This is a genomic window from Edwardsiella piscicida (genome assembly GCF_001896205.1).
GTDB lineage: Bacteria > Pseudomonadota > Gammaproteobacteria > Enterobacterales > Enterobacteriaceae > Edwardsiella > Edwardsiella piscicida.
This window is the reverse complement of record NZ_MPNU01000001.1, coordinates 420,721-478,391: the sequence shown is the minus strand read 5'-3', so window position 1 is coordinate 478,391 and position 57,671 is coordinate 420,721. Positions and strand designations below refer to the sequence as shown.

Below are 57,671 nucleotides of genomic sequence, written 5' to 3'. Positions count from 1 at the left end.
TCCGGCAGCGCATAGCACTGGCGGCGGGTAAAAATCAGCTGCCCGTCGCGCTCCATGGCGCGCAGGCGACGACGCAATGCCTCCAGATCCTCCTCGCTGCTCAGCGCCAGCTCCTGGGCCAGCTCTTCTCGGCTGGCGGGCGTCTTGCGCTTGGCCAGGTGCATCAGGATAAATTCACGGCTGGGGATCGGGGAGGCGTACTTTTCAGCTTCACGTTCCAGATAGGGATCTTGTGACATTGGGGTTCCTCCGTTGTCATCAGCATTCTGCCGCCGGCGCTATACCAGCAACAGTTTATAAAGCGGTGGGTTGTGCTCGATCAGATCGGCCAGGGTGCATTGATCCAGCTCCGCCAGAAAGGCGTCCGTAGCCCGATGCAGCACCTGCTTCAGACGGCACGCCGGGGTAATATGGCAAAACGCCTGCGAACAGTTAACCAGCGTCAGCGGCTCCAGCTCCCGCACCACGTCGCCGATGCGGATCTCGCTCGCCGGCCGCCCCAGGCGGATCCCGCCATGTTTACCGCGCACCGCGGTCACGAAGCCGGCCCGACTCAGCTGGTTGATTATCTTGACCATATGATTGCGCGACACCCCATAGACCTCCGTCACCTGAGTGATGCTGGTCATCTGCCCTTCCGGCAGCGCCGCCATGTATACCAAGGCGCGCAATCCAAAATCGGTAAAACTGGTTAACTGCACGAATACCTCTATTCATCACGCCGCGTTACCGGCCGGTAACGAAGAGGGGAGCGGCGCGCAGGCCCGCTCACCTCGTCCGTCAATGCGGGAAACGCACCCCGCCCGGTCTGCCCACGATCACCGCATGCGGCGGGCGCTGCGGCGAGGCACACCCTATACTGGATAATAAACCAGCCGGATGAAAGCGACTAATTTATTTAATAAGAACGGTGGATATCGCAACGGTGGGGAGTCGCTCAAAACAACAAACCGGCCATAAGGCCGGTTTGTTGGATAACGCATCGGGTCATTACGCGTCGAACGGGTGACGCAGAACGATCGTCTCTTCGCGGTCGGGACCGGTAGAGATGATATCGACCGGTACACCGGTAACCTCTTCAATGCGTTTGATGTAGTTCAGCGCCGCCTGCGGCAGACCGTCACGCTGCTTCACGCCGAAGGTGCTCTCTTTCCAGCCCGGCAGCACTTCGTAGATCGGCTCAATGCCTTCCCAGCCCTCGGCGGCCAGCGGCGTTACGTCGACTTCGCGGCCATCCGGCAGGCGATAGCCTACGCAGATTTTCACTTCATCCAGACCATCCAGCACATCCAGCTTGGTCAGGCAGAAGCCAGACAGCGAGTTCAGCTCGACGGCGCGGCGCACGGCAACGGCGTCCAGCCAGCCGGTGCGACGGCGACGGCCGGTGGTGGCACCAAACTCGTTGCCCTTCTCGCACAGGAACTCGCCGACGCTATCGAACAGCTCCGTCGGGAACGGACCCGCGCCCACGCGGGTAGAGTACGCTTTCACGATACCCAGCACATAGTCCACACAGCGCGGACCGACGCCGGAACCGGTCGCCACGCCACCGGCGGTGGTGTTGGAGGAGGTCACGTACGGATAGGTACCGTGGTCGATATCCAGCAGAGTGCCCTGGGCACCTTCGAACATCACATATTCGCCGTTGCGATAGGCCTTGTTCAGCAGATCGGCAACGTCAACCACCATGCTGGTCAGCAGGTCAGCAACCGCCATCACTTCGTCCAGCACGCGCTGGTAATCAACGGCATCGACGTGGTAGTAGTTCACCAGCTGGAAGTTATGGTATTCCATAATCTCTTTCAGCTTAACGGCGAAGCTTTCTTTATCAAACAGGTCGCCGACGCGCAGGCCGCGGCGAGCGACTTTGTCTTCATAGGCCGGGCCGATGCCGCGACCGGTGGTGCCGATAGCCTTGGCACCGCGCGCTTTCTCTCGCGCATTGTCCAGCGCAACGTGATACGGCAGGATCAGCGGACAGGCTTCAGAGAGCAGCAGGCGCTCGCGCACCGGTACACCGCGCGCTTCCAGCTCGGTCATTTCGCGCAGCAGCGCATCCGGCGCCAGAACAACGCCGTTGGCAATAATACTGACGACATTTTCGCGCAGAATACCTGAGGGAATCAGATGCAGAACGGTTTTTTCACCGTTAATGACTAGCGTATGGCCCGCGTTGTGCCCGCCCTGATAGCGTACAACATACTTGGCCCGTTCAGTTAAGAGGTCTACGACCTTACCTTTACCTTCGTCACCCCATTGGGTGCCCAGTACGACGACGTTCTTGCCCATTTTAGCTATTCACCACGTTGTTAAAAATGGATTCTACCACCTCATTTTTCAGCTTTCAGCATTTTTCGCACACGATTGCGCAAATTTTGTCTGACATATCAGCCGCCGAGGCGACTACGCAACATGTAGTAGATAACCAGCCCTGCAACCACTAGACCTCCGCCGTAGCGGCGCAATAAACCATCAGGCAGCTGCGCCATCGTGGCGATCATCCGCCGCCAGGCCTGTGGAAATAGCATCGGCCCCAGCCCTTCAACGACCAAAACCAGCGCCAATGCCATCCAAATCGTCGAATTCATTTTTCCCCGCGAACGGTCGCACAGACCGAGTGTCTGAATAAAAGCGCGATTCTATAATCGACACGATGGAATGCAAAAATAAAACCTGCGCTATCCGCAGCATGTCGCAATAGGGTGGAATTTTAAGAACACTCCTTAGCCAATCTCGCGCGACATCCGCTATAATCCGCCAACTTTTTTTTGGAGGCGATATGAAACCTGGGCGCAACCACTTCTTTGACATTCTGCGCGTCGTATCGGTGCTCTTTGTGATCACCTCGCACTACAGCTATATGTTCGATAGCAGCACCGTTCTGACGTTCCCACGCGAATACCTGACGGCAGGCATCGGCCGCCTGGGCGTCTCGTTTTTCTTTATGATCTCCGGCGCGCTCGCCTATCTGTCGCTGCGCAAATACGCGGCCCCCGAATACTATCTGCGCCGCGTCTACTCGGTGCTGATCCCCTATAACATCGCCTACTTTGGTATGGCTCTGCTGCTGCTGGCGCTGGGGGTTTTCTTTACCTATCCCGGTAATCCGCTGGTCGAGGTTGGCCCCAACGGCACCCGCTCGGTGCTGGATATGCTGCCCTCAGTACTCGGCTTCGACCACTATCTGCACGGCGTTTATGAAATTAAGACGGTGTACTTTACCGGAGAGTGGTTTATCGGCTGCATCATCCTGCTGTATGTCATTTCACCACTGATCTACCGCGCCATTGTACGCTACCCGATGTGGACCATGCTGGCTACCGTCGCTATCACACTGATGGCCTATGACACCCGCGTCACCAACCCTTACTGGTCTGCCCAGGTGCGGATCAGCGACTTTACCTTCGGGATGCTGTTTATCCACCTGCAGGCGCAGTTCACCCGCTATGTGCGGCCGCTGGCGCTGATCGGCGCCCTGCTGATCGTCGCCGGCGTCAGCTGGGCCCATATCAGCCACCAGCCGGTGCGCGAGGTGCTGTTCCCGCTGGCGCCGGTAAGCCTGCTGTTTGCCGTCGCCTTCTTCTTTATCGTTCAAGGCGCCTATCAGCTGCTGCATCCGTGGCTCAGTCGGCCGCGGGTCAGCCAGATACTGCTCAGCCTGGCCTCCCGCGCCTATATCATCATGCTGTTGCAGCACGTGATCGTCATCTTCCTCAGCGTCAATATGGACATGTCGGTGCTCAACGCCACCCAGGCCATCGCCCTGTACCTGATCGTGCTGGTCACTATTGAACGGCTGTCGGTCCTGTTCAAACCGCTGGCGGTGAAAACTGAACGACTACTGATGAACAAGACACTGCGGCGCAGCGCCGGGCACATGCCGGCCGCCTGACAGGAAGGCTAGGCCGCCTGCATGCAAGAGGGATACCCTAGGGTATCCCTTTTTTTATTGAGGCAGCGATTCCCCCCGCCAGAGCACGGGTGCAACGCGCATGGGTTAGGGTTAGGGTTAGGGTTAGGGTTAGGGTTAGGGTTAGGGTTAAGCGCCAGCAGCGACCGCCCATCCCTCGCGTCGCCCAGGCACCGGAACACCAGCCCCGCGCACCGCATTACGCCGCCCAGATTACGCAGGCAGGGGCGATGCCGAGAAGCGCCCCATCTCGCCGTGGATTTTTAAGAGACAAAATCCTCCGGCATAGCCGCAGTTTTCAACAGACAAAAAAAGGGATGCCGCACCGGCATCCCTTCTCACCTAACGCTTAACCCGCGCTTACTTTGCGCTTTTGCCGCCGTCCGGCGACCTCATATACTTGAAGAAGTCGCTGTCCGGGCGCAGTACCATCACATCCTGACCCCCCTTAAAGCTATTCTCATAGGCTTTCAGGCTGCGGATAAAGGCAAAGAAATCCGGATCCTTACTGAAGGCATTGGCAAACAGCTTCGCCGCCTCGGCATCACCCTCACCGCGAATGATGCGTCCTTCACGCTCCGCGCCCGCCAGGGTACGGGTCACCTCATAGTCTGCGGTCGCGCGCAGCTTCTCAGCTTCTTCCTGCCCCTGTGAACGGTGACGACGGGCTACCGCCTCACGCTCGGCGCGCATACGCTGATAGATAGCGTCGGACACCTCGGTCGGCAGGTTGATCTGCTTGATACGCACGTCCACTACCTGGATCCCCAGGGCCGCCATACTGTTGGGGTTCACCGCCGGCTGCTTGCCGTTGGTCTCCCGCGCCACGCGCGCCGCCGCGCTAGCGATGGCGTCATCGGCCTCCGTCGGCGCCGCCGCATCGTCCACCGTACCGGTGTTCAGGGCATTACGCACGTCTTCCATCAGCTTACCGCGCGAGTCCGTCACGATATCCTTGATATCCAGACGGCCGATCTCGGAGCGCAGACGGTCGCTGAACTTACGCTTCAGCAGCACCTCTGCCTGCGACACATCGCCGCCGCCGGTCGCCAGGTAGTAGCGGCTGAAATCGCTGATGCGCCACTTGATGTAGGAGTCAACGATCAGGTCTTTCTTCTCTTTGGTCACGAAGCGGTCGGCCTGGTTGTCCATCGTCTGGATACGGGCATCCAGCGTCTTAACCGATTCGATAAAAGGTATCTTGAGATGCAGGCCCGGCGCATACACCAGCGGCTTGTTTTCATCATCACGCAGTACCTTACCGAAACGCAGCACGATGCCGCGCTGCCCCTCCTGAACCACAAACAGTGAAGCGTACAGCGCCACCAGCACGACGATGAGAATCACTAACAAAGACTTACGCATTAATAATCTCTCCCCAGTCGAGTGGTATCGTTACGCTGTGCGTTGACGCGACGCTGGTCCATCACGCTGCTGTCCGTGCTGCTGCCCGCGCTGGCCGGCTTGCTGCTGGCCTGCGGCGGATTGAGCCGGATTAGGCTGGTATCTTTACTGTCTCCGGCCTGGCTGGCGCCTTTATCGCCCGAGCGCATGATTTGCTCCAGCGGCAGCACCATCAGGTTGTTGCTCTTGTCATCCACCAGCACCTTGCGGGTATGCCCCAGCACGCGCTCCATGGTCTCCAGATACAGACGCTCGCGGGTGATCTCCGGCGATGCCTTGTATTCCGGCAGCAGACGGGAGAAGCGACCCACCTCACCCTGAGCCTCTAGCACGGTACGATCTTTATATGCCTTCGCATCTTCCAAGATACGCTGAGCCTGACCGTTGGCGCGCGGCTGGACTTCGTTAGCGTAGGCTTCAGCCTCACGGATGTACTGCTGTTCGTTTTCACGCGCGGCAATGGCATCGTCAAAGGCAGCCTTCACCTCTTCCGGCGGACGGGCCGCCTGGAAGTTCACGTCCAGAATGGTGATCCCCATGTGGTACGGACGGATGATCTCCTCCAGCACCTTCTGGGTATCGTTACGAATAACGGTACGCCCTTCCGTCAGGATGGTGTCCATGGTGTACTTGCCGATCACCGCGCGCAGGGCGCTGTCCGTAGCCTGACGCAGGCTGTCGTCGGCATTGGTCACGTTAAACAGGTACTCTTCCGGATTGGTCACCCGGTACTGCACGTTCATCTCAACGCGCACGACGTTTTCGTCAGAGGTCAACATGACCCCGGAGGCGGCCAGCTCACGCACCGACTCGACGTTAACCGGAATGACGTCATCGATAAAGGTCGGCTTCCAGTTCAGACCCGGCTGAACCAGGTGGCTGAACTTGCCAAAGCGGGTCACGACGCCACGCTCCGCTTCCTTGATGGTGTAGAAGCCGCTGGCGGCCCAGATAACCACCACCGCCGCGACGGCCAGCCCCACCACTTTTTTACCGCCGATAGACGAACGCGGGGTTCCTGCCGAGCCAGAGCCGCCGCTTTTGCCGCCGCCCAGTCCGCCCAGCTTCTTACTCACTTTACGGAACAGATCATCCAGATCCGGAGGCCCCTGATCGCGCCCCCCTTTATTATTGTTGCCGCCGGAGTTGCCGCCATTGTTATTGCTGCTCCCCCACGGGTCGCGGTTCTGTCCGTTATTACCGGGCTGATTCCACGCCATGCTTCGCTCCATTCTTCATTGATTGGTGTTCCCCAGGACTCAATCTATCAGGCAATTGCTAAACGATAAAGTTTATCAATTCCTGCTGCTGCTTGCAGAGACGACGCCAGTCAACGACCGGCATACGGACCTGTAGTCCGATGCTGCCATCCTCTTCAATCCATTCCTTTTCGATTGCCTGAAGCTGGTAAAAACGGCTGCGCAAACGCCCCGCCGCCGGCGGCAGACGCAGCGTATAGCTGGCAATCTCGCCGCCCAGACGTTCGCTTAACGCCTGGAATAACAAATCCATCCCGCTGGCCTGCTGGGCAGAAACCCAGACCCGCAGCGGACGGTTTTCTTCATCGCGATCGATGCGCGGGACAAAGTCCTGCAGCATGTCGATCTTGTTCATCACCAGCAGTACCGGAATCTCATCGGCTCCGATATCCGCCAGTACGGTATTGACCGCGTCAATATTCTCATCGACCCGCGTGTCCGATGCATCCACTACGTGTAATAAAAGTGAAGCCTGACGGGTTTCCAATAGCGTTGCCTTAAATGCCGCGACCAAATCGTGCGGCAAGTGGCGAATAAAGCCGACCGTATCGGCCAGCACCGTCGGCCCCACGTCATTAACCTCGACGCGGCGCAGGGTAGGATCGAGGGTCGCGAACAGCTGATCGGCGGCATAGACGGTCGCCGACGTCAGCGTATTGAACAGCGTCGACTTCCCCGCGTTGGTATAGCCCACCAGCGACACCGTCGGGATCTCGGCGCGTACGCGCGCTCGACGCCCCTGCTCTCGCTGTTTCTCTACCTTCTCCAGACGCCCGATGATCAAATGGATGCGATCGCGCAGCAGGCGACGGTCGGTCTCCAACTGGGTCTCACCCGGACCGCGCAGGCCGATCCCCCCTTTCTGGCGCTCCAGGTGCGTCCAGCCGCGCACCAGGCGAGTCGCCAGATGACGCAGCTGCGCCAGCTCAACCTGCAGCTTACCTTCATGGGTACGCGCCCGCTGGGCGAAGATATCCAGAATCAGTCCGGTGCGATCGATGACGCGGCACTGGCACAAACGTTCCAGGTTGCGCTCCTGCGCTGGCGACAGCGGGTGGTCGAACAGCACGACGGAGGCCTGGGTTTCGGCGACGGCCTGGGCAATTTCCTGCGCCTTGCCTTCGCCGACAAAATATTTGGGATGGGGCGCCTTGCGGCTACCGGTAATTACGCGCAGCGCCTGTACGCCGGCGGAGGAGACCAGCGATTCAAACTCGCTCAGGTCTTCGCTATCTTTTTCCTGAGAAAAATAGATATGAACCAATACGGCCTGTTCACCGGCTTCGTAACGGTCAAACAAAGGAGGAACCTCTCAAACGGCATAGTCCGATGAGAACGGAGAGCACAGATGACGGCACGCCATCACGGCTCCCCGACGGGACTGACCAACAATACGCCTTATTCAGCGTCATCACTGCCCTGAGTGGGCTGAGACGCGGCCTGACCACCGTGATGGTAGCTGCTGCCTGCGCTGCCCGTACCCGCATTGCCACTGTGGTGGGAAACCGGGCGGGACGGAACAACGGTAGAGATCGCGTGTTTGTAGACCATCTGGCTGACCGTGTTCTTCAACAGAATGACAAACTGATCAAAAGACTCAATCTGGCCTTGCAGCTTAATACCATTCACCAAATAGATCGAAACTGGGACACGTTCACGACGCAGCGCGTTCAAGAACGGGTCTTGTAAAGATTGCCCCTTAGCCATTCTATCTTTTCCTTATTTGCTAGTTGCTTGTTGTATATAACAATCGTTCAGTACTAAGAACCCGATGGTTCTAATCAAAAAAACTGCGTAAAAAATGCGCACGGTGTACTAATGGGTTCACAAGGCCGGGCAAACGCACAGCCATAGCCCAATTGTACACAATCAGTCAAGCGATGCACTAACAACCTGTGCCACGCAATCCAGCGCCTCAGCGGGCTTGTCGCTGTCCAGCCATTGCACTGACTCCCATCCGCGCAGCCAGGTCATCTGCCGCTTCGCCAACTGACGAGTGGCGCATACGCCACGATAAACCATCTCATCATAATCAATTTCACCGGCCAGATAGGACCACATCTGGCGGTAGCCGACGCAGCGTACCGAAGGCAGATCCGGATGCAGATCGCCGCGGGCAAACAGCCTGCGGGCCTCCTGCTCAAACCCGGCCTCCAGCATCTGCTGAAAGCGCAGCGCAATACGCTGATGCAACAGTTCACGGCTCGACGGCGCGATGGCAAACTGGCTGACGGCGTAGGGCAACGCCTCCCCACTCACGCGGGTCAGTTCAGTTAAAGTGTTACCCGAAACGAAAAAAACTTCCAGTGCGCGACTCAGTCTCTGCGGATCATTCGGATGAATACGGGCGGCGGCGACCGGATCAATCCGCGCGAGCTCACGGTGCAGCGCCTCCCAGCCCTGCTCGCGAGCCTGCTGTTCAATGCGTGCCCGCACCGCGGCATCCGCCGGCGGCAGCGGCGACAGCCCCTCCAGCAGCGCCTTATAGTAGAGCATGGTGCCGCCCACCAGCAGCGGAATGCGCCCCTGAGCGCTGATCTGCGCCATCTCACGCAGCGCATCGGCGCGAAAATCGGCGGCGGAGTAGCTCTGCGTCGGAGAGCGAATGTCGATCAGTCGGTGCGGCGCCCGCGCCAGCTCTTCGGCGCTGGGTTTGGCGGTGCCGATATCCATGCCGCGGTAGATCAGCGCCGAGTCCACGCTAATGATCTCCACCGGGAAACGCTCGCGCAGCGCCATGGCCAGCGCGGTCTTGCCCGAGGCGGTCGGCCCCATGATGAAAATAGCCGGGGGGAGTTTTTGCATCTGCTTGTCGTTACTCATTCAGTTGTTCTTCCTGGCGCAATCGCTCGACGCCGGGCTGTAAATTCAGCGGCTGCAGCAGCGCGCGGGGCGGCGACTGTACCAGTTGGGGACAGAGTCGTTCAAGATCGGCCAACAGCTGCACCGCCTGCGCCACCGTCCAAGGCACCTCGTCAGCGCTGTGCCAATGCACAGCGAGCCAGTCCGCCAGCGATGCGGCGTCGCACGCAGGAGCCGTCGCCAGATAGCGCAGCATCTGCGGGATCAGACGCGGCAGATTTTGCTGCCGCAGCGGCAGCGGCACCGCGTGCAGCTGCGCATGCTGGCGCTCAGGCTGCAGACGGATCCCCATCTGCTGCAGCAGCGGCTGCTGCGCCTGCAGCGCCTGCCGCTCCGCGGCCTCAAGGGTCAGACGCAGCGGTACCAGCAGAGGCTGTGCCTTCAGCCCCTCATCCGAGGGCTGCAGCTGGGCGCGCAGCAGGCAGCGCCGCGCATAGGACAGGCTGACCAGCGCCACGCCGCGGCGACACTCGGTCAAGGCGACCCCATCGGCGCACAGCGTCAGCACCCGCCCCAGGCTGTCGCCCGGCGCCGCGCGCTCCGCGGCGGTAGAGACCGCCACTGCGGGCGGCTCGGCCGCCGGCAGCGGCGCGCTGGGCGCGGCGACAAACGCGCTATCCGTCTCCCCCGCCGGGGTCGGGCTTGCCGCCAGCAGACGCTGGTACAGTTCGCCCTCCCGGCGGCGGAAAATATCGCCGGCGGGCATACGCGGCGCGGCCGCATGCGCCGGGCGCGGCGCTGACGCGACCGGCGAAGAGGCCGGGCGGTTAAACCGGTTTTCCCCCGCAGAGGCCCGGTTTTCGACGCCCCGCGGCCCCTCGTCCAACGCCGCTCCTGGGGTGGCTAGCGTCGGGTCATCCTGAGCGCTGGCAACCTGCGCCTGCTGCAGCACGTCGACGACGGCTTGATAGATAAAATCGTGCACCAGACGCGCCTGATGAAAGCGCACCTCGTGCTTGGCCGGGTGGACGTTGACATCCACCTGGCGGGGGTCGATCTCCAGATACAGCACGTAGGCGGGCGGCAGCTCATCGCTCAGGCGATCTTGGTAAGCCTGACGGATGGCATGGGTTATCAGCCGATCGCGCATCATCCGTCCGTTAACATAGCAATACTGCAGCTCGCCTATCTGGCGGATAGCCTGCGGCGCGGCTACCCAGCCGTGAATGGCCAGATCGTCATGGCGCCACGCCAGCGCCAGCGCATGCTGCACAAACGCCGTCCCGCAGATCGCCCCCAGACGACGCTCCCGCGCATCGCCCTCCCTGACCGCACGGTACTGGCGCACCGTCTTACCGTTATGCTGCAGCGTCAGGGTTATGTCAAAGCGGGCCAGGGCAATCCGCCGCACCACCTCGTCGATATGGGCAAACTCGGTCTTCTCGGTGCGCAGGAACTTGCGCCGGGCCGGGGTGTTATAAAACAGATCCAGCACCTCTAGCGTGGTGCCAACCGGGTGCGCCGCCGGCTTGACCGTCACCGCCATCTCTCGCCCTTCGGCATAGGCCTGCCAGGCCTCCGCCTGCCCTTCAGGGCGCGAGGTCATCGTCAAACGGGATACCGAGCTGATGCTGGCCAGCGCCTCGCCGCGAAATCCCAGGCTGACGATCGCCTCAAGATCATCCAACGTACTGATCTTACTGGTAGCATGCCGAGCCAGCGCCAGCGCCAACTCCGCCTTGCCGATGCCGCTGCCGTTATCCCGGATACGGATCAGCTTGGCACCGCCGCGCTCAATGTCGATATCGATGCGCGTCGCACCGGCATCCAGGCTGTTCTCGACCAGCTCTTTGACCACCGATGCCGGACGCTCCACCACCTCGCCGGCGGCAATTTGGTTCGCCAGCTGCGGCGGCAGGATCTTAATCGGCATAGGGATCTCCTTCGGGGTTAACGCGACGGAATGCGCAGCCGTTGCCCCAGCTGCACCTCGTCACTCTTCATCTTGTTGGCCTGACGCAGGGCATCCATGCTGACCCCATAGTGGGCCGCAATGCGCGTCAGGGTATCGCCGCGCTTCACCAGATGGATACGCGGGGCGCTGGCCGCGGCGGGCTGGGCACTACCGCCGGCGCTCGGCACCTTGAGGCGCTGCCCGACCCAGACCCCCTCTTTTTTCAGGTTATTGAGCCGCATCATCCCGCTCAGGGTCGAGCCATAGCGATTGGCGATCCCCAGCAGCGTCTCCCCGCGCTTCACCACGTGGATCTCGCTGGCGGAAGGGGCTACCGCCGCGGCCGCCGCGACGTTACCGGCCGCGCTGGCTGGCTGCGGCCGGTTTTCCACCTTTGGGCCGCTTTGCAACGGATGCGCCAGGAAGTAGCTGCGCACCCCCAGATAGATCGCCCGGGCAATCCGCTCCTGATGCTGGCCATTTCCCAGCTGGCGCTCCCCTTCGCTGTTGCTGATAAATCCGGTCTCCACCAGCAGGGAGGGAATATCCGGCGAACGTAGCACCCCAAGGCTGGCATGCTCCGGGTGGCGCTTATGCAGGCGCACCACGCTTTGCATTTGGCGCAGCACCTGCACCGCCACGTCATAGCCGACCCGCTGCGAGTGGCCGAACTGCAGATCGAGCACCGTCTGGCTCAGGTATTTATCCTGATTACTGTTCGCCAGCACGTCGCCGGCGCCGCCCAGCAGCTCGGACTGTTTCTCATGCTGCTCCAGCCACCCGGCCATCTCGCTATTGGCTCGTCGGTTCGAGAGCACCCAGACGGAGGCGCCGTTCGCGCTGCGATTGGGCGCCGCATCGGCATGGATCGAAATCAGCAGGTTCGCCTTCTGGCGACGGGCGACGTCCGAACGCCCCATCACGGAGATGAAGTAGTCGCCGCTGCGAGTCAGCACCGGCTGAAACATCGGATCGTCATCCATCAGCCCCCGCAGGCGTCGCGCGATCGCCAGCGTCACCTCTTTTTCCCGCAGTCCATCCTGGCCGATGGCGCCGGGATCCTGTCCCCCGTGTCCGGCATCGATCGCCACGACGATCTTCGAGCCGTCATAGCGCCCGGATTTTTTTACCGCGCTCACCGGTACCGATGGCAGCGGCGCCGCGGCGGGCGCAGGCGCGGGTGCCGCCGCCTGACGCGGACGAGAGTGGAATGGGTTTTTGCCCGTCGAGGCGGGAGGAGAGGCGGGAGCCACGGCCGCCCGACTTTCCGCCCGCAGCGTCAGCACGGCGCGATTACCGCTGCGCGCCACCGAAACCCGGGGACGCTGCGTCGTGTCCAGCACCAGTAGCACCTTGCCGGCGCGCTGCTCGCCGCCATCCCGGATGCGGCTGAGCATATTCTCTCCGCTGAACTGCATCGGCAGTCCGCCGGTGATCCGCTTGCTGTCGGCGATCTCGACCAGCACCCGATCCGGGTTACGCTCGATGCGATGACTCAGCTCAGGGGGGGCATTAAAGGTCAGCGTCACCACCGCCTGACGATCACCGTTGCTCACCTGAATATTGGTCAGCTGGGCGGCTCCGGCCATCGTAGCCAGACACCATCCCAGCGCCAGGGGTAACGTAATGCGCAAAAACCACTGCAACACCCTCATCCGTGCCCGTCCCTTATTGCCCGTTCAATGCGGCCAAAACGCTCTGGCCGTGTACGCTGTGCGCTTCAATCACCGCCTGGCGGCCGCCGCCGGTATAGGTCAGATGCAGGGTGATATCAGGCTCCGGTAAAAAGCCCATGCCCTGCTGCGGCCACTCCACCAGCAGCAGCGCATCTTGGGCAAAGTAGTCGCGGATCCCCATAAACTCCAGCTCTTCGGGATCGGCCAAGCGATACAGATCAAAGTGATACACCGGACGCGGCGCGAGCAGATAGGGCTCCACCAGCGTATAGGTCGGGCTTTTCACCGTTCCCTGATGCCCCATGGCCTGCAGGAAACCGCGGCTGAAGGTGGTTTTACCCGCCCCCAGATCGCCGTACAGATAAATTACAGTGGCGCGCTGGCAGGCCCGCGCCAGCGCGCCGCCCAGGGCAATGGTTGCCGCTTCATCCGGCAGTTGCAGTACGATACTTGTCATAGTTGTGTTGTGCGTTCTGGTAGTTCAAATTCAAGGATTAGCCCAACGCCTGATCTCAGGCAGTAGGTCACTGGCCAGCATACCCCGCTCGCCGTCGCGCCGCGCAGCGGCGTCGGCAGCCACGCCGTGTAACACGGCGCCGGCGCAGGCTGCATCATACAGCGTGAGCTTTTGCGCCAGCAAACCGCCAATGATACCAGAGAGTATGTCACCCATACCGCCGCTTGCCATCCCAGGATTACCGATATCAGCAATTGCGCAGCGCGCGTCATCCGCGATCAGCGTACCGGCGCCCTTGAGAAGCGCCACCCCGCCATAGCATCGCTGCAGCGCCCGTACCGCCGCGGGCCGATCGTTTTCCACATCGGCAATACCGCAGCCGAGCAGACGCGCCGCCTCGCCGGGGTGCGGCGTCATCACTCGCCATTCACAGACGCTGGGCGCACCGGACAACAGGTTCAGGGCGTCGGCATCCCACAGCATCGGCTTACGCACCGACGCCAGCGCAGCCAAGGCCCTCTGCCCCCACTCGCCCTGCCCCAGCCCCGGGCCCACCACCACCGCCTCGGCCCAGCTCAGCGCCTCCTTCAGCGTATCCGGGCTCAGCGCTTTCACCATCAGCTCCGGCGCCGCGGCCAGCAGCGGGGCGACGTGCTCCGCCCGGGTCAATACCCGGACCAGCCCGGCACCGCTGCGCAGCGCGGCCTGCCCGGCCAGACGAATCGCGCCGCCCATACCGCTGTCGCCGCCGATCAGCAGCAGTCGACCGTTGTCCCCCTTATGCGCCAGCGGCGATCGCGGTGCCAACCAACGCGGCAGACAGTGTCCATCCAAGCGCTGCAGCGGCCAGTCCTGCTGCGCCAGCCACGGCGTCAACCCCAACGGATCGCAGTGCAGCTGCCCGACGACCGCCCGCGCCAGCCCGGTCAACAGCCCCGGCTTGAGACAGATAAAGCTCTGGGTATGATCGGCCCGCACCACGGCTCCGGCCGCCGCGCCCGTATCGGCATTCAGCCCGGAGGGCAGATCGACGGAGAGCACCGGCGCAGGGTGGGCGTTTATCGCGGTAATCAGCCCGTCATAGGGGGCCCGCGGTGCGGCCGACAGACCGATGCCCAGCAGCGCATCCACGATCACCTCTGCCGCCGGCAGGGGCAGCGATGCCGCGATCTCACTGCCGCCGCACTGCAGCCACTGCGCGCGGGCCTGCTGCGCCTCCGGCGGCAGGGGAGAGTGTCCCGCCACCGCCATCAGCGTGACCTGCAGGCCGCTGGCGCGCGCCAGGCGTGCGATCACATAGCCATCGCCGCCGTTATTACCGTGACCGCACAGGATCAGCCAGCGGCGGGAGGTGGGGTAGCACTGGCGCCCACGGTTAAAAGCAGCCAGGCCAGCGCGCTGCATCAGCGTCGCCAGCGTGATCCCCTGCGCCGCGGCCGCGCGCGCCTCGGCGTTGCGAACCCAGTCCGCGGGCGCCACATAGTGTGATAAACTGTCGGCGTTCCGGTTGCAAGAATGGCCCATCATGACTCATCCCCTCGATCTGCATCAGTTAGCCCAACATATCAAGCAATGGGGTCTATCGCTAGGCTTCCAGCAGGTCGGGATCAGCGACACGGATCTCCGCGCCGAAGAGGCGCCGCTACAGGCGTGGCTGGACAGCGGCTACCATGGAGAGATGGAGTGGATGGCGCGCCACGGTATGATGCGCGCCCGGCCGGCCGAGCTGCTGCCCGGCACGCTGCGGGTGATCAGCGTACGCATGAACTACCTGCCGCCCAGCGCCGCCTTTGCCTCGACCCTGAAAGATCCGACGCTGGGCTACATCAGCCGCTATGCGCTGGGCCGCGACTACCATAAGGTGCTGCGCGCTCGGCTCAAAAAGCTGGGTGAGATGATCCAGGCGTACTGCGGTGAGCTCCATTTCCGTCCCTTCGTGGACTCGGCGCCGCTGCTGGAGCGCCCGCTGGCCGCCAAGGCGGGACTGGGCTGGACAGGAAAACATTCGCTGCTGCTCAACCCGCAGGCCGGCTCCTGGTTCTTTCTTGGCGAACTGTTAATCGATCTGCCGCTGCCCGTCGATACGCCGCAGACGGCGCAGTGCGGCCGCTGCGTCGCCTGTATCACCACCTGCCCGACCGACGCCATCGTCGCCCCCTATAAGGTCGACGCGCGCCGCTGCATCTCCTACCTGACGATCGAGCTGGAGGGCGCCATCCCCGAGGCGCTGCGACCCCTGCTCGGTAATCGCATCTACGGCTGCGATGACTGCCAGATGATTTGCCCGTGGAACCGCCTGGCTCCGCTGAGCGAGGAGGCCGACTTTCTGCCGCGGGCGGCGCTGCACGCACCGGCGCTAACCACCCTGTTCGCCTGGGATGAGTCGACCTTTCTGCGGATGACCGAAGGCTCGCCCATTCGACGCATCGGCTATCAGCGCTGGCTGCGCAACCTGAGCGTCGCCCTGGGCAACGCGCCCTATGATGCCCATATCGTCACCCTGCTACAGCAGCGCCTGGGCATCAGCGCGCTGTTGGATGAGCATATTCACTGGGCGCTGGCGCAGCAGCGGCAAAAACGCGCGGCGCAAGCGGTAGAGGTCATCAGCAGTCAGCAGCGCCGGCTTATTCGTGCGGTAGAGAAAGGGCTGCCGCGCGACGCCTAATGACAAAAAAGCGCTGGGCCGGTTGGCGCAGCGCTGTGCATAAAAATAGAATTCTTTTGTTATTCAATCCACACTGCGGACGCAAACGTTCCACATCGCTATTTTCATTTCAATTTATTATTTTATATCAATGAATTATATTGCGGTGCGTTTTTTGTACGCCGACGTGCACGGTGAGGGAAAGCGCATAAGCTGTGGATAAGTCTGTTTATGAAAGTGTGAACAGTCACGGCGGGCACCGTCTCTCGACGCTGTTGATAAATCAGATGAGGAAAACAAAAGAAGAAAATTGGAGCGGGAAACGAGACTCGAACTCGCGACCCCAACCTTGGCAAGGTTGTGCTCTACCAACTGAGCTATTCCCGCAGAGTGATGCTTCTGGCATCGACACCATAACAGTAACGGTGTTTAGAAGTTTGGAGCGGGAAACGAGACTCGAACTCGCGACCCCAACCTTGGCAAGGTTGTGCTCTACCAACTGAGCTATTCCCGCAATGGTACTACTTTTTTTCATCCAGCCGCACGGCGGCCTTCTAAATTTGGAGCGGGAAACGAGACTCGAACTCGCGACCCCAACCTTGGCAAGGTTGTGCTCTACCAACTGAGCTATTCCCGCGTCGCATAGCGGACGGTGTGCGTTTGAAAAACTTCACAATTCCGTCTCGGTACGGGGAGCGCATTATACGGAGATTTTCGTCCCCCGCAAGCCCCTTTCGCGAAAAAATCGTATAAATCGACTGACTGACGATAAAAACGCCCGGATGCGCAGATTATCGACGCCCGGGCGTGCCACGGCGCTATAGCTGGATAAAATGCGTACGGTAATACGCCAGTTCAGCCACCGATTCACGAATGTCGTCCAGCGCCTGATGGGTATTCTTCTTCTTGAACCCCTCCAGGATCTCCGGCTTCCAACGACGCGCCAGCTCTTTCAGGGTACTCACGTCCAGATAGCGATAGTGGAAATAGCGCTCCAGCTCCGGCATATAGCGGAACAGAAAGCGACGATCCTGACCGACGCTGTTGCCACAGATCGGAGAGACGCCGGCGGGTACCCACTGACGCAAAAAGTCGAGGGTCGCCTGTTCCGCCGCCGCGTCATCGTACTGACTGGCCTTCACCCGCGCCACCAGCCCGCTGGCGGTGTGGGTACGCACATTCCACTCATCCATCAGCGCCAGCTGGGCGTCATCCTGATGCAGCGCAATCACCGGCCCCTCCGCCAGCACGTTCAGATCGGCATCCGTCACCAGCGTCGCGATCTCGATGATCCGGTCGCGCTGCGGATCCAGTCCGGTCATTTCCAGATCGATCCAAATCAAACGCGTTTCACTTGCACTCATAGCTCCCCCGGCAAATAGTATTCAATGGCACGGCGTGTCCGCGCGATCGCGATGACGCTCAATTGCGGGACACAGCCCAGCGTGTATCATAGACACTTTACGCGCTGCGGGCGATCGCCGCAGCGCATCAAAAACAGAGTGAGGCGCAGTTGAGTAAGAAAAGACTATCGCACGGCCAGCAGCGACGGGTGCATGCCAATCACCAGCGTCGTCTGCAGCAGACGGACAATAGCGCAGAGATGGACGACAGCCTGTTCGGTGACGCCCAGGACGGGATTGTCGTCAGCCGTTTCGGCAAACATGCCGACGTTGAGGCCGCCGATGGCACTCAGCAGCGCTGCAACATCCGCCGTACCCTGCCATCGCTGGTGACCGGCGATCGGGTGGTCTGGCGCGCCGCGCTGCAGGCCGGCAGCAAAGGGATCGTCGAGGCCGTTCATCCGCGCAGCTCGGTACTGACGCGCCCGGACTACTACGATGGGGTAAAGCCCATCGCCGCCAATATCGATCAGATCGTCATCGTCTCGGCTATCCTGCCGGAGCTGTCGCTGAACATCATCGATCGCTATCTGGTCGCCTGTGAAACCCTCTGCGTCGAGCCGCTGATCGTGCTGAACAAGGTCGACCTGCTGGACGACGAGGGGCGCGAGTTTGTCGAACAGGCGATGGCGATCTACCGCCACATCGGCTACCGGGTCGTACTGGTCTCCAGCCACAGCGGCGAAGGCATGGCGCAGCTGCAGGCGCTGCTCACCCAGCGCATCAGCATCTTCGCCGGCCAATCCGGCGTGGGCAAATCCAGCCTGCTCAACGCGCTGCTGCCGGCGCTGGAGAGCCAGATCGAGGTCGGCGCCGTCTCCGATAACTCCGGTTTGGGCCAGCACACCACCACCGCGGCCCGCCTGTATCACTTTCCGCACGGCGGTGACGTGATCGACTCGCCCGGCGTCCGTGAATTTGGTCTGTGGCATCTGGATGCGGAGCAGATAACCCAAGGATTCATTGAGTTCCGTGACTACCTGGGCAGCTGCAAGTTCCGCGACTGTAAACACGGCAACGATCCGGGCTGTGCCCTGCGAGAGGCGGTCGCGCGCGGCGATATCGCAGAAACGCGCTTTGACAACTATCATCGTATTCTTGAGGGGATGGCGCAGGTTAAACTGCGTAAGAACTTCAGCAACGGCGACAGCTAACGCCGCTGCCCGGCCCGCGGTGGCCGACATGACGTCACAGGTGCCCCGCGCGGGCGTGAACAATGTATTATCCGGCTATGCTACGCATAGCCGGTAGATTCTTCTGTTGGATAAAGAGGCTAACGTGCTCGATAGCATTAAAATCAGACTGCAATATCTACTGCCGAAACAGGGGCTGACGCGCCTGGCCGGCTGGGCCGCCGATAAACCGGCCGGCTGGCTGACCCAGAGCGCCATCAAGGGCTTTGCCCGCTATTACGGCATCAATATGCAGGAAGCGCTTTACCCTGATCCGGCGCACTACAAGACCTTCAACGACTTCTTCGTCCGCCCGCTGCGCGACGGGGTACGCCCCCTCGCCGAGTTTGACGATGGCGTCGTGCTGCCCGCCGACGGAGCCATCAGCCAGCTGGGTCCCATTGACGCGGATCGCATCCTGCAGGCCAAGGGCCATGACTATACGCTGGAGGCGCTGCTGGCCGGACAGTATCCGCTGGCGGACACCTTCCGCGGCGGTCAGTTCGTCACCACCTACCTGTCACCGCGCGATTATCACCGGGTGCATATGCCCTGCGATGGTCAACTGCGCGAAATGATTTATGTCCCGGGCGATCTGTTCTCCGTCAACCCGCTGACCGCCGCCAACGTGCCCAATCTGTTCGCCCGCAACGAGCGGCTGATCTGTATCTTTGATACCGCCTTCGGCCCTCTGGCACAGATCCTGGTCGGCGCAACCATCGTCGGCAGCATCGAAACCGTCTGGGGCGGCTGCGTAAACAGCGAGCGTGCCGGTATTATCCGCCGCTGGACCTATCCGGCCGAAGGCGAGCACGCCGTCGCGCTGAAGAAGGGCCAGGAGATGGGCCGCTTCAAGCTGGGCTCAACGGTGATCAACCTATTCGCCCCCGGCCGCATCCAGTTTGACCGCGCCCTGAGCGCCGGCAGCATCACCCGGATGGGGCGTGAACTGGGCCATGCACCGGCCGCCGCGCAGGAATCCGCTGCCGACCCAGAGTCCGCATAATCCCCCGGCGCGGCGCCTATCGCCGCGCCCGTCCCCAGCAACGGCGAGGGCCGACCATGCGCCAGATCCTCCAACGTATTCTGCTGAGCGGCCTGTTGCTGCTACTGCTACCGGGGCTGGCGCAGGCGACGCTGAATGAACGCCAGCTGGCGTTGGATCTCAAGCAGGCCGAGGCGGCCAAAAGCGCGCCCGCACAGGCCGAAACCGTCGACGCCTTGCAAAGCGCCCTCGGATGGATAGACGAGGCCAAGGCCTCCGCCCAGCGCACCCAGCAATACCGCCGCGCCATCAGTGATTTTCCACGCCTGACCCGCGAACTGCGTCAGCAGCTCAGCGATGAAAGCCAGCCGCCCGCCCCAGCCGCCCTGCCGCCCGCCGGCGACGCGGAGCAGCGCATGCTACAGATCAGCAGCCAGCTGCTGGAGGTCGCCCGCCAGCTCCAGCAGGAGCAGGATCGCGCGCGCGACATCAGCGACTCCCTGAGCCAGGTGGCGCAAAAACAGGCCGCGACGCGTAAAGCGCTGAGCGAGGCAGAGCGCCGCCTGCAGGCGCTGACCGTCACGGAGACGGCGCTCTCCCAGGCCCAGTCCGCCCAGCTGCAGGCCGAAGTCGCCGCCCGCAAGGCGCAGGTCGATGAGCTAGAGCTGGAGCAGCTATCGGCCAACAATCGCCAGGAGCTGATCCGCCTGCAGAGCGAAGTGCTCAGCCGGCGTCATGAGCGCCTCGATCTGCAGCTGCAGGGGCTACGCAACAGCCTCAACAGCCAGCGCCAGCGCGATGCCGAGGAGGCGCTGGAGCGCACCCGTCGCCTAGTCGAGCAAAGCGACAACCTGCCGCGCTCGATCGTTGAGCAGCTCACCATCAACCAGACCCTGTCGCGCGATCTCAACCACCAGGCGCAGCGGCTGGACGATATCGCCGGGCGCCAGCGCACTATCGCCGGGCAGACCCAGCAGGTTCGCCTGGCCCTCAACACGCTGCGTGAGCAGGCGCAGTGGCTGAGCGTCTCGCCAGCGCTGGGTGAGACGCTGCGCGATCGCCTGGCGCGGCTGCCGGAGATGCCCAAGCCGCAGCAGCTGGACAGCGACATGGCGCGCCTGCGCGTTCAGCGCCTACGCTATGAGGCGCTGCTGGATAAACTCGCCCCCGCCAGCGACTATCGCCAAAACGACGGCGAGCCGCTCAGCGGCGCACAGCAGCGCCTGCTGGCCCCCCAGTTGGCGACCCAGCGCGAGCTGCTCAACTCCCTGCTGTCAGGCTGCGATAGCCAAATTCTGGAGCTGACCAAGCTCAAGGTCGCCAATACCCAGCTCATCGAGGCCCTGACGGAGGTGCGCGAGGCAACCCACCGTTACCTGTTCTGGGCGGCGGACATCGATCCGGTCGGGCTGGGCTACCTACTGACCACCCTGCGGGCGCTGGATCGTCTGCTGTCGCTGGACACCCTGTCCCAGCTCAGCCAGGCCACCATGATGATGCTGACCGACCGCACCACTCTGCTGCCGCTGTGCGCGGCCCTGCTGCTCGTCGGGTTCAGCGTCTATTCGCGCCGCTACTACAGCGCGTTTCTGGCGCGCGCCGCCGGGCGCGTCGGCAAGGTCAATCAGGATCACATCTCGCTGACCCTGCGTACCCTGCTGTGGTCGATACTGGTCGCGCTGCCGCTGCCGGTGCTGTGGGCCGCCGTAGGCTACGGGCTGAGCAACGCCTGGCCCTATCCGGTGGCCGTCGCCATCGGCGAAGGGGTCAGCGCAGCGTTGCCGGTGCTGTGGGCCTTTATGATCAGCGCCGCCTTCTCCCGCGACAGCGGGCTGTTCATTGTCCACTTCGGCTGGGGCGAACGTCAGGTGCGGCGCGCCATGCGCTATTACCGCATGTCTATCTGGCTTATCGTACCGCTGCTGATGGCCGTGGTGACCTTCAACAATCTGGCCGATCGCAGTTTTACCGCGCCCCTCGGCCGCGCCTGCTTCATCATGCTGTGCCTGGCTCTGCTGCTGCTGACCACCAGCCTGCGCCGCGCCGGCATTCCGCTCTACCTCAATCGCGCAGGCTCCGGTGAAAATCTGCTGAACCACCTGCTGTGGGGCGGACTGCTGTGCGCGCCGGCGGCGGCGATCCTGGCCGCGCTGCTCGGCTACCTCGGCGCGGCGCAGGTACTGCTGGCGCGCTTGGAGACCTCCGTCGCCATCTGGTTCTGCCTGCTGATGGTCTATTCGGTGATCCGACGCTGGATGTTAATCCAACGCCGGCGCATCGCCTTCGAACGGGCCAAGCAGCGGCGCGCCGAGCGGTTGGAGAAGCGCAGCCGCCATGATGAGGATGGCCTGCATCCCGCCGGCGTCGAAGGCAGCCAAGAGGTCGACGAGAGCGTGGTGGATCTGGACGCCATCAGCGAGCGCTCCCTGCGGCTGGTGCGATCGATCCTGACGATGATCGCGCTGGTTTCGCTGATCTGGCTATGGTCAGAGCTGCATTCAGCCTTCGCCTTCCTAGAGAACATTCGCCTGTGGGACGTCACCGCCAGCGGCGTCGGCGGCGAGACCCTGCAGCCGATCACCCTGGGCGCCGTGCTGATCGCCATTCTGGTGATCCTGGTCACCATTCAGCTGGTCAAAAATCTGCCGGCCCTGCTGGAGCTGGGGCTACTGCAGCACTTAGAGCTGAGCCCCGGCACCGGCTATGCCATCACCACCATCACCAAATACCTGCTGATGATCGTCGGCGGTCTGATCGGCTTTTCGCTGCTGGGGATCGAGTGGTCTAAGCTGCAGTGGCTGGTGGCGGCGCTGACCGTCGGCCTGGGCTTCGGCCTTGGGGAGATCTTCGGCAACTTTATCTCGGGCCTGATCATCCTGTTTGAAAAACCGATCCGCATCGGCGATACGGTAACCATTCGCGATCTGACCGGGACCATCACCCGTATCAATACCCGGGCCACCACCATCTCTGACTGGGATCGTAAAGAGATCATCGTGCCCAACAAGGCCTTTATCATGGAGCAGTTTATCAACTGGTCCTTAAGCGATCCCATCACCCGCGTGGTGCTGACGGTGCCCGCGGAGGCCAGCGCCAACAGCCAGCGGGTAACCGAGCTGCTGCTGCAGGCGGCCGGACAGTGTTCACTGGTGCTGGCGACCCCGGCGCCGGAGGTCTATCTGGTCGATATTCAGCAGGGGATCCAGATCTTCGAACTGCGCATCTACGCCTCGGAGATGGCGCACCGTATGCCGCTGCGCCACGAGCTGCACCAGCTGATCCTGGCCGCCTACCGCCAGCACGATCTGGTGCTGCCGTTCCCGCCGATCCAAATCGGCAGCGACTCGCTGCGCCAGGTCCGCGGCGGTCAACGGCGCGGCTTTAGCGCCGGCGGCGTATGACGGACATAAAAAAACCCGCGCCGAGCGCGGGTCTGGAGGGCTGCCGTGATTCGGCTCAGGCGCGATCGACGGAGAAGGCGATCACCTCGCTGAGGCGCTCGGCCGACAGCGCCAGCATGATCAGGCGATCGACGCCCAGCGCGACCCCGGAGCTGTCCGGCATCCCGTGCTCCAGCGCCGCCAGCAGGTGTTCGTCGATCGGCTGCTGCGGCAGCCCCGCCGCCGCCCGTTTGCGATTATCCTGCTCAAAGCGCAGGCGCTGCTCCGCCGCGTCGGTCAGCTCATGGAAACCGTTGGCCAGCTCTACGCCGCGGTAGTAAACCTCAAAGCGCTCCGCGACGCGGTGGTCCTCGGTACTGATCTGCGCCAGCGATGCCTGGCTGGCCGGGAAATGGTAGACGAACGCCGGACGCTCTTTACCAATATGGGGCTCGACGCCAAAGGCAAATAACAGCTGCAGCAGCGTGTCGCGATCCTCTTCATTATCGGCGACATTGCTTAAATCCAGTTTTGCCGCCGCCTCACGCAGCTGCGTTTTATCGGCAGAGAGCGGATCGACATCCAGGTGACGAATAAAGGCCTGCTGATAAGAGAGCGTTTCGGCACTTTCACATTCGAGCACCTGCTGCAACAAATCATCCACTTCATTCATCAACCGATACATATCGTAATGCGGACGATACCACTCCAGCATAGTAAATTCCGGATTGTGATAGCGTCCGGACTCTTCATTGCGGAAGCTGCGGCACAGCTGATAGATGGGGCCGCTGCCGGCGGCCAGCAGCCGCTTCATGTGATACTCCGGGCTGGTCATCAGATACAGCGTCATCCCCTGCGCTACCCCGGGACCGACAAAGTGGGTCTGAAAGGGAACCAGGTGAACATCCGTTACCGTGGCCTGGCTCATCGACGGGGTGTCGACCTCCAGCACGCCGCGATCTGAGAAAAACCGCCGGATGGTGGACAGGATGCTGGCGCGCTTCAACAAATTGGCCACAGGTGCACTGGGCTGCCAGCTTGCCGTATCGCTCATGATGATAACTCCGAAATAAAACAGGATGGGCAGTCTACCCGCTTCTCAGCGCAGATGACAGTTTTCGTCGCCGGGGTGCGCCGGGCCCACTCCCGTCTCATCGCCCACGGCGCGCCGTCAACGGCGATGGATAGCGACTAGCTTCCTAATAGATGTATCCGCAAATTATTTACATTGTTCTAAAAAGCAAATAAAACATATTAAAAATAGAATATAACGACAGAAACATTATTAAGATCACGTTTTACTATATTTTCCCGCCCTAAAAAGGATAAAACACCCAACCACGTCAATTTTCTACTACTTCAATATGGGTATAATTTTCGGATTCGAACTTATAAAACATAACCATTCCCATGCGTAATAAGGACAGCGGCTACATCTATGCTACCTTTCTTTAATACGTATTCTGGAATGGTTATTCGTTTTTAAACGTTACTTTACCATTGAACACCCGGAGGAATGCAGTGCAAACCTTTAACGCAGACCTTGCCATCGTCGGGGCTGGGGGTGCTGGCTTACGAGCAGCGATTGCCGCCGCCGAGGCCAACCCTCAACTGAAGATTGCCTTAATCTCAAAAGTGTACCCGATGCGCAGCCATACCGTGGCGGCGGAAGGCGGTTCCGCGGCCGTCACTCAGGCTCATGACTCTTTCGATTTCCACTTCCACGATACCGTTGCCGGTGGTGACTGGCTGTGTGAGCAGGACGTCGTCGATCACTTCGTACATAACTGCCCGCGCGAAATGACCCAGCTGGAGCTGTGGGGCTGTCCGTGGAGCCGTAAACCTGACGGTTCGGTCAACGTACGTCGTTTCGGTGGCATGAAGATTGAACGCACCTGGTTTGCCGCGGATAAGACCGGCTTCCACATGCTGCACACCCTGTTCCAGACCTCACTGAAGTATCCGCAGATCCAGCGTTTCGATGAGCACTTCGTGCTGGATATCCTGGTGGATGACGGTCAGGCCCGCGGCGTCGTCGCCATCAATATGATGGAAGGCACCATGGTGCAGATCCGCGCCAACGCCGTTATCCTGGCGACCGGCGGCGCAGGCCGCGTATACCGCTACAACACCAACGGCGGCATCGTCACCGGCGACGGTATGGGCATGGCCTTCAAACACGGCATTCCGCTGCGTGACATGGAGTTCGTTCAGTATCACCCGACCGGTCTGCCGGGCTCAGGTATCCTGATGACCGAAGGCTGCCGCGGCGAAGGCGGTATTCTGGTCAACAAAGACGGCTACCGTTACCTGCAGGATTACGGCCTCGGGCCGGAAACCCCGCTGGGCGAGCCGAAGAACAAGTACATGGAGCTGGGGCCACGCGACAAAGTGTCTCAGGCTTTCTGGCACGAATGGCGCGCAGGCCGCACCATCTCTACCCCGCGTGGCGATGTAGTCTATCTGGATCTGCGTCACCTCGGCGCCAAGAAGCTGCACGAGCGTCTGCCGTTCATCTGTGAACTGGCCAAGGCCTACGTCGGCGTCGATCCGGTCAATGAGCCGATCCCGGTACGTCCGACCGCGCACTACACCATGGGCGGTATCGAAACCGACCAGAACTGCGAAACCCGCATCAAGGGCCTGTTCGCCGTCGGCGAATGTTCCTCTGTCGGTCTGCACGGCGCCAACCGCCTGGGCTCCAACTCCCTGGCTGAGCTGGTGGTCTTTGGCCGCGTCGCCGGTGAAAGCGCCCTGCAGCATCTGCAGAATGTCACCCCGGCGAACGGCACGGCGCTGGACGCACAGGTGAAAGACATCGAGGGCAACCTCAAAGCGCTGGTTAACCAGGAAGGCAACGAAAACTGGGCGACCCTGCGCGATGAAATGGGCACCTCCATGGAAGAAGGCTGCGGTATCTACCGTACCACCGATCTGATGCAGAAGACGGTCGACAAACTGGCCGAGCTGAAAGAGCGCTTCAAACGCGTCAAGATCACCGATACCTCCAGCGTATTCAACACCGAACTGCTGTATGCCATCGAGCTGGAGCACGGTCTGAACGTCGCCGAATGTATGGCGCACTCCGCCATTAACCGTCGCGAATCCCGCGGTGCTCACCAGCGCCTGGATGAAGGCTGCACCGAGCGTGATGACGTAAACTTCCTGAAGCATACGCTGACCTACTTCAATGAAAGCGGCGCCCCGCGCATTGAGTACAGCGATGTGAAGATCACCAAGCTGCCGCCGGCCAAACGTGTATACGGTGCCGAAGCAGAAGCTCAGGAAGCCAAGAAGAAAGAGGAAAAAGCGAATGGCTGAGATGAAAAACCTGAAAATGGAAGTCATGCGCTACAACCCGGAACAGGATGCCGAGCCGCGCTTTGTGACTTACGAGGTGCCGTATGATGACACCACTTCCCTGCTGGATGCCCTGCTGTATGTGAAGGACAATCTGGCGCCAGACCTCTCCTTCCGCTGGTCCTGCCGCATGGCTATCTGTGGCTCCTGCGGGATGATGGTCGATAACGTACCGAAACTGGCCTGTAAGACCTTCCTGCGCGACCACCCGAACGGGATGCGCGTTGAGGCGCTGGCCAACTTCCCGGTTGAGCGCGATCTGGTGGTCGATATGACCCACTTTATCGAGAGCCTGGAAGCGATCAAACCGTACGTCATCGGCAACGATCGCAAACCGGAAGACGGTACCAACAAGCAGACCCCGGCGGAGATGGAGAAATACCATCAGTTCTCCGGCTGCATCAACTGTGGCCTGTGCTATGCCGCCTGCCCGCAGTTTGGTCTGAATCCGGAGTTCATCGGCCCGGCCGCGATCACCCTGGCTCACCGCTACAACCTGGACAACCGCGACCACGGTAAGAAAGAGCGTATGCCGGTACTGAACACCCAAAACGGTGTTTGGAGCTGTACCTTCGTCGGTTATTGCTCTGAAGTTTGCCCGAAACACGTGGATCCGGCTGCGGCCATCCAGCAGGGCAAGGTAGAAAGTGCCAAAGACTTCATGATCGCAATGCTGAAACCGCAATAAGGGAGACTCGATTGCAATGACGACTTCAACCAAACGCAAACCCTATGTGCGGGGTATGTCATCCAACTGGTGGCAAAAGCTGGGTTTCTATAAGTTCTACATGCTGCGCGAAAGTTCAGCGCTGGAAAACGTCTGGTTCAGCATTGTGCTGATCTACGGCGTATTCTCGCTGAAAGACGGTGCCGCAGGCTGGGAAAGCTTCGTTGCCTTCCTGCAAAACCCGCTGGTACTGGTCCTCAATATCATCTCCCTGCTGCTGGCCGTGCTGCATACCAAGACCTGGTTTGAGCTGGCGCCGAAGGCGGCCAACATCGTGGTAAACGATGAGAAGATGGGCCCGGCACCGATTATCAAGGCGCTGTGGGTTGTCACTATCGTCGCTACCGTGGTGGTTCTGGGCCTGGCCCTGCTGTAACCGAGGAGAATGCATGATGAACAATAAAGTCTACAAACGTTCTGACGAGCCGGTTTTTTGGGGTCTGTTTGGCGCAGGCGGTATGTGGGGAGCTATCTTCGCGCCGGCCGTGATCCTGATCGTCGGTATTCTGCTGCCGCTGGGGATGTTCCCGGATGCGCTGACCTTTGAGCGCGCCCTGAGCTTCAGCCAGAGCATCATTGGCCGTATCTTCTGGCTGCTGATGATCATTCTGCCGCTGTGGTGTGGTCTGCACCGTCTGCATCACATGATGCACGATCTGAAGATCCACGTGCCGGCAGCCAGCTGGGTATTCTATGGCCTGGCGGCCATTCTGAGCGTAGTGGCGCTGATCGGGATCTTTACCCTGTAATCCGCCCTGTGACGAAAAAGCCTCCTGCGGGAGGCTTTTTTTATGGGGCCGCATCCGCGCGGCGGGCGCTAAGCGTGGCTAAACTTAAGCCCCAGTATCCCGCAGAGGATAAGCCCCAGGCTCAACAGACGCAGAGGGCTGGCCGACTCGCCCAGCAGGACAATCCCCATGATCGCAGCGCCGACGGCGCCAATGCCGGTCCAGACCGCATAGGCGGTACCGGCTGGCAGGGTTTTCATCGCATGGGCCAGCAGCAGCACGCTAGCGGCCATCGCCAGCAGCGTAACCACGCTGGGCCACAGACGGGTAAATCCATGGGAATACTTTAAACTGATGGCCCAGACCACTTCGAGCAGGCCGGCTATCAGCAATACAATCCAAGACATGATGGTGTCCAACGACGGGCAGGGGCGTCCCTGAAAAAAGCGGCATGTGCGGGTCGTCCCGCACAGGAGGAGCCGTAGGCGGCATCCCCAGGTGTTTCTCTACCATACCCTTCCCGGCAGATGATGGGAACGCCATGCGCCGCGATGAGCAAAAAAAATCCGCGCCAGGCGCGGTTTTCTTCAGCGAGAGGGATTACTTCACGCGGGAGACATATTCGCCAGAGCGGGTATCCACCTTGATGACTTCGCCGATCTGAACGAACAGCGGAACCTTAACCACCGCGCCGGTGGTCAGGGTTGCCGGCTTACCGCCGGTACCGGCGGTATCCCCTTTCAGGCCCGGATCGGTCTCAACGATTTCCAGCTCAACGAAGTTCGGCGGGGTAACCGCGATAGGCTGGCCGTTCCACAGGGTAACCACGCACTCGGCCTGATCCAGCAGCCACTTAGCGTTGTCGCCAACGGCTTTGGCATCGGCAGCCAGTTGCTCAAAGGTCTCGTTGTTCATGAAGTGCCAGAACTCACCGTCGTTGTACAGGTAAGTCAGGTTCACATCCATCACGTCGGCGCCTTCGGCGCTATCGGTCGACTTGAAGGTCTTTTCGATCAGCTTGCCGGTCAGCAGACGGCGCAGCTTAACGCGGGCAAAGGCCTGGCCTTTACCCGGTTTGACGAATTCACTGGATTCAACGGCGTAAGGTTCACCGTCCATCATGATTTTAAGACCGGAGCGGAAATCGTTGCTAGAATACGTTGCCATAAAGGCCCTCTGAATAATTTACTTGGTAGCTTAGCCAAAAAAATGGCACATATTGTAACCCAAAAAGGGCAGCCGAGAGAAGATTGGCTGCAACAACTTGCCGACGTTGTCACCGACCCCGCCGACTTACTGGCCCAGTTGGGCCTTTCTGACCATCCACAGTGGCTGGCAGGCTGCGAGGCTCGTCGCCTGTTTCCTCTGCGGGTACCGCGCGCCTTCATCAGCCGGATCCGCCGAGGCGATCCTAACGATCCCCTGCTGCGCCAGGTGATGAGTGACGCCGCCGAGTTTATTGAAACCCCCGGTTTCTCCACCGATCCGCTGGAGGAACAGCACAGCGTCGTTCCCGGTCTGCTGCACAAGTACCAAAATCGGGCGCTGCTGTTGGTCAAAGGCGGCTGTGCGGTCAACTGCCGTTACTGCTTCCGCCGCCACTTTCCCTATCAAGAAAACCAGGGAACCCGCGCCAATTGGCAGCGAGCGGTGGCGTACCTGCGTGAACACCCGGAGCTGGATGAGATCATTTTCTCCGGCGGCGATCCGCTGATGGCCAAAGATCACGAGCTGGACTGGCTGTTCACCCAGCTGGAGCAGCTGCCGCACCTCCGGCGCCTGCGTATCCACAGCCGTCTGCCGGTGGTGATCCCGGCACGCGTGACCGATGCGCTGTGCCAACGTATGGCGGACTCCCGTCTGCAGATGGTGCTGGTCACCCATATTAACCACGCCAATGAGATTGATGAAGCGCTGAGCGAGGCCATGGGGCGACTGAAGCAGGCCGGCGTGACCCTGCTGAATCAGAGCGTACTGCTGCGCGGCGTTAACGACAGCGCCGATACGCTGGCGGCCCTGAGCAATGCGCTGTTTGACGCCGGCATTCTGCCCTACTATCTGCACGTTCTAGACAAGGTGCAGGGCGGGGCCCACTTTATGGTGCCGGATGATGAGGCGCGTCGCCTGATGCATGGGCTGCTGGCCCAGGTCTCCGGTTATCTGGTACCGCGCCTAACCCGCGAAATCGGCGGTGAACCGAGCAAAACCCAGCTGGATCTGCATCTGCGCCAGCAATAATTCCCCGCAAACGCTGTATCGGCCTGCGCCTTCGGCGGGCAGGCCGCCTCTCCATAGCCACGCAAGCGGCAACAAACGTCACACTTCAGAAACAAAATAGTGCTAATAACCATAAATTTTAACTATTTGTTAAACTGAAGCGATCCAGCCATATGCTTTAACCGACCATTTACGTTATAAATACACCGCGATAATTCATCATACCAATAATGTTAATCTGCGTTTGTTAGGGAAATTTATGCCTGCATACTTACCATTTTTTCTGGGTATCCTGCCGCTTGCTGTCATGATCATCCTGATCCTGAAACTGAAAACCCCGATCCATCTCGCCGTACTGATCACGCTGGCGCTGACGCTGGCGGTCACCGGCCTGTATTGGCATACGCCGCTGCAAACCCTGGGATCTGCGCTGATCTATGGAGCCTTAAAAGGACTGTGGCCGATCGTCATCGTGATCCTGGGCGCTATCTACAGCTATAACCTGATGCTAAAGACCGGCAGCATGGACATCCTGCGCGACGTACTGGCCGCCGTCAGCGACGATAAGCGCATTCAGGTTCTGCTGATCGCCTGGTGCTTCGGCGGCTTCCTGGAGGCGGCCGCCGGCTACGGTACGGCGGTGGCTATCCCCATCGGGATCCTGATCGCGCTGGGCTTTAACCCACTCAAGGCCGCCATCGCCTCGCTGGTTGCCAATACCGTACCGACCGCCTTTGGCGCCGTCGGCATCCCGGTCTCGATTCTGGCTGAGCAGGTCAATCTGCCGGTCACCGCGCTGAGCGGAACCATCATCTCCCAGCTGGCCCTGTTTAATATTCTGCTGCCGTTTGTCATCGTCGCCATCATCGGCGGCGGTGTCAAAGCCCTGCGCGGCGTCTTCACGCTGACCCTGCTGTGCGGCATCTCGACCCTGATTCCGCAGTACCTGGTCGCCATCAAGCTGGGCGCCGAGCTGCCCGCCTTTGCCGGTAGCCTGGTCAGTCTGATCGTTGTCACCCTGATGGCCAAGGCGCGGCGCGGCGAGACCGCCGCCGAATACCGCATTGACGGCGCCCATCTCAAGGGCAACGTCCGCTATTCCGCCCCACAGCTGCTGCGCGCCTGCGCAATCTACCTACTGATCTTTATTTTCATTCTGCTGTGCTCACCGCTGTTTCCGGCGATCCGCTCGACCGTCGCCCAGGTCGCCAGCGTTCTGCCCTTCCCGCTGGCCAACGGCCAGGTGCTGAAGCTGAAGATCGACTGGATCGCGACGCCAGGCGTTCTGATCATCATCGCCACCCTGATAGGCGGGGTGATTCAGGGCGCCGCCCTGCGCCAGATGCTGCAGGTTTTCGTCGCCACGGTGAAGCAGCTGAAAAACTCCATCATCGCCATCAGCGCTATCGTCGCCATGGCGACGGTCATGGACGTCAGCGGGCTGATCGCCACCCTGGCACAGACTCTGGTTAACGTCACCGGCGGCGGCTATCTGTTTATCGCCCCGATCATCGGCGCGCTGGGGACCTTTGTCACCGGCAGCGACACCAACTCCAACGTGCTGTTTGGCAAGCTGCAGACCATGGCGGCGGAAAAGCTGCACGTCGATCCGCTGTGGCTGGCGGCCGCCAATACCTCGGGGGCCACCGGCGGCAAGATGATTTCGCCGCAGAGCATCGCCATTGCCGTCTCGGCGACCCGCATGGATGGCCAGGGCAGCGCCATCATGTCCGGAACCCTGAAGTACTGCTGCGCCTATATCGTTATTCTGGGGCTGAAGGTCGGTCTGGTCTATTACCTATTTATGTCTTAATCAATTGAATTAAATAATATTTTATTTTCTGCAATGGAGATTTTCTGTCGTGAACGTCAACTTTTTCGTCACCTGTCTTGGAGACGCCCTTAAGTCGCGCATGGCGCGCGACAGCGTACTGCTGCTGGAGCAGCTGGGCTGTACGGTCCACTTCCCGGAAAAGCAGGGATGCTGCGGCCAGCCGGCCATCAACGGCGGCTACGTTAAGGATGCTATTCCGGGAATGAAGACCCTGATCCGCGCGCTGGAGGAGAACGACGACCCGATCATCTCGCCGGCGGGCTCCTGCACCTATGCGGTCAAGAGCTATCCCAGCTACCTGAGCGACGAGCCTGAGTGGGCGCTGCGCGCCGAGCGCGTCGCCAACCGGATGGTCGACCTCACCTCCTTTATCGTCAATACCCTCGGCGTTCAGGACGTGGGCGCCCGTCTGCCGGGACGGGCGGTCTACCACCCCTCCTGCAGCCTGCTGCGCAAAATGAAGGTCCGCGAGGAGCCCCTGACGCTGCTGAGCCACGTCCGCGGGCTAGAGCTGCTGCCGTTCCCCGCCGCCGAAACCTGCTGCGGCTTTGGCGGCACCTTCTCCATAAAAATGGCCGAGATCTCCGGCGAGATGGTGAAGGAGAAGGTCAGCCACATGATGGAGGTCCAGCCGGAGTATCTGATCGGCGCCGATATCAGCTGCCTGATCAACATTGGCGGCCGCCTGCAGCGCGAAGGGCTACCGGTCAAGGTGATGCACATCGCCGAAGTGCTGATGAGCCGTTAAGGGGGGATGTCATGTCATTGAAAACCAGCGATGTAAAATTTAAGGATCGCATTCGGCTCCAACTGGATGATGCGGTCATGCGTAAGGCGGTAGCCAACGCCCAGGAGCGCATCGGCGCCAACCGACAAAAAATGGTGGATGAGCTGGGGCACTGGGATGAGTGGCGCGAACGCGCCGAACAGATCCGCGATCACGTGCTCGATAACCTGGACGCCTACCTGTACCAGCTGGCGGAAAAGGTGACGGAGAACGGCGGAAAGGTCTACTTTGCCAAGACCAAAGAGGACGCCACCCGCTACATTCTGCAGGTTGCTCAGGCCAAAAACGCCAAAAAGGTGGTGAAAGCCAAGTCGATGGTCACCGAAGAGATCGGCATGAACCACGCGCTGCAGCAGGCGGGAATCCAGGTGGTGGAGACCGATCTGGGCGAATACATTCTGCAGCTGGATCAAGATCCGCCCTCCCACGTGGTGGTGCCCGCGATCCACAAGGATCGCACCCAGATCCGTCGGGTACTGCATGAGACTCTGGGATACGACGGGCCAGAGACGCCGGAGGCGATGACCCTGTTTATCCGTCAGAAGATCCGCCAGGACTTCCTCAGCGCCGACATCGGCGTCACCGGCTGTAACTTTGCCGTCGCCGAAACCGGCTCGGTCTGTCTGGTGACCAACGAAGGCAACGCCAGGATGTGCACGACCCTGCCGCCGACCCATATCGCCGTAATGGGGATGGAGCGCATTGCCCCCACCTTCGAAGAGGTGGATGTGCTGATCACCATGCTGGCGCGCAGCGCGGTCGGCGCCAGACTGACCGGCTACAACACTTGGCTGACCGGCCCGCGCGAGGCGGACAACCTTGACGGTCCACAGGAGTTCCACCTGGTGATCGTCGATAATGGCCGCTCCAGCATTCTCGGCTCGCCGTTCCGCGCCGTTCTACGCTGTATCCGCTGTGGCGCCTGCATGAACACCTGTCCGGCCTATCGTCACATTGGCGGTCACGGCTACGGCTCCATCTATCCGGGACCGATTGGGGCGGTGATCTCACCGCTGCTGGGCGGTTATGCGAACTTTAAGGATCTTCCCTACGCCTGCTCGCTGTGTACCGCCTGCGACAGCGTCTGCCCGGTCAATATCCCGCTCTCCAAACTGATCCTGCGTCATCGTCAGGCCATGGTCGAAGCCGGCCTGCCGCCGAAGGCGGAGCAGCGCGCGACCCGGCTGTTTACCTATGCCAACAGCCACCCTGGGCTGTGGAAGGTCGGCATGATCGCCGGCGCCAGGGCCGCCAGCTGGTTCATTAAAGGCGGCAAGGCGCCCATCAACGCTGGGGCGCTGGCGGAGTGGACCGCCGCGCGCGATCTGCCGCAGGCCGATGGCGAGAGCTTCCGCAGTTGGTTTAAACAGCACAAGGCGCAGGGGAATAAATAATGAATAATCGCGATGAATTTCTGGCCACGATCGCCCGCCAGCTGGGGCGCGAAGTCCGTCATACTCCACAGCCTCGGCCCCAGCCCATCAATGACTATGCCCAAACCCGTCTGACAGAGCTCAGCCCACAGCAGCGCTGCGACGCCTTTATCGACGTCGCTAGCAACGTGATGCTGGCGCACTGTGAGCGCTGCAGCGAGGCCGAGGCCGCCCAAGCGGCGCTGCACCTGTGCCAGCGCTATGGCCAGACGCCAACCCTCGTCAGCGGGGATCAACGCCTGGCGCAGCTGGGGATCACCGAAACGCTGGTGAGAGAGTGTCCGGCGACGGTATGGGATCCGGCGCTCGGCGCAGAGAATCTGCGTATGGCGGAGCAGGCCAAGGTTGGCGTAGTCTACGCCGAATATGGGCTAACCGAGTCCGGCGGCGTGGTGCTGTTCTCTTCGGCGCTGCGCGGGCGGGCGCTAAGCCTGCTGCCGGAGTCCTCCGTCTTTGTGCTGCGTAAGAGCACCATTCTACCGCGGGTGGCGCAGCTGGCCAGCCTGCTACACCAGCGCGCGCAGCGGGGGGAGCGGATGCCATCCTGCATCAACCTGATCGGAGGACCCAGTTCGACCGCAGATATCGAGCTGATTAAGGTCGTCGGGGTGCACGGACCGGTAAACGCCGCCTATCTGATCGTTGAAGACTGCTAAACGGCGACGTCGGCGCCCTCACTAAAAAAGCCGCGGCCCTCAGGCCGCGGCTTTTTTGAACCGACGCTCCCTGTCACCATCACTCAGTTCGGGCATTTATAAACCTGTCCGCTCATCTTGCTATCCAGCGGAGCAAAGCTGGACCAGAAGCTTTCGCTCGGGCTGACGGCGCCGTAGACCACGTTGCCCCCCATTGCGGCAGCCTTGTTGCGCAGATCGTTAGCGGCGGCGCGCATGGAGCTGGTTTCACCGCCCTGACCCGATAGCCAGTTGCTCTGGGTCCCCACCGCTTCGCCCAGCAGTTGGCATTCGGTGCCCGGCTTCGTATCGGTAAACTTCACCTGCTGCCCGGCGGAAGACAGCTGAGTCATGGTACTGCACCCTGCCAGCAGCATGACGGCTGCCAGACCCAGTAACCCTTTAATCCGCATCTTATTCCCCATTTGATGTGTAAATGTTATCCGAATAATACCAGAATCCGTTGGTAACACTGAATAAATGTGGCGTACTGGCGCACAGACGGCTCGGGAGCCCTCCGGCCGATCCCGGTATATCACCGCATACTAGTGTATCTGAAACCCGCGAGGCCACAATGCGATGACAAAATTTCGCGCGACATCATACGCCGGACATAAAAACGTAAGCCACGCCCATTGCGTCACAATGCCGTCAGGTGCTCGGCGTGCGCCCCTTTTCAACCATACAGCGTCATGACGCCAATGGAAACTCGCCTCAAATGCCAGCGCTCACCCCCGCGACACCACAGAGGATGGCCCTGAAAATCCACCGTTGCCGATATACGTACGGGCTTCAACATGGCCCCTATCTCGGCCATATCGGCTTTAATACTGCATGACCTCCTCAGCCGCCGCGCTATACACCTCGGCGCCCCTAGGAGCATCACTGACGACCTCACGCAGACAAACTCCCTCGGCAATATACTCGCCCGTCAGGAGACATGAACGCCAGCGTTCATTCGCTGCCTTGCCATTCCATTACTATTTATCTTAATGGTTAACGCGGTAAGACGAAAAGCGTGTCTCGGCAGCCTAAATCAGGCCAAATTAAGCTATCGGGAAAGCTTAATGCAACAAGACACGCTATCAGCCTTCATATTATAGCGATACTTGACCATGAATATGATGGAAGGCGTAAAGAAAAATTAAATCACAACATATATTCAGATGGTTTTCTGTTAAAGAATGATTTAAATACCCTGGCAAAATAAGAGATGCTTTCATAACCACACATATTTGCCACTTGCGATATATTATACTCGCCAATGCGCAAAAGCTTTATCGCCTGGTTCATTCTTGCATTAAGATAAATATCACTAAACGTTGTTTTTTCCGACAATAGCTTTCTTTTTAGCGTAGCTCTACTCATGAAGAGCCTATCCGCTATATCCTGCTGCGACCATTTATAGCTAATGTTCGTTATGATAATGTCATACACCTTATCTCTTAGTAAGTAAGAGGACGCCCCTCTAAAGAGAGATAGCGCATCTGCCTCTCTAACAAAGTAAGAGAGTAGAAAAAAAAGATAGGCTGCTTTTTTTTCCTTCGATAAGGATTGAGTTTGTGTCTTTTTTTTAAAAAGCTGAAAGGCTATCAGGGCTTCTCTATCCACCTTGGTAGATAAGAAATTAACCATCACACGCTTTCTTAAGGCCAACTCATTCTCGACATCAAAAAAAAATATCGGTATGCATTTTTTATCGTCTCGGTATCCAACTCTAAAATATCATACAGTGGTTTTTTTTCATCCGCCTTCAATGCGATGATGACCGTTTGGTTTTTAGCCAAAAAAAGTAACGATGTGCCAGATACCGTTTTCTCCTTAGCGTTTTCACTATAAATTGTCATTTCGCCCTCAGTTAGCCGTATCAAGATAGATTTAAATATCTTTAGACTAAAGAGAGATGATAAAACATTCACTCTATTTTTATATCTATCCATGGGCACACAAAGATAAGCATCACTGCTTTTCACTCCTTGAGAAATAGTTATTTCTTGTTCATCACACGTCATCATGGTTACTCAATAAAATCCACTACTATCAAATAGTTACATATCGGTCATGTTTTTGTTATTGCCGATAACGAGTCCAATTACACCTGTGTGACAATGAGTCATAAATAATGCGCCATAAATATAATAGATTAAAATATATAATTACAATTCTATCTCATTAGTTAATGATTCTTTTTGGCACACTATATATTAGCAAAATGACATTAACCTTGTATTTTTGGCTAAACAATCAAAATCATTAGCTCAACACACCACGAATCGATAAAAAAACCTGATATATCTATGGTTAAATTTCAAAAAACACAAAAATGAGCCAAATGGTTCAGAGATCAATCCAATCACGCTCACCGTTTTCAGACCATTACGCTACCCTAGAAAAACAATTTTTATCTTGACATTGTTACTTTAGCCATGTCTTCGCATAGCCGCATGGTTGTTTATTACGAATGGAACAGGTGTAAACGAGTATGTTTAAATATACATATGACATATTGAACTTAATAAGCAAGAAAAGGCTAAGTTCCATACTGCCATTAATCAATGGACGTCCCAGAAAGTCCAACAGCACATCGTCGAATAAACCCATCGCACGTAAAATGGCGACGCCACCACAGCCCATCAAGATTAAGGTGATGGCGTGGTGTAATATTATCACTCAGATACTATTCCCTATCGCGATTTCATTTTCGCCAAGTATGAGTCTTGCGGCCGCGCAGCGCAGTTCGATGCAAATACACGCACAATCAACTGAACCCTATATTTTAAAAAAGGGTGAAACGGTAGGCAGCGTCGCGAAAAAACTGGGCGTAACGGTTAGCCAACTAAAAAAAATAAACCAGTTTCGTAAGTTCGCCCACGGTATCGACAAGATCGGTGCCGGCGATGAAATTGATATTCCCCACTCAGGCTCCTCGCTGACCAAGCCGGGCTCACCTGCTGCCGCAACGCCGCTCTCTCCGCACGCCGATACATCGGAAAGAGAGAGCCGAGTTGCAGGCCAACTGATGGGCGTAGGGCGCGTACTGGCATCGCCCCAGTCATCCAATGCTGCATCGGAAATGGCGCGATCTTGGGCCACGGCTGCCGCCAATGATGAAATCGTCAAATGGTTAAGTAAATACGGCACCGCGCAACTTCAACTTAATATCGATAAAAACTTTTCGCTTGATGGAAGCGCACTTGACTGGCTATTGCCGTTTTACGACACACCGACAACGACAACCTTTACCCAGTTAGGCTTTCGCAATAGAGATCATCGCAATACGCTAAATATCGGTATTGGTACTCGTACCTTATCCAACAATTGGTTATTCGGGGTAAATGCCTTTTACGATCATGACCTGAGCGGAAAAAACTCACGCCTTGGCCTAGGGAGCGAGGCATGGACCGACTATTTACAACTCTCACTTAATGGTTACCTACGCCTGAGCGACTGGCATCAGTCACGTGATCTGGCTGATTATAATGAACGCCCGGCAAATGGCTTCGATGTCAGAGCCAATGCCTGGATGCCTACATTGCCACAGTTAGGTGGGAAGTTAATGTATGAGCAATACTTCGGGGATGCGGTAGGGCTATTTGGTAAGGATAACTTACAGCGTAACCCTTACGCCTTTACCGTAGGTGTAAACTATACCCCCTTCCCCCTATTAACGTTGGGTGTTGACCAGCGTTTGGGTAAAAATAGCGAGCATGATACCCAATTCAATGTACAGCTAAACTATCGTATTGGCGATGACTGGCGAGCTCAAGTCGATCCCTCCGCCGTTCCCCATTCTCGTCTGATTTCCGAGAGCCGCTATAATCTGGTTGAGCGTAACAACAATATCGTCTTAGAGTACCAAAAACAGAATCTTATGCATTTATCCCTGCCCAGCGACACCCTCAGTGGGCAGCCGGGCTCGGAGCATATGATCAGTGCCATATTGCAAACTAAATATGGCTTGCAGGATATTGTTTGGCAGGACGCTGAGTTTATTTCAGCGGGCGGAAAGCTACAGCGCCAGGACAAAACCCACTTCAACCTAACCCTACCCTCTTATCGCTATAGCGCTACGGCAAGGCGCAGCGGCAGCCACGCGACAGCGCAAGCTGAAATCGCGGCCAATACTTATCACCTGAGCGCCACGGCATTTGATACGAAAGGAAATCAATCCAACACCATCAATCTGACGGTTACCGTTGAGCCACCGACCGTTTTTCAGGGTAAGTTCGAAGTTCAGCATGATAACGCCGTAGCGAATGGCAGCGACGCCATCAGCGTGGATTACATCCTCACCGATGAGAGCGGGGGCCGCGTCGCGAATAAAACGATCCTGATGACGACCAATAATGGCGCTAAACCAAGCAATGCTGAGATAAATACGGATCAGCATGGCGTAGCGCGCCTGAATGTCACGAATACGGCGGCGGGCGCGACGCTTATCACGGCAACCGTGAATGGCGTAAGCCAAACGCAGTCGGTGAATTTTATCGCGGACAGCGCACATCCCGATGCTAATAAGTCGATACTCCTGGCCAGCCCCAAGAGCATCATCGCCAACGGTAAAGACGCCACGGCGCTGACGCTGCAGCTGAAGGATGCCTATGGCAACCCGATTAGTGGGCAGAGCGTGACCTTTATCAGCAGCGAAAGCAGCGGCATCACGGTCAGCAGCACCACCGACAGCGGTAACGGCAACTACAGCGCCACCCTGAGCGGAACCCGCGCGGGTCCCCTCCAGATAACGGTCGCGATCGATGGCAAACCGCTGCTAGGGCGCTCCGCGCCAGTAACCCTGACAGCCGACAGCAGCCAGCCCGACGCCGCCAAGTCAACCCTGACAGCCACGCCCGATCATATCGTGGCCAACGGGACAGACGCCGCAACGCTGACGCTGACGCTAAAGGATATCAATGACAATCCGATCGACGGGCAGAAGGTGGCGTTCATTAGCAGCGAGCGTGACGGCGTCGCTATCAGCCACACCACCGACCATGGCAACGGCAGCTACAGCGCCACCTTGAACGGTACCCGCGCGGGTACAACCCAGGTGACGGTGACAGTCGATGGCAAACCGCTGGCGGTGAGTGCCGCAGCGGTCACCCTGAGCGCCGACGGCAGCAGGCCTGATGCAACCCGTTCACTCTTGGAAGCCAAGCCCAGCCAGATCGTGGCTAACGGGACAGAGGCCGCCGCGCTGACGCTGACGCTGAAAGATGTCAACGGCAACCTGATTAGCGGGCAGCGCATCGCCTTTATCAGCAGCGAAAATACCGGCATCACCGTCAGCAGCGCGACGGATGAGGGCAACGGCCGCTACACGGCCACCCTGCGCGGTACCCGCGCGGGCATCACCCAGGTGTCGGTGACGATCGATGGCACACCGCTGGCGGTACACGCCGCGCGGGTGACCCTGACGGCGGACAGCAGCAACCCGAATGCCGACAAATCGATCCTCGAGGCCAACCCCAGCCGGATCGTGGCCAATGGCGTCGATGCCGCCACGCTGACGCTGACGCTGAAGGATATCAACGATAATCTGATTAGCGGGCAGAGCGTGGCCTTTATCAGCAGCGAAAAGAACGGCGTTAACATCAGCAATACCACCGACGAGGGCAACGGTCGCTATCGCGCCACCCTGAGCGGCACCCGTGCCGGTATCACTCAGGTAACGGTGGCGGTCGATGGTAATCCGCTGGCGGTGAGCGCCGCGACGGTGACCCTGACCGCCGACAGCAGTAAACCGGATGCCGCCCTGTCCACCCTGGAGGCTAAACCCAACCAGATCGTGGCTAACGGAACGGAGGCCGCCGCACTGGCGCTGATGCTGAAAGATGTCAACGGCAACCCGATTAGCGGACAACGCATCGCCTTTATCAGCAGCGAAAACACCGGCATCGTCATCAGCGGCGCGACGGATGAGGGCAACGGTCGCTATAGCGCCACCCTAAAGGGTACCCGGGCCGGCGCGACACAGGTAACGGTGACGGTCGATGGCAAGCCGCTGGCGGTGAGCGCCGCGACGGTAACCCTGACCGCCGACAGCAGTAAGCCGGATGCCACTCTATCGACCCTGGCGGTGACCCCCAACCAGATCGTGGCTAACGGAGCCGATAGCGCCGCGCTGGCGCTGATCCTGAAGGATATCAACGGCAACCCGATTAGCGGGCAGAGCGTAGCTTTTATCAGCAGCGAAAAGAACGGCGTTCGCATCAGCCAGACCACCGACGAGGACAACGGCCGCTATAGCGCCACCCTGAGCGGCACCCGTGCCGGTATGACCCAGGTAACGGTGACCGTCGATGGCAAACCGCTGGCGGTGAGTGCCGTAACGGTAACGCTGCATGCCGACAGCAGTAAACCCGACGCCAGCCTGTCCAGCTTCGCGGTTAATCCACATGAGATCGTCGCCAATGGGAGCGATGCCGCCACGCTGACGCTACTGCTGAAGGATATCAACGATAATCCACTGGCGGATCAGAACGTGGCGTTTATCAGCAGCGAAACGAACGGCGTTAGCATCACTACCACCGCCGATGAGGGGAACGGTCGCTATAGCGCGACGTTGACCGGCACCCGCGCCGTCAGCACCCAGATTACCGTGAAGGTCAATGGCGTCACGCTGGGCGTCGCGGCAGAGACCGTCCGCCTGAAGGCGGACAGCAGCAATCCGGATGCGGGGCAATCCGCACTGGTTGTCGATCCGTCGCGTATCGTTGCCAATGGTAAGGATAACGCCACCTTGACGCTCACGCTGAAGGACGTGAACGGTAACCTGCTGGCCGGACAAACGGTCGCATTCAGCGGCGATCTGGGTATCGTCGTTGGACGCACGGTGGATCATGGCGATGGTACCTATAGCGCCGTACTCACCGCCGGTATCACCGCGGGTAGTGCACGCATCCTCACCACGGTCAACGGCAATGAATTGCGGCTGAATGCGCCCAGCCTGACCCTGACCGCCGATAGCAGCCAGCCCGATGCCACCAAGTCGACCCTGGCAGCGAAGCCCGATCAGATCGTAGCTAACGGGACAGAGGCCGCGGCGCTAACGCTGACGCTGAAGGATATCAACGGCAACCCGATCAGCGGGCAAAACGTGAAATTTGTCAGCAGCGAAAAGAGCGGAATTAGCGTCGGCAATACCAGCGACGAGGGTAACGGCCGTTATCGCGCCGCGCTGAGCGGCACCCGAGCCGGTATGACCCAGGTGACGGTGACGATCGATGGCAATCCGCTGGCGGTGAACGCCGCGACGGTGACCCTGACCGCCGACAGCAGTAAGCCCGACGCCGCTCTGTCGACCCTGACGGCCAAGCCTGAGCAGATCGTGGCCAATGGGATAGAGGCCTCCACGCTGACGCTGGCGCTGAAGGATATCCACGATAACCCGATCAACGGGCAGCGCGTGGCCTTTATCAGCAGCGAGAATACCGGTATCACCGTCAGCAGTACCACGGATGACGGTAGCGGTAATTATAGCGCCACCCTGAGCGGTACCCACGCCGTCAGTACCCAGATTACGGTAACGGTTAATGGGGTCGCCTTGGCTATCGATGCGAAGACCGTCAATCTGACGGCGGACAGCAGCAATCCCGATGCCGCCAAGTCCAGCCTTAAGGCCACCCCCGAGACTATCGTGGCCAACGGGAGCGATGCCTCGACGCTGACGCTGACGCTTAAGGACGTCAACGGCAACCTGATTAGCGGTCAGACGGTCGCCTTTATCAGCAGCGAGCACGACGGCATCACGGTAAGCGGTACGACCGATAACGGGAATGGCGACTACAGCGCGACGCTGCAGGGAACCCGCGCCATCGGCACGCAGATAACGGTAACGGTGAATGGCCAGCCGCTCGCGGTGAGCGCGGCGACGGTGACCCTGACCGCCGACAGCAGCCACCCCGATAGCGCCAGATCGACATTGGTAGCTGCGCCAACGCAGATCGTGGCCGACAGCACCCAGGCCTCGACGCTGACGCTGATGCTGAAGGATATCAACGACAACCCGATTAGTGGGCAGGATGTCGCGTTTATCAGCAGTGAAAAGGACGGTATTCATCTCACGGCCACCGCGGAAAAAGGTAACGGTAGCTATAGCGCGACCCTGACCGGTACCCGCGCGGGCACGACCGAGATAACCGTTACCGTCGGCGGCAAAGCGCTGGCCGTGCATGCGGCGACGGTGACGCTCATCGCCGACAGCAGTAAACCCGACGCCACGCTATCCACCCTGGAGGCTAATCCGTATAACCTTGAGGCAACTACGGGAACCTCGGGGAGAGCAACATTGACCCTGACCCTGAAAGATGTGCATGGTAATCCCATCACCGGACAAGAGGTCGTTCTGTCCACCGATTTAGGCTCCATCAGCGATGGGGGTAGGACGACCGGCCATGCCGACGGTACCTATACGGCGACGATCTATGCCGGCACCGCGGCGGGGATCGCCCATGTGACCACCCAGCTAAATGGCAGCGCATTCCCGCTCAATCTGGAGGTTCCCATCAATGGCGATAGCTCCGCGCCAGACCCCAGCAAATCGAGCGTCGAAGCAACGCCAAACCTGATCGTGGCCAACGGCGTAGAGACATCCGCATTAAAATTGACCTTGAGGGATGCACACCTAAATCCTATCTCGAGTCAGGATGTGAAATTTATCAGCAGTAAAACCAATGGTATTACTATCAGCTCCACGACACCCCTGAATGACGGTACCTACCATGCAACTCTCGCGGGGACCGAAGCGTTCACAACCACCATCACCGTGACGGTGAATGGCAATCCGATGAATGCATCGCTGCATACTACGGTAACGCTGAATGGCAATAAGGATCACCTGGATAGTGCACAGTCAACCCTGGCACTCGATAACGCTACCGCGGAGGCGAATTCACCCATCGCATTAACCCTAACATTGAAAGATACACATGGTAATCCGGTAAGCGGACAGCGCGTGAAATTTATCAGTAGCGCACCGGAGTACTCCACGTTCGGGGCGGTGAGAGATGATGGAAACGGCGTCTATACGGCGACGGTATCTAATATCATTCCGGGAAGTATCGATATTTCAGTCGAAGTGAATGGCACAGCGCTTGCTACGCTCACTGAAAAGGCGACATTTACCGCAATGAACGTAGTGATTTCAGATACAAAAACCCAAAATAATCAGCTGTCAGTTAATCCCGGAACGGAGGGTTCTAGACCGACCGCAACCAATCTTTATCTGCTGAGGAACAGTGACAACAAGGTATTAGCGGCACGCTATGGCGTCAACAGCAGTGAGTGGGGGGCATTCGATATAGGTAACGGACTCTCTGATAGCGATGAGTACAGTGTCTTAGCCTCAAATGGCGCGGGAGCCTATCGATGGGCAATCTACAAATATCAACTTAAGAGGAACTATGCCGAGGCGTTGGTGGGGTGGAATACATTATTGGATAATACAGCCCGACATTATGACGTAGGGACACGCCTGTGGAATAACACGACATCTGTCGATTATCCAGTGCCGACCATGGCTAGCCTCGACTGCTCCATGGTGAAAACCTGCCTATAAAACAGGCTATACATTAAAGCAGTACACATAAACCTCAGGGGTTGCGATGGTTCGCCCCCTGGGGTTTCTTTATTAGAGAAATACGCCGCGACTCATCGTCTGATAGACCAGGCTGATTACCCCCCCACCTTTTGCTTCATAGCCAGTGTCCCACCGAGCCTTCGGCCTGCCCTTACCCGGCAAGACAACGGTACCAGGCAGAACAACGTCGCGAGATACCCACGAGTGGACGACTTCACTCTAAATCCAGTCGACGTCGACAGGCGATCAGGCGGAAATGGGAACCCTCAGACGAGATAGCGCGATACTGCCGTCGTCAGACTTGGACGCCAAAATCCGTCCCTAGAACCTCGGCCGGGCTGATGTCATCCCGGACCAAGCGTATTTATGGCGTCCAGCGCAAAAGCGCAATCCCATCGCCCGATGGCCGGTAGCCTATCCTATTGGCACACGTCATGGCCGTCGTCGGATGATATAAAACCGTACGCCGTACCACTGTCGCCGTCGTCATAGCGATAGTGAATAAGAAAAATAGCGCAAACCCATATTCGCCACGCGGTTCAACGCATGCATATGCCCTCTCTTGAGGAGAGACTGGTTAGATGCGCCATAAGCAAACACGCCGTATTTATTTGCCACGAAGGGATATGCCAGCGCACAGCGTTTCCCTCGATGGGCCATGAGGGTCATTCACGCTGCGTGCATCCAGAGATACCGGCGTGGGGCTGAGCAGAGCACCAACGTTATTGCCGGTAATCCGTTCCGAACGTTGCCGTCCACGTTAGCCGCCGTCGATAGCGTTAATCGCGAATGCCTACCCCCGCGTCAAAGGGGAGTATCATCGCGCTAAGAAGGGTCATCACGGAGAATACAGGAAGGGTTTCGAAGGGGTCACGGTGGTCATTCTGTCTACACACCGGCTCCCCCTTAAGACGACTCACCGCCCGGGAAAGTCAGCAGAGAATGCCCCGCTCGCGTCATTTAACGGCGGTTTTCGCGATGAGCCGAGCGTAATTTGGCGTCTGCCGTAGGGGACTACATCGGTAAATATCGCGGAATCATAACGGGAGGATACCCGACATAGCCCTGATGCGCCGGAAAAGAACCAGACGCCGGAGCAACGTATCCGAAGTCTGTAAAAAAGTGCATTCCGCTGATGTCACCACGCAGCAAAACAGGGAGGCGCGCCGCTAACAGCGCAGCCTACATCCCTAGCGTTTAATTTTTAGCATGGGTATATTGATTACAGAATCATTGTGACTCATCACCTCGCCATATGGCAATGTCACTATCTGGGTAAACATATTTTTCAACGCGATATCATGCGTCGCAAAAAATACAATGGCGTGCGCATAGCAACTCTTGATCTCCTCAAGAAAGGTGATAGCATCAGCGGATGATAAAAAAGATGTCGACTCATCTAAGAAGATAACCTCTGGTTTTTTAAACAATGCCATGCACAGCAAGACCTTCTGCCTTTCACCGTTGGACAAGTTAAGCTCATCCACATATTTCTCATCTATATTTTCTCGAGAAAGCGTGAGTTTCTTACAGCACAACGATAAGATGTCGATGATATCCTGATCGTTAACAATGCCATAGACCATAAAGTTTTCACGCAACGTTCCCTTGATAAAGCGGCTATTTGTCGAGTGATAGGATATACAGTTATTAATATAGTCCGCGGACACATTCTTTATATCGACATTATTTAATTTAATCGTACCAGAGTAATCATTAAATGAGTTCGACAATGCTTTTATTAATGATGACTTACCTGTCCCTGAGGCCCCGGTGATACCAATGATATCGCCCGGCACCGCACTTAAAGACAACCCGTTAACCAGAGCGCTATCAAGAAATGGAATGGTTAGATGACTAACGGAAAAGTTTTCTATGTGAGAGATGGCGATACCATTATGGGAAATACATTGATCTCGATCCTTTAATAACTCCCCCAAACTACTCTTGATATGAAAGGCATGGAGTTTAGATAAATACATCTTATTGATACCACCAACTAACGCACCAGATAGGCGAGAATTGATTATCATGATAGCAATAATAGATGCGGTAGTTAGCGCACCATTGACCACTGCAAAATAAGAGCAAATGAACATAACCACCATGGAGACAAACGAATTGGACTTTATCAACTCAGCCCAGTGGTGATTATCAATATTCATCTCCATCTTGGTATATTCATCTTTAGTGGTCTTATCCATTAACAACTTCTCACAGAAATTTCCGCGTAAAAACTTCAGCTCTTTCCTTTTCTCTTCCAAAGAAATCAATGTGGACATTTTTTCATAGCTAGAGGTGTTCGTTTGCAACGTTTTCTTATATGCAGAAAAACGCACGTAAACACATAAAAAAGTCAATATGATATAGTAAATAAAAAGCGGAAAGGCATATATGCTCATCATGGAAAACAGGCAAACAAGAAACAAAAGAGCCAAAGAAAAATCAACGGGAATCAATGGATATGACTCCCATAGGGCGGTGGCAGATGAGTCTATTGTTCTAATTTTTACCGCTGCATTACGACAGTTAGATAGCTTCAACAAATATAAATAGAACGCATTGCATGTGATGTTGTTTGTTTTAACTTGCTGGGCCGTTTTCGCATACACAATACTTTTAAGCAACAACTCCAGTATGACAAAAAGGATGAACACTCCCGTCACAAAAAATATCGAATTGTATGAATCACTGTAAATCAATCGTGTGTTAAACAAGTTGGAGTACAGCGGGGTGATTAATGCAAAAAATATCAACCCCAATGAAAAATAACTAGCTCTCGGTGTCATTTTTTTTATGGCAGAGAAAGCATCATTATCATCTATTTTTTTTAGCTCTTTCGATAAAAAGAACACTCTCTTGTTGATTAAGTCATCGTTTGCAATGGTGATGGATGATGTTAAGTTAATTAGCCTATTACTCTCCCTCTGCAAAATAATATAGTTGGACTCACCCCACTCGACCACAAATGTTTTTGGCAGTGACGTGTTATTCTGATATGAGACAGAGGTAACAGTGAACTCAAAAAAATAATTAACAATATACTCATTAATATTAATGATAACATCCTGCATTTCGGTGCTTTTATTTTTCGTATTAAAGCGCTCACCTTCGATGAAACAATATTTACGCATGATATCAAAAAAATTATTTTTCATCGCTCAACTCTTCCACAACACAATTATTTTTACTGAGCGGTTTATAAATAGGCTGCTCAACTATTATAGTTTTATCTTTTAATGCCACCTTAAGCACAAGATAATTATATGTAAGGTATTTCCTTGCCATTTCCATATTCAAGTTATAACCGTAGGTACAATACAACTTCACCGATGAATCTTTGTCCGCTAATGGCAAGATATCTTTAGCTGATATTGAATAGCCTTGCTCTGCGCCAATTATAGCGACAGACTGTTCCGGATTGTCATATATTAAGTTCGCTACATTAATTTCATTTTCATTCTCTAAAAGAATGGCAATAGTATTAGCTAGCAATATTGACATTAACAATATCATTATCGCGACTGCAGATGATAAAGCAGAAACAAATCCCAACATAATCAATATCACCAAACATTAAAGGTTATGTTATCACCGACCAATGCCGTCATATAATTCAGCAGAGTTATCTTTTTGCTTAATGCATAAACATTAACCTGAACGCCTTCAAGCTCAGGAGGAACCACGGCCTTATCATCAGGTTTAATCTCTACTTTATAATAGCGCTCACCGCCTCTCGCCTCATCATCAGAAAAAGAATCGGCGCTAATTTTAGCAATGTGACCATTTATATTATTTTTATACCCTGGTGAGTTTATAACAATCTTCACCGAGGCATCTGCATATATAAACGGCCTGTATTTTGATAAAATTTTTGCATCAATCACCTTATTTTCATTATTTTTCTTGATCGTCATTACAGGCTGTGAATTTTCAACATAGGATCCTTTATCAAAATTCCGCTCAATACTCAGAACGACGCCATTAATCGGTGATACAACGCTATTTGCTATGATTTTACTTCTTAACAACTCAAGGCGGCCAATATTTTCAAGGCGCTCTCTACGCAGCACCTGAAGCTGATCAGAATTATTATTTAGCTGCTCAAGAACGCTGCTGCGAAACCTGTTGCTGGCCGCCTTCATATCATTCTGCAATGAGAGCAAGCTAATGTCTCCAGATGTTATCTGAGAGATAATCTGACTAACTTCCGATTGATTATTTATAATCTCGATCTCAGGAGCCTTTGCCGATCTCAACAGGCCTCCCTTCCTCTTCAGAAGAAGAACTCGATGATTAAGATCATCCTTTTCCTCCAACATTTTTTGCTCGCGAAGTTTTAGATTATCCTCTTCATTCTTAAGGGAAAAATATTCATTAAGCAACTTAAACGCACTTAACTCCTGTACTGGAATAGAGGTATTCTGGGATGAAAATCCTTTCTCTTTAGAGACATTGCCATCTAATATCATCTTGAGTAATCGCTGATCCTCTTCTAGATTATGGATGCGCGTATCAGCAAACAAGACTAATTCATTCAGGGTCTTCTCTTGATGAAACACCTCAAGATTGGTATAAGAAAATAAAATATCTCCTTGTTTAACTAAAGACCCCGTTTTGAGATCGAACTTATTAATAAACCCTGAGTCAGGACTCACGATAACAAGCTTATCAGCGGCGCCAGTAATAACACCGGTGCCAGGCGTTACAATGTCTATTTTGGCAATGCAGATATAAAAAACAAGCACCAGCATTACACCCAATAAAATCATAAGCTTACGAGAAATTATGCTATCACTCATTTTTATAGGCTTAATAGATTTCCAGTAACCTGCAATAAAGATATTTTATTGATCGTCTCACTAATCTTCATATCCGTAATCCTTCGTTCTAACGAAAAATAATCATACTGGGTATTAAGCATTTCATAATATGAAGATTGTGATATGTTATACTCTTGCTTTTGATTGGCAATAATAATACTTGTCGTATTAAGCTGATCCTCCATTCCTTTTATTTCTTTTTGATTGGAGTTTGACGTCAGCTGCAGTGTCCTGATCTTCGCCATCGACTCTTTATATTTAAAGTCCATGCGTCTTTTCAGCACTTCATATGATTTCATGCCCGTCTGCTTAGCCACTTTCCGATCAAGATCAAACACATTTACCGATACTTGGATACCAGCATAAGAATCATTATCAACGCGCCGCCGGTTATTATAACGCTCTTCAGCAACCAAACTAAGCTGCATTAAATTATCTTGCTGCTGAGCGTTAAACTTTGCCGATTCAGCTTGTTCACCAATAAGCTGATAATCAAGATTGTTATATATTTTCTTTTCATCCGCCTTATAGCTATTAATTTTATTCAGAATAGTATCTGGCAAATAAACTCCCTGCGCGGGGTATTGAATCCCCGTAGACAGCTCTATGTTTGCCTTCAGCAGTTCAATCTCTTTGTTAATGCCCTCCGACTCTGTTTTTATTCTCTGAATAAGCAACTTGGCTTGCTCTACGTCGCTGGCCTTGGCAATGCCTGAAAGATACCGCCCCTCTATTTGGTTATATAAACTAATCGCCTCTCTCTCTAGCTTTTGTGCCTTGAGATCTAAATCACTATAATATTTAATGCCAACAAGATTCTCCATTGTTGACTTGTATAAATTCTCTTTTTCTTTTAACAATCCAAGCTCGGCGCTGCGGATCCGGCTATCCTTCTCTTTAAAGCGTTCAGGAAGCGATGAGCTATAAATAAGTGAATTCACCATCACCTTAGAGTCAAATATCTCCCCGCGCGAGTTATCTGTTTTATACTTACTTTCTGCCGAAACCTTGGGTGAATAATAAAAATTAGTTTGTTTAGAGCGCAGCAACTCAGACTCTAGCTCTAATATTTTAATATGAATCACATCAGACTGGTCATAGACGCTATTAATAAAATCAACGTAATTCTCAGTCGCCTGCTTTGCCTGAGCAAATGGGCTCGCAATAATAGCGCATAGGATAATAGCTAGAGATTTAATTTTCATTTGCAATTACCTTCAATACATCTTTTAACTTATTTTTAAATCTTCCCTGTTCATTAATATAGTTGGCTTGAGAGTCGATAATGTTTTTAAGTTGTTCATGATTTGCATGACTCATTTTCTGAACAAATTCAAAATGTTCCTTAAACAGGTTTGTCTGAGTTGCTTGGACAGCAAGCATTTCATTGATACTCTTAGCATTACTTATCCCTGAATCACAAACATTCTCAAAATGCTCTTTAAACATAACCCGCTGAACATTCATTTGTACGTTAAATTCACTCAGGCGCTCAATGCAGCGTTCAAGTTTATTACCGGTAGAAATGCCATTACCTTCAATACCCGATAAGATCTCTAACATATGACTCGATTTTTCGATATTCTCTTCACCAACTTTTTTTATCGAATGGCCAATGGTTTGTAGGCCTTCTTCAATTTTTCCCAGATGCATCACCATATCCGCACTATTTTTAGCTAACATCTCAGTCAGTTGCGTATTTTCTGGGATAGCGATTAATTTATTGGCAATATTGACATTCACAGACTCAATAACTGATATTCGTTTCAATAACTCCTGCAACTCTAGAGAGCGCGCTCTCTCCGGTTTACTGTCATCTTCCTTTTCCGACTTATAATAGAAAGCCCAAAAGTTCAAGCTAATCAACAGCAAGACTGAAATAGATACGCCCACGATAGAGGTAAGAAAGGCATAAGACATCGCGCCTAACGCTGTTGATATCGATGAAATCATCGCATTCATTTTTGTCGCGAGGTTACCATCGCCCCCCAGTGAACTGGAGATCGCCAATATCATATCGGTAAGTCCTATAAATGTACCAATAAGACCTAATGAGACAGCGATTGACGCGGCAAGCTTTGTCTGTGTTGCCAATAACAAATAATATTTTTTACTTTTCATCCTAAAAATCAGATGACAGAGAAAAATAGCCAGTGGATAAATAAACAATACGGCGCACGCATAAGAAATCTGTGGTGCCAGAAGGAGAGCCTGATTGACCATGTTTTTTACAGCAGGAAAAGCCACATAGCTCAGACCAGATAAGATATAAAACAACAAACCTAACCAATACATTTAATTAGCACTCCAATAGATACACGCCAAGCTATTCCCACACAAGGAAACGTCGCCCTGCTTAAATTTAACCTCGATATCCTTAGGCAATTCCAACTTCGCATATAATTTCAGAAGATTATATGTATTCTTCTCAGAATGACTTGAAATTTTATCAGATATAGCTCCGTAAAATGTTATCACACTATACTTTTGAGAGAGGAAGTCATCGCGAATATCTAAAATATCGGTATCAGAAAGAGAGAGAGCTCCGCTGTAGAAAATAGTCTTTTTACTAAAGTCCACGGTGGAGTCACGGAAACTCAGATTATTACTACGGGATGCAGTAATTACATCAGTAGCAGATATAATAAAGACAACACAGACTAAAATAAGTGCACATAGCGCGCCACTCAATCCATCCACCATCGGTGCTAAATCGTCATCAACGCTACTGTCTTCCATCACCAAATCCAAACAATGAAAATAATCTATGGACATAAAATAACAATAAAATAAAAACAGGGTGAGTATAATAGGCTTGGCTAACAATACTATTGGCTCATTGTTGGTTGGCGCAATTCATTTAATTGTTGATAGGCTGTAGACTTATTCCCCTTTAGATAAATATGACTCAGTTTATCTCCATAACATATTGAATACACACTGACACTGGGAGCGTTGTCCATGACAACAGATAGCAAGAGTGCGACATTAAACAATAACCCCACTGCAAATAATCATATCGATAATGTTAAAGCATTTACAGTAAGTGGCTTTGATTTAGTCATCACCTTTGCCGACGGCCGTGTTTCAACGGTAAAGGATGGGCTGACTGATTTAGTACTTGGAAATATCAAGCTGAGTGATACGACAGGGAGTGAGATCACCCAAAGTCAGGTTATTTCATCCATCAATACCATACAGCTAGGGTTAGATACCGTATACCTTGCTGATAAAATTGAAGATAAAGACAAAAGCACCGAGAGTGAAACCCCTGCACAATTCTCAGAACTTCCCGGTGTAGATGAACCCGCGATAGAAAAAATTCAGCAGGAGAACCTGCAAAAGAAGATCAGTGAATATGACGAGCTTCTCAAAAAACAAGAGGATGCGTTACGCGAAATAGTCAAAGAAAAGGATAAGGTAGAACAGCAAAAGGAAATCATTGATAAAAAGGTGAAATCAACGCTGTCTACAAATTTAAAGCCGCATGAGATGGATGTCCAGGAAGCACCGCCGAAACCGCCTATCCCGCCGGCGCCGCTTTCGTCCTCCTCCTCTTCTGCATCAGAGAACGCATCGGGTAAACAAAATGACGTAGAGGCCAAACCTGCGCTATCCGATCTTCCGCTCTTCATCTCTGGCGCACTCGATGAAAAGTCTGACTCGGGCAAAATCGGTGATGGGCTGACCAATTTAACTACGCCGACCTTCATCGGTAATGCTACGCCGGGCGCAACGGCAACGCTGACGATTAATGGGACCCCCTATCCACTGACGGTTGATAGTGAAGGGAAATGGGCACTACAAATTCAACCGGGGCTTCCCGACGGGGCCTATGATGTGACGCTCAATATCGTCGATGGCAATGGCAAGACCGCCACCACGACGATAAAAATTACCATCGATAGTCAAATTGATGAATTGACCGCCATGTTAGATCCTGATAGCGATAGCGGGGTAGCCAATGACGCAATCACCAATAATTCCAAGCCAATCCTTTTAGGCACAGCGGAGCCCGGCGCAATCATTAAGGTTGTCATCGGCAGCCTCACGCTGACGACCATTACCGACGCCGAGGGAAACTGGTCTGTTTCACCGTCGAGCAACCTGCCTGACGGTAGCTATGACTATATCGTTACAGCCACCGATGAGGCCGGCAATAGCACCACCACACAGAATACATTAACGATCGATACTACGGCCCCAGGCATCGTATTTTCCCTTTCAGCGGCGACGGACTCCGGCATTGCCGGTGATTTTACGACCAATATAACTCAGCCGGTGCTGACCGGATCGACGGAGCCCGGCGCGACGATTATCGTGCGCTTGGGGGGGAACGCCTATGAGATCATCGCCGATCCACAGGGAAACTGGGAGTTAACCATTAACCCGGCACTGGGTGATGGAAATCATGAATTTACTGTTCAGATTACCGATATTGCAGGTAACGTATCCAGTCAAAGCGGAAACCTGACCATTGATACACAAGCGCCGACGATAACGGCATCTCTCTCATCAGACAGCGATTCCGGCAGCAGCCAGACAGATAATATAACCAATAACGCCCATCCGGTATTAACTGGATACACTAAGCCTCTGGCCGTGATCACCATTACCTTTGCCGGTGAGCACTATTCCGTTAAGGCCGATGAAAATGGACACTGGTCCTGGGCCATCCCCGAAAACCTATCATTGGCCGATGGCACGCACCCCTATCAACTGACGGTCTCCGATACGGCCGGAAATAAACTCTCCACGCCTTATCAGGGCGAGTTTACGCTAGACACCAGTCCGCCAGAGCCGCCAACGGCAACTCTGAGCGATGAGAGTAACTCAGGCAGCCTCGATGACATGATAACCAATGTGGCCACCCCAACATTGGTCGGCCAGTCCGAACCCTTGGCGATTATCCACGTAACCATCGATGGGAAGACATATCAGACGCAGGCCAATGAAACGGGAGAATGGCATTTACTCCTAGATACCCTCAGCGATGGCACCCACACCATCACCGTTTCCGCAGAAGATCAGGCCGGTAATATCAGCAAACCGTCGGGAGAAATGACGTTAGTCATTGATACCCGCACGCCTGAGGTCACGGTGACGCTCGCCGAGGGCGATGATAGCGGCAGCAGTCAGAGTGACGGAATTACCGCCGTCAATCAACCAACGTTTCATGGCAGCGCTACGCCGAATACCACGCTGCTCTTCACCATCAATAATCACGCATACCGTATTGAGGTCGGGGCCGATGGCCAGTGGCGTTTACCGATCGATGAACCCTTGGCGGATGATAGCTATCACTACACCATAACCGTTGAAAATGCCGCCGGAAGCACGACCACGATCGACGGTACCCTCGTCATTGATACCACACCGCCGCCGGCTGACGCCGGTCTGGATGAGGCATCTGACAGCGGTCGAGACCCGCAGGACGGCATTACCAATGTGGTCAAACCGACATTGACGGGACATAGCGAACCCGGCGCCCGAGTTGAAATCACCTTTAACGATACTCTCTATAGCCAAACTAGCGACGCTGATGGGATGTGGAGTATCAGCCTGAAGGATTCGCTGAGCGACGGTACCTATACCTACACGGTAAAAACGACGGATAGTGCAGGCAATACCTCGACTGCCGAACATCATTTTACTATCGATACGCTGTCACACGTCGATGCACGGCTTGATTTCACCAGCGCGATCCCCGGGGATAATGACAGTACCACAGACCAAATAAGGCCGAAGCTAAGCGGGAAAGCCGAACCCGGTAGCCTGGTCACCGTGGAGTTCAATGGTCACAGCTATAGTGCCTCCGTTGATGAGCTGGGTAACTGGCAGCTGACGCTGCCGAGCGATGCCGTACCGGGCACCAATAGCTACACGGTAACCGCGGAGGATCTCGCCGGGAATATATCGACCGTGACAGGCCAGTTTACCTATATTCCCTCCGGCAACCAGCCCCCTAAGGTTTCAGCCCAACTGGATCCCGATAGCGACAGCGGGATCCAGGGCGATAGCATCACCAATGTCAAAAAACCCACAATCGTGGGTCAGGCAACGCCCGGCGTTACGATATTACTCACCATTGCCGGCAACAGCTATACGACGATTGCGGCGGCCGATGGCTCATGGTCTATCGATATTTCACAGCCGTTAAACGAAGGCCACAATGGATATACGGTCGTCGCCACCGATCCCAACAGTGGATTATCATCCACCATCAATAACAATATCTTTATTGACTCACTCGCGCCCGGTGCCACGGTTGTATTAACCGATGCAAGCGACAGTTATATTAAAGGGGATATGATCACCTCGGATAGACGTCCCCAGTTTACCGGTAAAACCGAGCCGGGAGCCACCGTCTCCCTCATCATTGATGGTGTGACCTTCACGACGACGGCCGATCAAAACGGCAACTGGCTTTTAGGCCCTTCACATACGCTCCCTAACGGCACGCTAGGCTACACCGTGATCATGACGGATATCGCGGGGAATCAAAACACCACCCAGGGAAACATCACCATTGATAGCTCCGCGCCGCGGATGAACAACGCCGCCCTGAACGAGATCGATGATACCGGGGTACAGGATAGATACTGGACGAATCTGCTTACGCCAACGATTAAAGGCTGGGCCGAACCGGGTGTAAAACTCACCATCAGTATCAATGGAAATATATACGATATTACGGATATCTCGAGTGATGGTACCTGGCGATTCCAGCTACCGCATGGCATCGCCCTGGATAATGGTCTAGAGCAGGAGATTAAATATTGGGTCACCGCGACCGATAGCGCCGGCAACAGCGCCGGCACCGTCGATGCCATTTTTATCGCCAAGCGTAAGCTAACCATTACCGATGGACTCTCCGAAGAGACGGACTCGGATACCAAAGGCGATAAGCTGACCTCGGTCACCAACCCCACGCTGCAGGGAACCATCAGCGGTGGTGCCGCCTCGGACAATCTCCACGGCACCATCACGATCGGCGGCAAAACCTATCCATTGACCATTACCGATGGCGGAACCCATTGGTCTTTCTCCCTGCCGGCCGACGCAGCGCTGAGCTTTGGGGTTCACGAGTACACCCTGACATTGGTGGATAAATTCGGCACGGAAACCACCCACACGGCCACCATTACGCGCACCATGCTCTCGGGGAACCTGGATTTCAATGATGATAGCGGTATTGCCGGCGATAATATCACCAACAACACCGCCCCGGCGCTGAGTGGCAAGGCGACGATCGGATCGACGCTGCGCATCGAGTTTGCCGGACGCGAATACGATATCCCGGTGAATGCCAACGGAATATGGACATTCCCGCTCCCCGGCGCCCCGCTGGCAGAGGGGGAGTACACCTACAAGCTGACGGAGAGCGCGGGGCAAAACACCACCACCTTCAACGGCACCTTTACCGTCGACCTCACCCCACCGGAGGTGAGCGGAGGATTATCGACGCAGGATCAGGCCCCGAACGATCCCAGCGCCTCCACCAACCCTAACCCGACGCTGCAGGGGCACGTCGAGCCTCACCGCGAAGTGACCGTGCTCATTGATGGTAAACGCTTTACCACCACCGCGGATGCCAACGGCTTTTGGTCGATCACCCTGGATAGCAACCTGCAGCCGGGACAATCCTATGAGTACACCATTACCTCCACGGATAGCGCGGGGAACACCGGGCAATATACCGGCACCATCAGCAACGGCCATGTCCAGCCGCCGCTCGTCAGCTTCGGTACCCACGAAGATTACTTAGGAGGCGAGAGCGATAAAGTCAACGAGGTGTTCTATAACACGTCCTCCCCCACCCTTATCGGCCATGGGACGCCAGGCGATACCATTACCCTTTCCGCCCTCACCGAGCATGGCCAGGCCTATACGGCCACCGTTAACGCCGACGGCACATGGAAGATAGACCTGCCGCCGGAGCTCTTTCCCTCCGGCATCCCCGCGCTGGGAGCGACGCACTGGTCGCTGACCGTCACCGATAGCTATGGTATTCAAAACACCTATGTTATCAATATGATCCCCGATGTCACGCCGCCGTCCTTAACCGGCGAACTGGATCCCCTGAGCGACAGTGGGATCGCGGGCGATGGGATTACCAACGTAGACCGCCCCACGTTAAAAGGCACCACGGAACCCGGCTTGAAAGTCACCATCACGCTAGCGGGTCAATCCTATACCGTGAACGCCGATGACTCAGGGCAATGGCAGTTTACGGTTCCACGCGCCCTCGCCGATGGTACCTACGATTACCAGATCGCCACCGTCGATAAAGCGGGCAACAGTGCAACGATATCGGGCAGTGTAACGATAGACAGCGCCAGCCTCGTCTTAAATGGTGGGTTGGATAGTCAGGCCGATCCCAATGTGGTTGATGGATGGACCAATAATCATCATCAGACGCTCAAGGGCATCACCGAGCCTGGCGCCGTCATCGCGATCGTCCT

Annotated in this window: 42 protein-coding genes and 3 tRNA genes (2 of these 45 only partly in view); 16 read left to right on the top strand and 29 right to left on the bottom strand. The window is 56.2% G+C overall.

The genetic code is table 11. The annotated features are described in order from the left end of the window. From rnr to BRD58_RS02040, 4 genes are all read right to left on the bottom strand, one after another. A protein-coding gene (gene rnr, locus BRD58_RS02055) for a ribonuclease R (RefSeq protein WP_069578080.1) crosses the window boundary here: on the bottom strand, positions 1 to 239 show its start. 2,212 nt of this gene lie to the left of the window's left edge; 239 of the gene's 2,451 nt are visible here — the first part of the coding sequence; it begins with the start codon at positions 237 to 239; the stop codon falls past the left edge of the window. Between the two features lie 39 nt (positions 240 to 278). After that, a complete protein-coding gene (nsrR, locus tag BRD58_RS02050; RefSeq protein ID WP_015460799.1) occupies positions 279 to 701 on the bottom strand; it encodes a nitric oxide-sensing transcriptional repressor NsrR in 423 nt (140 codons plus the stop codon). A gap of 289 nt (positions 702 to 990) precedes the next feature. Next, positions 991 to 2,289, bottom strand: a complete 1,299-nt coding sequence (locus tag BRD58_RS02045; RefSeq protein ID WP_012847234.1) for an adenylosuccinate synthase — start codon at positions 2,287 to 2,289, stop codon at positions 991 to 993. Between the two features lie 98 nt (positions 2,290 to 2,387). Then, complete coding sequence (locus tag BRD58_RS02040; RefSeq protein ID WP_015460798.1) at positions 2,388 to 2,588, bottom strand: DUF2065 domain-containing protein; 201 nt, start codon at positions 2,586 to 2,588, stop codon at positions 2,388 to 2,390. A 191-nt stretch (positions 2,589 to 2,779) separates the two neighbouring features. Between BRD58_RS02040 and BRD58_RS02035 the strand changes: the two genes are divergently transcribed. Continuing rightward, a complete protein-coding gene (locus BRD58_RS02035; RefSeq protein ID WP_012847232.1) occupies positions 2,780 to 3,892 on the top strand; it encodes an acyltransferase family protein in 1,113 nt (370 codons plus the stop codon). Positions 3,893 to 4,270: 378 nt separating this feature from the next. Here the strand turns inward: BRD58_RS02035 and hflC are convergent, their stop codons facing one another. From hflC to nnr, 9 genes are all read right to left on the bottom strand, one after another. Continuing rightward, positions 4,271 to 5,275, bottom strand: coding sequence for a protease modulator HflC (hflC, locus tag BRD58_RS02030; RefSeq protein WP_012847231.1), 1,005 nt, complete (start codon positions 5,273 to 5,275; stop codon positions 4,271 to 4,273). Further along, positions 5,275 to 6,534, bottom strand: coding sequence for an FtsH protease activity modulator HflK (gene hflK / locus BRD58_RS02025; RefSeq protein WP_069578078.1), 1,260 nt, complete (start codon positions 6,532 to 6,534; stop codon positions 5,275 to 5,277). Before hflK ends, hflC begins: the two co-directional genes overlap by 1 nt. A gap of 58 nt (positions 6,535 to 6,592) precedes the next feature. Next, the gene (gene hflX, locus BRD58_RS02020) at positions 6,593 to 7,873 is read right to left on the bottom strand and encodes a ribosome rescue GTPase HflX (RefSeq protein ID WP_012847229.1); all 1,281 of its coding nucleotides are present in this window, start codon (positions 7,871 to 7,873) and stop codon (positions 6,593 to 6,595) included. 98 nt (positions 7,874 to 7,971) lie between these two features. Further along, positions 7,972 to 8,280, bottom strand: coding sequence for an RNA chaperone Hfq (gene hfq / locus BRD58_RS02015; protein ID WP_014524170.1), 309 nt, complete (start codon positions 8,278 to 8,280; stop codon positions 7,972 to 7,974). Between the two features lie 162 nt (positions 8,281 to 8,442). Further along, positions 8,443 to 9,396, bottom strand: a complete 954-nt coding sequence (gene miaA, locus BRD58_RS02010) for a tRNA (adenosine(37)-N6)-dimethylallyltransferase MiaA (protein ID WP_012847227.1) — start codon at positions 9,394 to 9,396, stop codon at positions 8,443 to 8,445. Continuing rightward, positions 9,389 to 11,308, bottom strand: a complete 1,920-nt coding sequence (mutL, locus tag BRD58_RS02005) for a DNA mismatch repair endonuclease MutL (RefSeq protein WP_073381496.1) — start codon at positions 11,306 to 11,308, stop codon at positions 9,389 to 9,391. Before mutL ends, miaA begins: the two co-directional genes overlap by 8 nt. Before the next feature lie 17 nt (positions 11,309 to 11,325). After that, the gene (gene amiB / locus BRD58_RS02000; RefSeq protein WP_073381494.1) at positions 11,326 to 12,984 is read right to left on the bottom strand and encodes an N-acetylmuramoyl-L-alanine amidase AmiB; all 1,659 of its coding nucleotides are present in this window, start codon (positions 12,982 to 12,984) and stop codon (positions 11,326 to 11,328) included. 13 nt (positions 12,985 to 12,997) lie between these two features. Beyond that, positions 12,998 to 13,462 (bottom strand): tRNA (adenosine(37)-N6)-threonylcarbamoyltransferase complex ATPase subunit type 1 TsaE, encoded by a 465-nt coding sequence (gene tsaE / locus BRD58_RS01995; RefSeq protein WP_012847224.1) that lies wholly within the window; start codon positions 13,460 to 13,462, stop codon positions 12,998 to 13,000. Positions 13,463 to 13,492: 30 nt separating this feature from the next. After that, positions 13,493 to 14,989, bottom strand: a complete 1,497-nt coding sequence (gene nnr, locus BRD58_RS01990) for a bifunctional ADP-dependent NAD(P)H-hydrate dehydratase/NAD(P)H-hydrate epimerase (RefSeq protein WP_069578072.1) — start codon at positions 14,987 to 14,989, stop codon at positions 13,493 to 13,495. Between nnr and queG the strand changes: the two genes are divergently transcribed. Further along, positions 14,988 to 16,127 carry a tRNA epoxyqueuosine(34) reductase QueG gene (gene queG, locus BRD58_RS01985; protein ID WP_069578070.1) on the top strand — a complete coding sequence of 380 codons (1,140 nt, stop codon included), beginning with the start codon at positions 14,988 to 14,990 and terminating at the stop codon, positions 16,125 to 16,127. The two genes, nnr and queG, sit on opposite strands and share 2 nt — an antisense overlap. A 290-nt stretch (positions 16,128 to 16,417) precedes the next feature. On the opposite strand, the gene BRD58_RS01980 is transcribed toward queG, so the two are convergent. From BRD58_RS01980 to orn, 4 genes are all read right to left on the bottom strand, one after another. After that, positions 16,418 to 16,493: transfer RNA gene (locus BRD58_RS01980), tRNA-Gly, on the bottom strand. Between the two features lie 51 nt (positions 16,494 to 16,544). Next, positions 16,545 to 16,620 (bottom strand) — tRNA-Gly (locus tag BRD58_RS01975). Between the two features lie 47 nt (positions 16,621 to 16,667). Further along, a tRNA-Gly gene (locus BRD58_RS01970) sits at positions 16,668 to 16,743 on the bottom strand. A 181-nt stretch (positions 16,744 to 16,924) separates the two neighbouring features. Continuing rightward, a complete protein-coding gene (gene orn, locus BRD58_RS01965; protein ID WP_012847220.1) occupies positions 16,925 to 17,470 on the bottom strand; it encodes an oligoribonuclease in 546 nt (181 codons plus the stop codon). Positions 17,471 to 17,619: 149 nt separating this feature from the next. Here orn and rsgA point away from each other — a divergent pair, with 149 nt between their 5' ends. From rsgA to mscM, 3 genes are all read left to right on the top strand, one after another. Further along, positions 17,620 to 18,663 carry a small ribosomal subunit biogenesis GTPase RsgA gene (gene rsgA / locus BRD58_RS01960; RefSeq protein WP_069578068.1) on the top strand — a complete coding sequence of 348 codons (1,044 nt, stop codon included), beginning with the start codon at positions 17,620 to 17,622 and terminating at the stop codon, positions 18,661 to 18,663. A gap of 124 nt (positions 18,664 to 18,787) precedes the next feature. Continuing rightward, complete coding sequence (gene asd / locus BRD58_RS01955; RefSeq protein WP_051065060.1) at positions 18,788 to 19,687, top strand: archaetidylserine decarboxylase; 900 nt, start codon at positions 18,788 to 18,790, stop codon at positions 19,685 to 19,687. Positions 19,688 to 19,743: 56 nt separating this feature from the next. Further along, positions 19,744 to 23,067 (top strand): miniconductance mechanosensitive channel MscM, encoded by a 3,324-nt coding sequence (mscM, locus tag BRD58_RS01950; protein ID WP_073381492.1) that lies wholly within the window; start codon positions 19,744 to 19,746, stop codon positions 23,065 to 23,067. A gap of 55 nt (positions 23,068 to 23,122) precedes the next feature. Here mscM and epmA read toward each other — a convergent pair whose 3' ends face one another. After that, a complete protein-coding gene (gene epmA, locus BRD58_RS01945) occupies positions 23,123 to 24,100 on the bottom strand; it encodes an elongation factor P--(R)-beta-lysine ligase (protein WP_012847216.1) in 978 nt (325 codons plus the stop codon). A gap of 467 nt (positions 24,101 to 24,567) precedes the next feature. Between epmA and frdA the strand changes: the two genes are divergently transcribed. Genes frdA through frdD form a run of 4 tightly spaced genes read left to right on the top strand, consistent with a single transcriptional unit; the run spans position 24,568 to position 27,882 of the window. After that, positions 24,568 to 26,367 (top strand): fumarate reductase (quinol) flavoprotein subunit, encoded by a 1,800-nt coding sequence (gene frdA, locus BRD58_RS01940; RefSeq protein ID WP_015460789.1) that lies wholly within the window; start codon positions 24,568 to 24,570, stop codon positions 26,365 to 26,367. Continuing rightward, complete coding sequence (locus BRD58_RS01935; RefSeq protein WP_012847213.1) at positions 26,360 to 27,094, top strand: succinate dehydrogenase/fumarate reductase iron-sulfur subunit; 735 nt, start codon at positions 26,360 to 26,362, stop codon at positions 27,092 to 27,094. Before frdA ends, BRD58_RS01935 begins: the two co-directional genes overlap by 8 nt. A gap of 16 nt (positions 27,095 to 27,110) precedes the next feature. After that, positions 27,111 to 27,509, top strand: a complete 399-nt coding sequence (frdC, locus tag BRD58_RS01930) for a fumarate reductase subunit FrdC (protein WP_014524167.1) — start codon at positions 27,111 to 27,113, stop codon at positions 27,507 to 27,509. A gap of 16 nt (positions 27,510 to 27,525) precedes the next feature. Beyond that, positions 27,526 to 27,882 (top strand): fumarate reductase subunit FrdD, encoded by a 357-nt coding sequence (gene frdD / locus BRD58_RS01925; protein ID WP_015460788.1) that lies wholly within the window; start codon positions 27,526 to 27,528, stop codon positions 27,880 to 27,882. A 68-nt stretch (positions 27,883 to 27,950) separates the two neighbouring features. On the opposite strand, the gene sugE is transcribed toward frdD, so the two are convergent. Together sugE and efp are read right to left on the bottom strand one after the other, a co-directional pair. Further along, positions 27,951 to 28,268 carry a quaternary ammonium compound efflux SMR transporter SugE gene (gene sugE, locus BRD58_RS01920; RefSeq protein ID WP_069578066.1) on the bottom strand — a complete coding sequence of 106 codons (318 nt, stop codon included), beginning with the start codon at positions 28,266 to 28,268 and terminating at the stop codon, positions 27,951 to 27,953. A gap of 193 nt (positions 28,269 to 28,461) precedes the next feature. Continuing rightward, a complete protein-coding gene (gene efp / locus BRD58_RS01915) occupies positions 28,462 to 29,028 on the bottom strand; it encodes an elongation factor P (protein WP_012847208.1) in 567 nt (188 codons plus the stop codon). A 42-nt stretch (positions 29,029 to 29,070) separates the two neighbouring features. Between efp and epmB the strand changes: the two genes are divergently transcribed. The 5 genes from epmB (at position 29,071) to BRD58_RS01890 (ending at position 34,788) form a co-directional block, all read left to right on the top strand. Beyond that, entirely contained in the window at positions 29,071 to 30,099 is a 1,029-nt protein-coding gene (gene epmB, locus BRD58_RS01910; RefSeq protein ID WP_015460786.1) for an EF-P beta-lysylation protein EpmB, read from the top strand. A 238-nt stretch (positions 30,100 to 30,337) separates the two neighbouring features. After that, positions 30,338 to 31,891: an L-lactate permease gene (locus tag BRD58_RS01905; protein ID WP_012847207.1), complete on the top strand. Its 1,554-nt coding sequence runs from the start codon at positions 30,338 to 30,340 to the stop codon at positions 31,889 to 31,891. A 49-nt stretch (positions 31,892 to 31,940) separates the two neighbouring features. Next, positions 31,941 to 32,660, top strand: a complete 720-nt coding sequence (locus BRD58_RS01900) for a (Fe-S)-binding protein (protein WP_012847206.1) — start codon at positions 31,941 to 31,943, stop codon at positions 32,658 to 32,660. 11 nt (positions 32,661 to 32,671) lie between these two features. Further along, positions 32,672 to 34,093, top strand: a complete 1,422-nt coding sequence (locus BRD58_RS01895; protein WP_012847205.1) for a LutB/LldF family L-lactate oxidation iron-sulfur protein — start codon at positions 32,672 to 32,674, stop codon at positions 34,091 to 34,093. Continuing rightward, positions 34,093 to 34,788 carry a LutC/YkgG family protein gene (locus BRD58_RS01890; protein WP_034168849.1) on the top strand — a complete coding sequence of 232 codons (696 nt, stop codon included), beginning with the start codon at positions 34,093 to 34,095 and terminating at the stop codon, positions 34,786 to 34,788. Before BRD58_RS01895 ends, BRD58_RS01890 begins: the two co-directional genes overlap by 1 nt. A gap of 83 nt (positions 34,789 to 34,871) precedes the next feature. On the opposite strand, the gene BRD58_RS01885 is transcribed toward BRD58_RS01890, so the two are convergent. From BRD58_RS01885 to BRD58_RS01875, 3 genes are all read right to left on the bottom strand, one after another. Beyond that, positions 34,872 to 35,219 carry a DUF4156 domain-containing protein gene (locus BRD58_RS01885; RefSeq protein ID WP_012847203.1) on the bottom strand — a complete coding sequence of 116 codons (348 nt, stop codon included), beginning with the start codon at positions 35,217 to 35,219 and terminating at the stop codon, positions 34,872 to 34,874. 736 nt (positions 35,220 to 35,955) lie between these two features. Continuing rightward, entirely contained in the window at positions 35,956 to 36,441 is a 486-nt protein-coding gene (locus BRD58_RS01880; RefSeq protein WP_052219212.1) for a helix-turn-helix domain-containing protein, read from the bottom strand. 11 nt (positions 36,442 to 36,452) lie between these two features. After that, positions 36,453 to 36,821 (bottom strand): hypothetical protein, encoded by a 369-nt coding sequence (locus BRD58_RS01875; protein WP_133175649.1) that lies wholly within the window; start codon positions 36,819 to 36,821, stop codon positions 36,453 to 36,455. A 467-nt stretch (positions 36,822 to 37,288) separates the two neighbouring features. Here BRD58_RS01875 and BRD58_RS01870 point away from each other — a divergent pair, with 467 nt between their 5' ends. Further along, positions 37,289 to 44,362 (top strand): invasin domain 3-containing protein, encoded by a 7,074-nt coding sequence (locus tag BRD58_RS01870; protein ID WP_073381483.1) that lies wholly within the window; start codon positions 37,289 to 37,291, stop codon positions 44,360 to 44,362. Positions 44,363 to 45,573: 1,211 nt separating this feature from the next. On the opposite strand, the gene BRD58_RS01865 is transcribed toward BRD58_RS01870, so the two are convergent. Genes BRD58_RS01865 through BRD58_RS01840 form a run of 6 tightly spaced genes read right to left on the bottom strand, consistent with a single transcriptional unit; the run spans position 45,574 to position 51,945 of the window. Continuing rightward, on the bottom strand, positions 45,574 to 47,541 hold the full coding sequence (locus BRD58_RS01865) for an ATP-binding cassette domain-containing protein (RefSeq protein ID WP_073381481.1): 1,968 nt from the start codon (positions 47,539 to 47,541) through the stop codon (positions 45,574 to 45,576). Further along, a complete protein-coding gene (locus tag BRD58_RS01860) occupies positions 47,531 to 47,941 on the bottom strand; it encodes a hypothetical protein (protein WP_226079118.1) in 411 nt (136 codons plus the stop codon). Before BRD58_RS01860 ends, BRD58_RS01865 begins: the two co-directional genes overlap by 11 nt. 8 nt (positions 47,942 to 47,949) lie before the next feature. Further along, positions 47,950 to 49,185, bottom strand: coding sequence for an HlyD family efflux transporter periplasmic adaptor subunit (locus BRD58_RS01855; RefSeq protein ID WP_014524164.1), 1,236 nt, complete (start codon positions 49,183 to 49,185; stop codon positions 47,950 to 47,952). 2 nt (positions 49,186 to 49,187) lie between these two features. After that, positions 49,188 to 50,411: a TolC family protein gene (locus tag BRD58_RS01850; RefSeq protein ID WP_073381480.1), complete on the bottom strand. Its 1,224-nt coding sequence runs from the start codon at positions 50,409 to 50,411 to the stop codon at positions 49,188 to 49,190. Beyond that, positions 50,401 to 51,501, bottom strand: coding sequence for a hypothetical protein (locus tag BRD58_RS01845; RefSeq protein WP_073381479.1), 1,101 nt, complete (start codon positions 51,499 to 51,501; stop codon positions 50,401 to 50,403). The genes BRD58_RS01850 and BRD58_RS01845 overlap by 11 nt, the downstream gene beginning before the upstream one ends. Next, positions 51,502 to 51,945, bottom strand: coding sequence for a hypothetical protein (locus BRD58_RS01840; RefSeq protein ID WP_015460776.1), 444 nt, complete (start codon positions 51,943 to 51,945; stop codon positions 51,502 to 51,504). 222 nt (positions 51,946 to 52,167) lie between these two features. On the opposite strand from BRD58_RS01840, the gene BRD58_RS01835 reads away from it, so the two are divergent. Beyond that, positions 52,168 to 57,671, top strand: partial view of an Ig-like domain-containing protein gene (locus BRD58_RS01835; RefSeq protein WP_073381478.1) — the 5' portion only. Its footprint extends 2,575 nt past the window's final position; only the first 5,504 of its 8,079 coding nucleotides appear in the window; it begins with the start codon at positions 52,168 to 52,170; the stop codon falls past the right edge of the window.

Coding starts and splice junctions, on each gene's coding strand:
- BRD58_RS02045 (WP_012847234.1), bottom strand. CDS start 2,289: ATGGGCAAGAACGTCGTCGTACTGGGCACCCAATGGGGTGACGAAGGT.
- BRD58_RS02040 (WP_015460798.1), bottom strand. CDS start 2,588: ATGAATTCGACGATTTGGATGGCATTGGCGCTGGTTTTGGTCGTTGAA.
- BRD58_RS02035 (WP_012847232.1), top strand. CDS start 2,780: ATGAAACCTGGGCGCAACCACTTCTTTGACATTCTGCGCGTCGTATCG.
- hflC (WP_012847231.1), bottom strand. CDS start 5,275: ATGCGTAAGTCTTTGTTAGTGATTCTCATCGTCGTGCTGGTGGCGCTG.
- hflK (WP_069578078.1), bottom strand. CDS start 6,534: ATGGCGTGGAATCAGCCCGGTAATAACGGACAGAACCGCGACCCGTGG.
- hfq (WP_014524170.1), bottom strand. CDS start 8,280: ATGGCTAAGGGGCAATCTTTACAAGACCCGTTCTTGAACGCGCTGCGT.
- miaA (WP_012847227.1), bottom strand. CDS start 9,396: ATGAGTAACGACAAGCAGATGCAAAAACTCCCCCCGGCTATTTTCATC.
- mutL (WP_073381496.1), bottom strand. CDS start 11,308: ATGCCGATTAAGATCCTGCCGCCGCAGCTGGCGAACCAAATTGCCGCC.
- amiB (WP_073381494.1), bottom strand. CDS start 12,984: ATGAGGGTGTTGCAGTGGTTTTTGCGCATTACGTTACCCCTGGCGCTG.
- tsaE (WP_012847224.1), bottom strand. CDS start 13,462: ATGACAAGTATCGTACTGCAACTGCCGGATGAAGCGGCAACCATTGCC.
- queG (WP_069578070.1), top strand. CDS start 14,988: ATGACTCATCCCCTCGATCTGCATCAGTTAGCCCAACATATCAAGCAA.
- nnr (WP_069578072.1), bottom strand. CDS start 14,989: ATGATGGGCCATTCTTGCAACCGGAACGCCGACAGTTTATCACACTAT.
- orn (WP_012847220.1), bottom strand. CDS start 17,470: ATGAGTGCAAGTGAAACGCGTTTGATTTGGATCGATCTGGAAATGACC.
- mscM (WP_073381492.1), top strand. CDS start 19,744: ATGCGCCAGATCCTCCAACGTATTCTGCTGAGCGGCCTGTTGCTGCTA.
- epmA (WP_012847216.1), bottom strand. CDS start 24,100: ATGAGCGATACGGCAAGCTGGCAGCCCAGTGCACCTGTGGCCAATTTG.
- BRD58_RS01935 (WP_012847213.1), top strand. CDS start 26,360: ATGGCTGAGATGAAAAACCTGAAAATGGAAGTCATGCGCTACAACCCG.
- frdC (WP_014524167.1), top strand. CDS start 27,111: ATGACGACTTCAACCAAACGCAAACCCTATGTGCGGGGTATGTCATCC.
- frdD (WP_015460788.1), top strand. CDS start 27,526: ATGAACAATAAAGTCTACAAACGTTCTGACGAGCCGGTTTTTTGGGGT.
- sugE (WP_069578066.1), bottom strand. CDS start 28,268: ATGTCTTGGATTGTATTGCTGATAGCCGGCCTGCTCGAAGTGGTCTGG.
- efp (WP_012847208.1), bottom strand. CDS start 29,028: ATGGCAACGTATTCTAGCAACGATTTCCGCTCCGGTCTTAAAATCATG.
- epmB (WP_015460786.1), top strand. CDS start 29,071: ATGGCACATATTGTAACCCAAAAAGGGCAGCCGAGAGAAGATTGGCTG.
- BRD58_RS01905 (WP_012847207.1), top strand. CDS start 30,338: ATGCCTGCATACTTACCATTTTTTCTGGGTATCCTGCCGCTTGCTGTC.
- BRD58_RS01895 (WP_012847205.1), top strand. CDS start 32,672: ATGTCATTGAAAACCAGCGATGTAAAATTTAAGGATCGCATTCGGCTC.
- BRD58_RS01890 (WP_034168849.1), top strand. CDS start 34,093: ATGAATAATCGCGATGAATTTCTGGCCACGATCGCCCGCCAGCTGGGG.
- BRD58_RS01885 (WP_012847203.1), bottom strand. CDS start 35,219: ATGCGGATTAAAGGGTTACTGGGTCTGGCAGCCGTCATGCTGCTGGCA.
- BRD58_RS01880 (WP_052219212.1), bottom strand. CDS start 36,441: ATGGTTAATTTCTTATCTACCAAGGTGGATAGAGAAGCCCTGATAGCC.
- BRD58_RS01875 (WP_133175649.1), bottom strand. CDS start 36,821: ATGATGACGTGTGATGAACAAGAAATAACTATTTCTCAAGGAGTGAAA.
- BRD58_RS01870 (WP_073381483.1), top strand. CDS start 37,289: ATGTTTAAATATACATATGACATATTGAACTTAATAAGCAAGAAAAGG.
- BRD58_RS01865 (WP_073381481.1), bottom strand. CDS start 47,541: ATGAAAAATAATTTTTTTGATATCATGCGTAAATATTGTTTCATCGAA.
- BRD58_RS01860 (WP_226079118.1), bottom strand. CDS start 47,941: ATGTTGGGATTTGTTTCTGCTTTATCATCTGCAGTCGCGATAATGATA.
- BRD58_RS01855 (WP_014524164.1), bottom strand. CDS start 49,185: ATGAGTGATAGCATAATTTCTCGTAAGCTTATGATTTTATTGGGTGTA.
- BRD58_RS01850 (WP_073381480.1), bottom strand. CDS start 50,411: ATGAAAATTAAATCTCTAGCTATTATCCTATGCGCTATTATTGCGAGC.
- BRD58_RS01845 (WP_073381479.1), bottom strand. CDS start 51,501: ATGTATTGGTTAGGTTTGTTGTTTTATATCTTATCTGGTCTGAGCTAT.
- BRD58_RS01840 (WP_015460776.1), bottom strand. CDS start 51,945: ATGGAAGACAGTAGCGTTGATGACGATTTAGCACCGATGGTGGATGGA.